Below are 46080 nucleotides of genomic sequence, written 5' to 3' on the forward strand. Positions count from 1 at the left end.
TAGACGTCCTGCTCCTTAATGTCCTTGACCGACTTCGCGCCGGTATCCGGGTCCACGTCGAACACGATGAGGCGGAGCGTCACCTTGAGAGGAGCCGCATACGTGATGCCGCGCTGGCGGCACTCGTCGACGTCGTATTTTGGCTGCTCGAACGTGTACTTCACGAACTCGAGGAGTGCCGTCGAGGAGAAGTCCGAGATCGGGAAGACCGACTTGAACACGGTCTGCAGGCCTTCGTCGCCCCGTCCGCCTTCCGGCTCGTCCATGATCAGGAACTGGTCGTAGGACGCCTTCTGAACCTCGATGAGGTTCGGCATCTCGGCGACTTCCTTGATCTTGCCGAAGAATTTGCGAATCCGCTTGCGACCGACCAGCGTGTTGGCCATGGGTGACCTCGCTCCTACGTCCCGCGTACCGGGTGCCCGGGGAAGGCGTCTGCCTCCCGCAACCAGGCTTCGGGCCCGCCCCGCCGGACGACGCCCTCCCGAACTGAAAATCCTGTGGCCCTCGCGTGGGCCGGTCGGGCCGCCTGAAGCGACCATGGCCCACGGGCGTGAACCCGCGGGCCGTTGGTGCCGTCAGGCTCCGGGGAGCCTGACGGAAAGTGATGGACCGGTCCGGTCCACCGAAGGGTCTTACTTGAGCTCGACCTTGGCGCCAGCCTTCTCGAGCTGGGCCTTGAGCTTCTCGGCCTCTTCCTTGTTGACGGACTCCTTGACGGCCTTCGGAGCACCCTCGACGAGGTCCTTGGCTTCCTTGAGGCCGAGGCCGGTGATCGCGCGGACCTCCTTGATGACCTCGATCTTCTTGTCGCCGGCGGCGGTGAGCATGACCGTGAACTCGGTCTGCTCCTCGGCGGCGGCAGCGCCAGCACCACCGGCGGCCGGGCCGGCGGCCACGGCGACGGCAGCGGCGGCCGAGACGCCCCACTTCTCTTCGAGCATCTTGGCGAGGTCGGCGGCCTCGAGAACGGTCAGCGAGGACAGGTCGTCGACGAGCTTGGCAAGATCAGCCATGTTGGTATTCCCTTGGATATCGGTTTGAACGGATGGGTTGATAAGGGCGATGCGGCCTCAGGCCGCTTCGCTCTGAGCCTCGTCCTTGGTGGCATAGGCCCCGAACACGCGGGCGAGCTTGGCCGCCGGTGCGTTGACGACCTGGGCAATCTTGGTCGCGGGAGCCTGGATGAGGCCCACGATCTTGCCGCGCAGTTCGTCGAGGGACGGCAGCGAGGCGAGGGCCTTCACACCGTCCGGGTTCAGGGCGGTCGTGCCCATGGCGCCGCCGAGGATCACGAGCTTGTCGTTGACCTTGGCGAAGTCCACCGCAACCTTGGCGGCCGCGACCGGATCGCTCGAATAAGCGAGCAGGGTCGGACCCTTCAGGAGGGGCTTGATGGAGGCGACGTCCGTGCCATCGAGAGCGATGTTGGCGAGGCGGTTCTTGGTGACCTTCACGGTGGCACCGGCCTGCTTCATCTGCGAGCGCAGCTTCTGCATGTCGGCGACCGTGAGGCCCTTGTAGTGGGCCACGACGACGACGGCGGTGTTCGCGAACACGCCGTTGAGCGTCGAGACGAGATCAGCTTTGGCTGTCCTGTCCACTGGGGCTCTCTCCGGTTGGCGGAACCCGAGAACGGGTCCGCCGGTTGCACATGCCGCCCGGGACGGAACTCGGCTTAACAAGAAGCCGGAACGTCCTTGGCGACGCTTCACGGCCCTGTCCCCTACCGCCCCCCGGAACGGGTGGACGACACGGGTGAGATGGTTCAAACCGATGCCTCACCTTGTCCGCGAGATGCGAACCCGGCGAGGGCAGTAGAATTTCGGTCTTCCCAGTCTGTGCAGGCTTGCGGATTAAGCCGGTGGCCCGGCGCCTGCAGTCTCGGACAGGACATGGCCGGACGAAGCTCAGAAGGGGTTTTATGCCCCTCGAAGCCTTCCGGCCAACACCACCTGGTTGCCCAGGCGATCTCTCAATCGGAATGCGACCGATCGGCCGATTCCTTTCTCATGTATGAAAACGTTGAGCGGGGTCTATAGAGCCTTGCAAGCAGCCTGCCAAGTGCCCAGGGCGATTATTCCGTCGCAGGCTGCGCATTTTCCTTGACGCCGTCGGCGGCCCCGGACTGCGATCCGGGACCACGCGCGGACAGAGCGTAAGCGCCTGTCAGGTCGGCAGGAATCTGCGCGCTGCCCGCCACCATGGCTCGCGGGCATTGTGCGTCTGGTCCGCCTTGGCGGCGTAGAACGAGGCATTGTGCTCGCCGCGCAGGGCCTCGCGGGTGAAGCGGATCAGGTGGTGGGCGACGAAGCCCATGTTGAATACCGCCTCGATCTGGCCGCGCTTGAGGGCGTGGCCGGCGGCCCGCCAGAACACCCGGCGGTAATCGGACAGCAGGCCGACGCGCACGGCGATGTTGAAGCCCAGCACGAGGCCGCGGCGCAGGTTGGTGCGGGTCAGCTTTCCCTTCACCGGGGTCTTGATCCGGTTCGGGTAGGTCACCTCCACCTGGTGCCGGAAGCGCTCGAAGATCTGCGCCGGCTCGTAGGCATGGGCGATGGCCCGGCGCCAGGAGGCCACCACGTCGTCGTGCGGGCGCTTGAACAGGACGTTCGATTCCAGCGCGGCGTCGTGGACGAGGCGGTTCTCGCGGGTCAGACGGTCCCAGAGCGGCGTCTTCGGCAGCGCCTGCAGCAGGTTCATGGTCAGCACCGGCACGGCCGACTTGTCGATGAAGTCGATGAGCTTCTGCTCGGACTGGTCGGTGTCGGTGTCGAGGCCAAGGATGATGCCCGAGGTCACCTCGAGGCCGTAGCTGTTGAGGATTTCGATCGCCTCGTACATCGGCACCGCGGCGTTGTGCTTCTTGTCGATTCCCGCGAGGGCGTCCTCCTCCGGCGTTTCGATGCCGACGAAGACGGTCATGAAGTTGGCCTGCCGCATCAGCTCGAGGATATCGGGCTGCTTGGCCATGTTCAGGGTCGCCTCGCAGGCAAACTGGAGCGGATAGGCGTTCTTCTTCTGCCACGCCACGAGGTGGGGCAGCATGTCCTTCGTGGCCTTGCGGTTGCCGATGAAGTTGTCGTCGACGAAGTAGACCACCGCCGGGTGCCCAGGCTGGGCGATGATCGCGTCGAGCTCGCCGAGCATCTGCTCGGGACTCTTCAGCCGCGGCTGGCGGCCGTAGAGCTGCGGGATGTCGCAGAACTCGCAGCGATAGGGGCAGCCGGAGGAGAATTGCAGCGAGCCGATGAGGTAGCGCTTGAGCGGTGCCGCCTCGTAGGCCGGGGCCGGGAAGTCGGAGAGCGGCAGGCGTTCCTTGGTCTCCAGGCGCACCTGCGCCGCCGGAATCGACACGTCCCGGTCGAGGATCGCCACCAGTTCGTCGGTGGCGTCGCCGATCTCGCCGAGATGCAGGTAGTCGAATTCGGGATACTGCTCGGGAGAGCCGGAGACCGAGGGGCCGCCGAGCACCGTCACCTTACCGGCCGCGTGGGCCCGGGCGTAGATGTCCCGGATCTGCGGGGCCTGGATGTGCATGCCGGAGACGAACACCGCGTCGGCCCAGGCGAAGTCCGCCGCGCCGGCCCGTACGATGTTCTCGTCGATGAATCGGTACTCCCAGGCCTCGGGCATGTAGGCCGCGATGAGCAGGAGCCCCTGTGGGGGCATGAAGGCCTTCACGCCGCCCATCAGGGGGTAGGCGTGAGAGAAGGTCCCGAAGGACGGCGTGTAGGCGGGAAAGACGCACAGGATGCGTCGCTTCGAGATCACGGAGAGTGTGCATCGCATGACCGCATACCTAGCACAGCCAAGCGCGAAGGCGTCACCCTCCCCTGTTGATTTCTATGGCTTTCCGTCGATCGGGCCCGCTCCCTCCCGGCGACCGCCCTGCCCCTTCACGAGGCTTTGAACGAATCCCCGCGCCGGACGCGGGCCGGACCCCGGATGCCGGCGCGCCTGCCGGCGTCCTGCGCCAGGGTGTCCGGGGCTCACTCGACCTGGGAATCCTCTCCCTCGATGGCGAGCCTCCGGAGGATCTGGAGCGCGCTCGCGAGCCGGGCCATCGGCGGGGACCCGAGAGCCAGGCGGACCCCGTTGGGCGCCGCGGCGGAATCGATGGCGAAGGCGCTTGCGGGCGAGACCGCCACCCCGTTGCGTGCCGCCGCCGCGGCGTATCGGTCGGCGTTCCAGGCACCGGGAAGCGTCAGCCAGAGGTGATAGGCGCGCGGGTCGCCCTGGACATCGAGGCCGGACAGGGTCTCACGGGCGAGGGTCTGGCGCGCTGCCGCATCCGTGCGCTTGGCGCGCCCGATCCGCCCGGCCAGACCGTCGTTGATCACGTGGATCGCCATCGCCAAGGGAAGGCCGCTCACCGTCCAGGCTCCGTTGCGGATGATGCGGGCCAGGCGATCCACGAGGGCGGCCGGGGCGGCGACGAAGCCGAGGCTCAGGCCTGGCGCCAGCCGCTTCGACAGGCTGTCCACCAGGATCACGCGGTCCGGCGCCAGGGCAGCGAGGGGCTCCTCGTCGCATAGGAACCCGTAGACTGCGTCCTCGATCCCCATGATGTCGTGACGCTCCAGCAGTTCCGCGATGGTATGGCGGCGGGCCTCGTCCATGGTGTGTCCGAGCGGGCTCTGCAGGACGGTCTGCAGGTAAACGGCGCGGAGGGGTGCCTCCTTCTGTGCCGCCGCGATGGCATCCGGCCTCACCCCCCGCTCGTCCACGGCGAGCGGCACCGGGACGATCCCGAGCCGGGCCGCCAGCCCTCTGATCACCGGATAGGTCAGGGCCTCGACCCCGATGCGCTCGCCGGGCTGGACGAGGGCCGCCATCGCGGCGGCGATGCCCTGCCGCCCTGCTCCCGTGAAGAGGACGTGATCCGGCTCGGCCGACCAGCCTCCCCTCTGGAAGAAGGCCGCGGCCGATTCCCGCGCCTGCGCGGTCGCCACGGGTCGCACCGGTGGGAAGGTCGCCTGCAGTTCTGCCGGGTCCAGCAGGGCCCGGAGGCTGGTGGCGAGGTCGGCGGCCTGATGGGGAAGGATGGAGAAGACGTGTTCGAGGTTGATCAGGCCCGTCTCGGCCTCCGACGCCGCCGTCGTGACGATGCCGGCTGGGCCGCGGATATAGGTCCCCCGCCCCACTTCTCCGGTGACGAGGCCGCGCCGCACCAATTCGGCATAGACGCGGCTGGCCGTCGAGACCGCGATCCCGCGTTCGTAGGCGAACTGTCGCTGTGGCGGCAGTTGGGTTCCCGGCGGCAGGGCGCCCGATGCGATCTCGGCCGCCAGTCCGTCGGAAATCGTCCGGTAGTCGCTCACGCCAATATTGCTCCGAGTGCAATGATTCGATTGATATCGGTTGAAATCGGATCAATGGAGAGGGGGGCGATCCGATGGAGGCCGCAGATGATATCGAGACCAGACAGTTTGCCAACCGATCGTTCTTCAGTGGGGGCTCTTCTATCCTACGGGACCGCTAGGTCTCCGGTCCGGCGACTCCGGACGTCTCCTGTGGCACGCGTGATTACCCTCGTCGCGCTGTGGCGTCGCCGCGCCGTGGGGCGCCGTACGATTCGGGCAATGACATCGGAGCAAATGGCGGAACTCGATCTCGATTGCACTGCGTTGCGTCGTGAAGGCGCGAAGCCATTCTGGCGCGCGTGAATCGAGAATCGGTCGCTCGGTCGCCATGGAGGGCGATCGCTCGGGGCTGCGTCGCGCGCCTCGGGAAGCGCATCCGCATCCCGACCGCGGCGTTGTCAGAAGCGGTCGGTTTCCGGACGGCCTCGCGAACGGTCGAGCGTCCGAGAAAGTCCTGGTTTTGTTTCCAAGTCGACGAAAAGGATGTTCTCTCTCTCAATATATCTTTGAAATAACTTGGTATTGCTCTCGGTCGAATTCAGCAACACGATCGTACCGTCAAATTTCGGGGCCTGGCACGGGCATGTGTGCGGCCAGACAGGTGCTGTCGGTGATCGCCGGCCCGGCCCGAACCCCGATGCCGTTCCACCGCTGGAGAGCGACCGTGTCCTACAGAATCCTCCCTGCAGCCCGGGTTGCCCTGGCTGTCCTGGCGTTGCCGACTCTCGGGGCTCGGGTGGCACAATCCGCCGAGCAGAGTCAGGCTCGGTCGAGCCCTCTCGTCTCCACCGAGTGGCTCGAGGCCAACCTCGCCGACCCGAAGCTGCGCATCGTCGAGGTCAGCGTCGAGCCGGGCGTGTACGAGCGCGGCCACGTGCCCGGCGCACAGAACGTGGTCTGGCACACCGACCTCGTGGAGACCGTGAGCCGCGACATCGCCGGGCCGGAGAAGTTCGCCGCCCTGGTCCGGCGCCTGGGCATCGACCGCGACACCACCGTGGTGCTCTACGGCGACAACAACAACTGGTTCGCCGCCTGGGGCGCCTGGGTCTTCGCCCAGTACGGCCTCGTGGACAACGTCAAGCTCCTTGATGGCGGGCGCAAGAAGTGGGAGGCCGACAAGCGGCCGCTGGAGACACGAAGCCCGGACGTGGCGGCCTCGCGCTTCCCCGTCACGCCGGTCTCCAGCGCGCAGCGCGCGCGCCTCGCGGATGTCCTCGCCGTTGCCCGCAAGGAGCGCAACGAGGCGATCCTCGACATCCGCTCGCCGGACGAGTTCTCGGGCAAGGTCATCGCACCGCCCGGCATCCAGGAACTCGCGATCCGGGCCGGCCACATCCCCGGTTCGGTGAACGTCCCCTGGGCCAAGGCCGTCAATCCGGACGGCACCATCAAGCCCGTGGCGGAATTGAAGAGGCTCTACGCGGAGGCGGGGATCGACGGCTCGAAGCCGGTGATCACCTCCTGCCGCATCGGCGAGCGCTCCAGCCATTCCTGGTTCGTCCTGAGCCGGATCCTCGGCTACCCGGTGCGCAACTACGACGGGTCCTGGACGGAGTACGGCAACACCGTGGGCGTGCCCGTGGTGAACCTCGCCGGGACCGTCTGGATCGGCAAGTAAGCGCCGTCGAATTCCCGCCTCCCCGTGAGCGTCTCCCCCCTCGCAAATGTCGGCGCGCACAGGCCCCAGGCCGGGCGCGTCCCCATTCCGCTGCGCGCCCTCTTCGCAGGCCTGATCGGCGCGGGCCTGCTGTTTGCTGCCTGGTACCTCTCGGGGGAGCCCGGCAGCGGTCGGCTCGCCCTCTCCCTCACCTTCGGCGCCGCGTTCGGCTTCGCGCTGCAGCGCGCCCGCTTCTGCTTCTTCTGCCTGTGGCGCGACCTGATCGACCGGGGCGATCCGCGCGGGGCGCTGGGCATCCTGGCGGCTCTGGCCGTGGGCACGGTTGGCTACGGCGTCGTGCTCGGCGCTTGGCTCCCCGATCCCGGTGGCCCGCGCCTCGCCCCGGACGCGCATATCGGTCCCGTAGGCCCGGTCCTGGCCCTGGCGGGCGCCGTGTTCGGGAGCGGCATGGCGATCTCGGGCTCCTGCATCGGGGCGCATCTCTACCGGCTCGGCGAGGGCTCGCCGACGGCGCCCTTCGCCCTCGTGGGCACCGCACTGGGCTTCGTTCTGGGGTTTGCCAGCTGGAACACACTCTTTCTCACCAGCATCAGCGAGGCGCCGGTGCTCTGGCTGCCGCGGTACGTCGGCTATGCCGGCAGCCTGGTCCTCACGCTCGGTGTCCTGGCGACCCTGGCGCTGCCGCTCCTGCGGCGGCTGCCACCGGTGGTGACGATGGCGCCGCGGCGGGTCGATCCGCTGCGAGCGGTGTTCGCCGAGCGCTGGCCGACCTGGATCGGTGGTCTCGCGGTGGGCGCCATCGGGACGCTGGCCTATCTCCGGGTGGGGCCGCTCGGCGTCACCGCCGAGATCGGCGGGCGCAGCCGGCAGGCAGCGGCAACCCTCGGCCTCCTGCCCGAGCGCCTGGAAGGCCTCGACGGCTTTCGCGGATGCGCCACGGCGATCCGGGACGCGGTGCTGACCCCGAACGGCTTGTTCGTCGCCGGGCTGGTGATCGCCTCCTTCGCGGCCGCCCTCGCGGCGGGGGAATTCCGTCCTGCGCGTCCGACCCGGGATCAGGCCGCGCGCGGTCTCCTCGGCGGACTCCTCCTCGGCTGGGGCGCGATGACGGGGCTCGGCTGCAGCGTCGGTACGCTGCTCTCCGGCATCATGGCAGGGGCGGTGTCGGGCTGGGTCTTCGGGGCGGCGATGTTCGCCGGGCTCACCGCGACCCTGTTCGTGGGGCGACGCCTGCGTCTTCTGCCTTAGGGCCGGACACACAAAAACGCCCGACCGCGAGGCCGGGCGTTTCCATCGATTCGCGATCACGCCGGGGCGTGAATCAGGCGGTCAGCACTGTCGAGGGCTCGACCTTCACGCCCGGACCCATCGAGGAGGTCACGGCGACGCGCTGGACGTACTGGCCCTTGGCGCCGGCGGGCTTGGCCTTGGAGACCGCGTCCGCGAAGGCCTTGATGTTCTCGACGAGCTTGTCGGCGTCGAACGAGACCTTGCCGATGCCGGCGTGGATGATGCCGGCCTTCTCGACGCGGAACTCGACCGAGCCGCCCTTGGCGCCGGCGACGGCACCCTTCACGTCCATGGTCACGGTTCCGACCTTCGGGTTCGGCATCAGGCCGCGCGGGCCGAGCACCTTGCCGAGACGGCCGACGAGCGGCATCAGGTCGGGCGTCGCGATGCAGCGATCGAACTCGATCTTGCCGCTCTGGACGATCTCGAGGAGGTCCTCGGCGCCCACGATGTCGGCGCCGGCGGCCTTGGCCTCGTCGGCCTTGGCGCCGCGGGCGAACACCGCCACCCGCACCGTGCGGCCGGAGCCGTTGGGCAGGTTGCAGACGCCGCGGACCATCTGGTCGGCGTGGCGCGGGTCGACGCCGAGGTTCATCGAGATCTCGACGGTCTCGTCGAACTTGGCGCTGGCCTTCTCCTTAACGAGCTTGATCGCCTCGTCGATGGGATAGAGCTTGAGCGCGTCGATGCCCTCGCGGGCGGCGCGGATGCGCTTGCCTTCGTGTGCCATTGTGCCCTCCCCTTAAGCGACGACGTCGAGGCCCATGGCCCGCGCGGAGCCACGGATCATGGCGACGGCGGCGTCAACCGAGTCGCAGTTCAGGTCGGGCATCTTCTTCTCGGCGATCTCGCGCAGCTGCGCTTCGGTCACCTTGCCCACGGTCGGGCCCTTGCCCGGGGTCTTCGAGCCGGAAGCCGGCTTCTTGCCGATCTTCAGGCCGGCGGCCTTCTTGAGGAAGAAGGTGACCGGCGGCTGCTTCATCTCGAAGGTGAAGGAGCGATCCTGGTACGCCGTGATGACGACCGGGATCGGGGTGCCCTTCTCGATCTGAGAGGTCTTCGCGTTGAAGGCCTTGCAGAATTCCATGATGTTGAGGCCGCGCTGACCGAGCGCGGGGCCGATGGGCGGCGACGGGTTCGCGGCGCCGGCCGGAACCTGAAGCTTCACGTAGCCCGTGATCTTCTTTGCCATAGGGACTGCTCCCAAAGAATGCCCGGCATCCGGCTGGCCTCAGCGCGGATGGATCAGGCGGTTGCAGGTCGCGGTTCGGCCCGCAGATCCCGGCGGCGAACCGGGCGGGCCTCCCGCGTGTGACACCGCCGCGGACGACGGTGGTTTCCGACCGAGCGAAGCGCCCGGTGGAATTCAGCGAACAATCATGGCTGATCGTTCGAAAGACGCCGAAAATCAGATCTTCTCGACCTGCCCGTACTCGAGCTCGACCGGTGTGGCACGGCCGAAGATCGAGACGGCGACCTTGAGGCGCGACCGGCTCTCGTCGATCTCCTCGACGGTGCCGTTGAAGGAGGCGAAGGGACCGTCGGAAACGCGGACCGTCTCGCCGATCTCGAAGGACACGGAGGGCTTCGGACGATCGACGCCCTCGGCGACCTGACCCTTGATGCGCTCGGCCTCGGCGTCCGGGATCGGAACCGGCTTCGACTTGTCGGCCCCGAGGAAGCCCGTCACCTTCGGGGTGTTCTTGATGAGGTGGTAGACCTCGTCGGTCAGGTCGCACTTCACCAGGACGTAGCCGGGGAAAAACTTGCGCTCGGCGTCGACCTTTCGGCCGCGGCGCACCTCGACGACCTTCTCGGTCGGGACCATGACCTCGTCGAACAGCTCCATCAGGCCACGCTGGGCCGCCTGATCCTTGATGGACTGCGCGACCTTGTTCTCGAAATTCGAGTAGGCGTGGACGATGTACCAGCGCTTCGACACGGTTCTCACCAAATCCTGACGTCAGTCAGCCCGATCACGCCGCAGCGCGCCCGGGCCGAGAAGTTGTTAGGCGCCGACCCCAAGGATCAGGGTCACGAGATAGCGCAGCGCCTGATCCACCACCGTGAAGAAGATGCTCGCCACCACCACCATGATGAACACCATCACGGTGGTCACGACGGTCTCCTTGCGGGTCGGCCACGTGACCTTGCGGCCCTCGTCGCGAACCTGGGTCAGGAACTCGGCAGGACCGACGCGCTTCTGCGCGGGGCGCACGGGCGGAGTCGCCCGAGGGGGCGTCGGCGTGGTGGAGCCGCGCTGCGGGGTGCGCGCGAGGTCCACTTTCTTCGATGCTTCGTTCGATGCCATGGCGCCAACAACAGGGAAATCGGCCCGAGCTTCGGGAAAGCGCGACGCGGCGGCTCCGGGGAGGAGCCTGCATCGACGGCCTTCATCGATCTCGGAAGGCGACCGCTCTAACGCAAGTCGCCGGGCTTGTCGACTGCGCCCGACCGGACTTCGCTGAGGAGCGATCTGCTGAAAGGGAAGAGGGCTGGGAGGGTCGACAGGTCTGACTCGGCCAAATGGCAGGAGTGGAGGGACTCGAACCCGCAACCTCCGGTTTTGGAGACCGGCGCTCTGACCAGTTGAGCTACACTCCTATGCGGAGGACGAGTCCCCCGCCGCGGCGCTGCTATAGACCGGCCGCGACGGCTTCGCAATGGTCAAACCGCGTCGCCGGCGAAGAACCTCCGCGACGGCTTCCGGGCGGGCGCCGACCTCGAAAACGGCAACGGCGCCCCGGATCGATCCGGGGCGCCGCGTCCTATCGTGGTGCCGGCCGGGAGCCCCGCGAGGGACGCCCGAGGACGGCGCGATTAATCGTTGATGGCGGCGACGACGCCGGCGCCGACGGTGCGTCCGCCTTCACGGATGGCGAAGCGCAGCTTCTCTTCCATGGCCACCGGCACGATCAGGGTGACGTCCATGGTCACGCTGTCGCCGGGCATCACCATCTCGGTGCCCTCGGGCAGCACGCACACGCCGGTCACGTCCGTGGTGCGGAAGTAGAACTGCGGGCGGTAGTTGGTGAAGAACGGGGTGTGGCGGCCGCCCTCCTCCTTGGTCAGGATGTAGGCCTCGGCCTTGAACTTGGTGTGGGGCTTGACCGAGCCGGGCTTGCACACGACCTGGCCGCGCTCGACGTCCTCGCGCTTGGTGCCGCGCAGCAGCACGCCGACGTTGTCGCCCGCCTGGCCCTGGTCGAGCAGCTTGCGGAACATCTCGACGCCCGTGACCGTCGTGGTCTGGGTGTCGCGGATGCCCACGATCTCCACCGTCTCGCCGACCTTGACGATGCCGCGCTCGACGCGACCCGTCACCACCGTGCCGCGGCCCGAGATCGAGAACACGTCCTCGATCGGCATCAGGAACGGCTTGTCGATCGGACGCTCCGGCTGCGGGATGTAGGCGTCCACCGACGCCATCAGCGCCAGCACCGCGTCGTGGCCGATCGCCTTGTCGCCGTTGTCCAGCGCCACCTTGGCCGAGCCCTTGGTGATCGGGATGTCGTCGCCGGGGAAGTCGTACTTCGAGAGGAGCTCGCGCACCTCCATCTCGACGAGCTCGAGCAGCTCGGCGTCGTCCACGAGGTCGACCTTGTTGAGGAACACCACCAGGGCCGGCACGCCGACCTGGCGCGCCAGCAGGATGTGCTCGCGGGTCTGCGGCATCGGGCCGTCGGCCGCCGACACCACCAGGATCGCGCCGTCCATCTGCGCCGCACCCGTGATCATGTTCTTCACGTAGTCGGCGTGGCCCGGGCAATCCACGTGCGCGTAGTGCCGGTTCGCGGTCTCGTACTCCACGTGCGCCGTCGAGATCGTGATCCCGCGCGCCTTCTCCTCCGGCGCCTTGTCGATCTGGTCATACGCCGTGAACGTCGCACCGCCCGTCTCGGCCAGAACCTTCGTGATCGCCGCCGTCAAAGACGTCTTGCCGTGATCCACGTGACCAATCGTGCCAATGTTGCAGTGCGGCTTCGTACGCGCGAATTTCTCTTTGGCCATCGTCTCTTTCCTGCGGCAAGCTCACACGAGCGGTCGCCCGGGCTGTCGCTCGACGAGGTGTCGAGCCGGGCGAAAGACGGTGGCCCGCTTAGAGGCTTGCCGTCCTTTGATCAAGGGCCTTGCGGGATAAGCCGCTCCGGCCGGCTACGGAACCGGGCGCCGGACGGGCGAGGCGGCGAGCAGCGCGGCCCGGTCCAGTCCCAGTGCGGCAGCGATCTCCTCCAGCGCCCGCGCCTCCACGTCGGCGATGCCGTCGAGGTCGGCGACGTCCGCCGCGACGAGGAACGTCGCCTCGCGCTCGTCCTGTCCGCGTCCCTCGATGGCGGCGACGCGGCGCAGGTTCTCGGCCCGGCCGGCGCGGGTCCGGGCGCGGGCGATACCGTCGTAGAGCTCGCTCTCGAGCATGAGCCGGTCGTAGCCCTTCTCGAGGATCGGATTGGCCTGCAGGCCCGCCAGGGCCGTGTCGAATTCCGCGCTGGCGATCTCCCCGTCGGCGACCATCACGTTGGCGGCCGCCGCGACCATCGCCTGCATGAGGGCCTTGTCGCCGGCATAGGCGGTCACGGTCTGGCTGAACCGGCTGACGATGTCCTGGAAGATGTTCATGGGACTCTGGAGGCGGACGGCATCGGAGGGCTGCGTGGCATCCACGCCGGGCCAGGCATCGCGGTTCCGCGCGCCGAAGACAAGCCGCTGCCCGTGCTCAGAACAACGCCACCAGGGCGATGCCGCCGATCATCAGCACGCCTCCGAGCGCGCGCCACAGGGTGAGCGGATGCTGCTCGAACCCGATCCACCCGAAGTGATCGAGCAGGATCGAGGTGATGACCCCGGCGGTGATGAGGAGCCCGAGATAGGGCGCGGCGCCGATCTGCTGGGCGACGAAGAGCTGCGACAGGATCAGGAACGCGCCCACCACGCCGCCGAACCAGGCCCAGAGCGGTACGGCCCGGATGTCGCCGAGGCTCGGCAGGGCGAAACGGCCGAGGACCAGCCCGATCAGGAGCAGAGTCACTCCACCGGCCAGCGACACGACGATCCCCGCGGCAAAGGGCTGCGTCAGGTTCTTGGAAAGGGTCGCGTTCACCCCCGACTGGACCGCATTGGCGATGCCGGCCAGGAGAGCGAAACCGTAGAGGAACCACATGGACGATCCTCGGCCTTCAGCGTTGCGGACCAGGCCACGGGGGCGCGGCCGGGTCTGGGAGGTAGCCTGCGATAAGTCCTTGGCGAGGGTTCGGGATCGTCTAAGAACGCCGATGCCGCAGAACATCGAGGATCCGGGCATGGATGGGACGGCCATTTCGTCGGCGGACGCCGTCGAACCTGAACCTGCGGAGGGCAGCGCGACCGAACCGCGCGATCTCCGCTTCGCCTTGCGCGCGGCGACCGACGCGGCGCATCGTCGCCTCGATGCGGGGTTTGCCGCGCATGATCTGACCCGGCGGACCGACTACGCGACCTTCCTGTCGGCGATGCGCGATCCCTTCGTGCAGATCGAGGCCTGGCTCGACGGAGCCGATGCGGCGGACCTGCCGCCGGACTGGCCGGCGCGCCGGCGCGCCGATGTTCTCCATGCCGACCTGCGCGGTCTGGCGATCGCGGCGCCCGACACCCTTCCCGAGCCCCTGCCCCGGGGCCTGGCTGGGGCCGAGGCGCCGGGCCTTCTCTACGTGCTCGAAGGCTCCCGCCTCGGCGGGAAGGTCCTGCTGCGACAGGTCCTGGCCAGTTCCGACCCCGATGTCCGGGGGAATTCCCGCTTCCTTCGGCATGGCGAGGGTGCCCGCCTGTGGCCGAGCTTCGCGGCCTGGCTCGCCACCCGCCCAGCGGACGCCCAAGCCGCCGCGATCCGCGGTGCCCTGCGTGCCTTCGCGCTGTTCGAGACCGCCCAGGCCCGGGGTTAGGCCGGGACGGGGGTGCTCGCCAGGGCTCGCCGCAGAGTGTCGGCGGTGTAGGGCTTCTTGATCATCGTCACGGCGCCCAGTTCGGGCGGGATGCGGAAGCTTTCGCCGTATCCGGTGGCGAAGACGAAGGGCACGCCGGCCGCGACCAGGCGGTGGGCCACCGGCAGGCTCGTCTCGGCGCCGAGATTGACGTCGAGCAGAGCGAAGCTCGGCCGGGCCGCCTCGATCTGCCGCAGGGCCTCGTGCACGGAGCCCGCCATGTCCACCGCGCTTGCTCCCAGCGTCGCGAGGATCTCCTCGGCTTCGAGGGCGATGATCATGTTGTCCTCGACGACCAGGACGGAGCCCGACAGCACCTTCGCGTCGAGTTCGGGCCGGCGCTCGCGCTCCCGGGACGGCGATGCCACGGTGGCCGGGGCGGCACGCACGTAGCGCGCCGGCACCGCGAAGCGGCCGCGCAGGCCGGTGAGCTCGTAGGCGATCTCCGCCTCACCTTTCAATTCATAGGGAATCGAGCGCTCGATCAGCGTGGTGCCGAATCCACGCCGGCGCGGCGGCTTCACCGGAGGCCCGCCGATCTCGCGCCAGTGGATGACGAGGCAGTCGGAGGCGTCGCGCTCCCACGAAACGTCGACCTCGCCGGCTGCCTCCGACAGGGCGCCGTACTTCGCCGAGTTCGTCATCAGCTCGTGGATGACGAGGGCGAGGGTGGAGAACGCCTGGGGTTCGAGGAGCACGTCGAGACCGTCCAGGCGGACGCGGCCGGCTTGCTGGTCGAGGTAGGCCTCGGCTTCGAGGGTAATGAGGTCGCGGAGGGAGCCCGGCCCCCAGTTGGTGGTGGTGATCTGGTCGTGTGCCCGGGCCAGCGCCTGGATGCGCTCGCCGATGACCCCGGCGAAATCTTCGACGCTGTCGGCCCCGGAGCGACTCTGGGCGACGATGCCGCGGATGAGGTTGAGGATGTTGCGGACCCGGTGGTTCAACTCGGCGATCAGCAGCTCCTGGCGCTCCTGCGCGGTCTTGCGCTCCTTCTCGGCAGAATCGGTGAGGCGCAGGATGACTTCGAGCAGCGTGATGCGCAGGGCCTCGGCGATGCGCAGGTCGGCCGCGCTCCAGGGCGCGGCCTGGCCACGAACCACCTCGGTCCAGGCCTCGAAGCTCTTGCGCGGGGTGAGGCGCAGGCCGTTCGGCCCGAGGCTCGCCGGCTTCTCCGGATTGCCGGCCCAGGTGACGGTGCGGGCGATCTCGCGGCGGAAGAACACGAGGAAATCCCGCGGTGCCCGGGAGATGGGGATCGCCAGAAGGCCGGCCGCACGTTCGGTGTAATCGGCGGCAGGCGGATGGACCGCGCCGATCTCGTGGGTCGCGAAGGCGCGGCTCGTGGCCGTACGATTCAGGAAGCGCACGAGTCCGGTGAATTCCTCCGCCGTCGGTGTCGCGCCCCGCAGGGTGATCTCGCCGTTGACCCAGACGCCGATGCCGTCGCAGGTGACGATGCCGGCGATGTCGTCGAGGAAGTCGGTGATGTTCTCCAGGCTCGTCCCGCCCGATGCGAGCGCGCCCATCAGCCGGTCGTGCAGCGCGCGGGAACTGCCCTCGTAGGCGGCCTCCGTCTCGCGCTCGCGGCTTTCCAGGATCAGGGAGAACATCTGTCCGAACAGTTCGGCCCCGGTCCGACGCTCCAGGGAAATGTGGCGCGGTTCGGTGTGGTGGCAGGCGAACAGGCCCCAGAGCTTTCCGCCGCGCAGGATCGACACGGAGAGCGAGGCCCCTACGCCCATGTTGCGCAGGTATTCGAGATGGATCGGCGACACCGTGCGCAGGGTGCTCAACGACAGGTCGAGGGGACGCCCGTCCGGATCGCGCTGTGGCAGGACGGCGACGGCCTGCGCACCGACGTCGGCGATGATGCGCAGCCAGTTGCGCTCGTAGAGGGCGCGTGCCTGCTTCGGGATGTCGGAGGCCGGGTAGTGCAGACCGAGATAGGGATGCAGGCTGGAACGGGCGGATTCGGCGATCACCACGCCCGAGCCGTCGGGGTCGAAGCGATAGACCATGGCCCGGTCGAACCCCGTCAGCGCCCGCATCTGGCGCACGGCCTCCCGGCAGAACGGCTCGAAGCCGACGGTCTGCTGGAGGCGCCCGACCATGCTGCGCACGAGGTTGCCTGCGTTCAGGTGCTCGCTGACGCTCGGCTCGGCCTCGATGACGATGGCGCCGCCCGACAGGTGCAGGGCGATGTCGAAGGGGGCACACCCCGGCTGCAGGACGGTGCCGAAGATCCTGTCGATGGCGTCCGGCCCGCGAAGTGCCTGGAGATGGCCGCGGATCAGGTGAATCGCCTCGTCGTCGATGAGATCTGCCAGCGGAAGGCCGAGAAGGTCCATCCCGCCATGACCGAGCCACTCCCCCGCGTTCTCGGAGGCGCGGACGACCATCCAATCCGGCGAGACGGCGATCAGGAAGCCGAAGGGCTGGACCGCCCCGAGGATGTGGATCGGTTCGCGATCACAGGAGGTCAGGTCGACGAGCCGGGCTGGTTCTAAATGATCGGTCATCAGGTTTCTGGTTCGTCGGTCCCAAGTCCGCTCCGAGAGGCGCGTCGTGAACAACGACGGACCGTCGCGAAAGTCTCCTCGATAGTCGTGCAACGGACGCAGTTCCCGGTCGACCGTGTTCGAGGCGCCACAGGCGAGCGCCGACTCAGCCCGTTCGGCCCCCATCGGACCGGGTTCCGATCCGGCGCGCGAGTCCGGCCGTGAGGGCGGCTCCGATCAGATAGGCGGCAAGACCCAGCGCTCCGCCTTCCAACCAGAAGCCGGTGCGGCCCGGAACCACTCCGGAGGCGGCGAGGCAGCCGGCCAGGGCCGCCGCCCCGACAAGCGCGAGGGCACTCCATCGAGCAGCCGGCGTGCGTGCCGGGCCCGTCAGCATGCCGACGGTGCAGCCGAGGAGCGCGCTGGCGATCGCCAGGGGCCAGAGCGTCGTTGCCAGGAGGGTCACGCCATCGGCCTCGGTTGAATCATCATGATCGCGCCGCGATGCCGACACCCTGCCCAGGCGGCCGCTGCATGCCCGGCGGTGCGACCGTGATCTGCTCCGGGCGGAGTCCGGCCTGGAGCAGGTACTCCACGATGGCGAGGGCGCGCACTTGCGCGAGGTCGGGGGCGGGTTCCGTGGGCATGGCGGGTTTGGTTTCCGGCTTGGCGGCCTTGTCCTTCGAGGCCGTCTTGCCGGATGCCTTGTCTCCGGAGGATTTGATCGATGCCTTGGCAGAATCCTTCATTGCATCTTTGGCCGCGTCCTTGGACGTCTCCAGCGAGGCGGTGCTCTCCACCGCGGTCTCGGCGACGGGCTTGGGGGCTGCGGCCCCGGTCGGGTCGAGGTGACCCGTGATCGAGAGGCGCAGGGTCGGGCAGGTCTTGCCGAGGGCGGCGATCCCGTCGAGGAGCGGGTAGAAGGCCGGCTTCAGGGTCGTGCTCCCGGGCGAAAACACGAGGGCCTGGCCCGCGGCGAGACGGCCTTCGAGCGCGGCGGCGCAGGCCTCCGGCGTACGGGCCGGCGCCGCGTCGGGCGTCGTCACGGCGACTTCTGCGGTCCAGCCCGGCGGCATGGCGGACGACAGATCGTCGGAGATCCGCCGGGAGCCCTGGGCATACGGGCTCTCGCCCGTCAGTGTCAGGGAGCGATCGGCGATCCGGGCCTCGCCCCGCGCCACCAGAGCGAGGGCCGTCGCGGTGGACCGGAGTACCCGGGCGAGCTCGGGCGGAGCTCCTTCGCCGAGGCGTGTGCGGTCGATCAGGCGCTCGCGGAACAGCCGCGGCCGCAGAGTCTCGAGCAGGATCTCCCGCGTCTCGGCATCCGGCAGGTGGCCCGTCACCGTCACGGCCTCGGCATCGCGCCGAAGCGCGACGCGGTAAGGCGACAGCGGCCGCGTCGTCAGGGCGGTGCCGCCCCGGCCCAGACCGGCGGGCATCCCGTCACGCAGCAAGGCCTCGATCTCGGGAATGGCCTGCGCGTCGAGGGCGACCCCATTCACGGCGACGCGCCCATCGGCGACGCTGACGCTGCCCTCCTGGATCAAAGCTGCGAGTTGCAGGACGAAGCGGGCCATAGCGCCGGCGTTCACGTCCGCCGGAAGCCCGCGGGCGTTGCGCATCCCGTCCTCGACCTGCCCGGTTTCGGACACCTGCGCCGCCTGGGCTCGGATCTCGGCACGGACGGATTCCGAGACCACGTGGCCCGAGAGCGTGACCGCGCCACCGGGTTCGCGCATCACCACGAAGCGAAAATCCGGGACGATGGCCGGAAGGATCTCGATCCGGCCGAGGTTGTAGCCGGTGGGCAGATCGGTCAGAGCGCTCCGCACGGCCGCGTCGTCGGCGATCGATGCCGCCTCGCCGACGATCGAGAGGCGCGTGTCTTCCAGCATCACCCGGCCGCCGGGGGCGAGGGCGCGCAGGCGTGCCAGGGCGTAGGCGGCCGCGGTGGCGAAATCCGCGGGCGCCCCGAGAGCGGCGCGCGCGCGGTCGCGCAGGGCCATCCCCGACTCGAGGGCGGGTGTGAGTTGCTCGGCCAGGGCGCCTGCGCCGATCTCGGCCGGCCGGACCCCCGTGAGCGCGACGCCGTCCCGCTCCCGGGTCGCGATCCAGACGAAGGGCGAGGCCAGCTCGACCACCCCGACCGGGCCGACGACGCGTCGAACGCCCTCAATGGCGGCGAGGCGCCGATGGGCAGCATCGCGTGTGGCGGCGTCGGGCGCCTCGCCGGTGACCAGCAGGTCGCGACCGTCGACGGCCACGCGCAGCCACGGCTCGGCGCCCGTCGCCGCGGTCGCCCGGGCTATCGCGTCGGCCTCGATGCCGAGCTGTGTCTCGAAGCGCGGCGTGATCCAGGAGGCGGAGAGGCCGAGGATCAGCCCGAGCCCGGGCAGGCCCACGGCCCAGCCGAGACGGCGGCATCGGTCACGGAGTACGGAAGCGGCGGACACGTCGGACCCCGATGGCAGGCGGCGCGCGGAAGCGAACGCCAGGATGGTATCCCACACGCATTTCGCGGCATCATGAAGGCCGGGCGCCGTTCAGGCGTCGCGCAGCATCTCCAGTTCGAGCCAGCGGTCCTCGGCCTTCGCCAATTCGGTCTCGGCGATGCCGAGGAGGTCCGAAGCCTTCGCGAAGCGGACCGGGTCGCGGGCGTAGAGGCCCGAATCGGCCAGGACTTCGCGCAGCTTGGCAATGTCGGATTCGAGCTTCCTCATCCGGTCCGGCAGGGTCTTCAGCTCGTGCTGGTCCTTGAAGCCGAGCTTCGGCTTTCCGGCCGGGCTACCCGCATCGCCGGACTTGGCGCGATCCTTCGCATCGGCTCGGGCCTCCGCCTTCTCGGTCCGCCCGGCCGCCGCCCGGGCCTGCACACCCTCACCGCGCTGGGCGATCATGTCGGTGTAGCCGCCGGCATATTCGACCCAGCGGCCCTCCCCCTCGCTGACCAGAACGCTGCCCACGACCCGGTCGAGAAAGTCGCGGTCGTGGCTCACAAGGATCAGGGTGCCGGAGTAATCCGCCAGCATCTCCTGCAGGAGGTCGAGGGTCTCGAGGTCGAGGTCGTTGGTGGGCTCATCGAGGACGAGGAGGTTCGCGGGCTGGGCCAGGGCGCGGGCGATGAGCAGACGGTTGCGCTCGCCGCCGGAGAGTACGCTCACCGGAGTCCGGGCCTGCTCGGGGGCGAACAGGAAGTCCTTGAGATAGCCGATGACGTGGCGGCTGACGCCGCCGACGATCACCGAATCGCCGCTGCCGCCGGTGAGCACCTCCGTCACCGTCATGGTCGGTTCCAGCACCGCGCGGGCCTGGTCCAGGAGCATTATCTTGAGATTGGTGCCGAGCGCCACCGAACCGGAATCCGGCGCGAACATCCCCATGAGCAGGTTGATCAGCGTGGTCTTGCCGGCACCGTTGGCTCCGACGATGCCGAGACGGTCGCCGCGCATCACCCGGAGCGAGAGGTCGTCGACGATCTTGCGCGCGCCGTAGGCCTTGGCCGCGTGCTTGGCCTCGATCACCAGGGCGCCGGAGCTCTCGGCCTCCGTCGAGGTCATGGTCGCGGTGCCGACCGGCCGGCGATCCTCGCGCCGCTCCTTGCGCAGGGCGTGAAGGTTGCCGAGGCGGCGCACGTTGCGCTTGCGCCGCGCGGTGACGCCGTAGCGCAGCCAGTGCTCCTCGTCGGCGATCTTGCGCTCCAGCTTGTGCCGGTCGCGTTCCTCCTCCTCGAAGAAGGCGTCGCGCCAAGCCTCGAAGGTTGAGAAGCCCTGCTCGATCCTGCGCGTGACCCCGCGGTCGAGCCAGACCGTGGTCTTCGACAGGGCCGAGAGGAAGCGCCGGTCGTGGCTGATCAGCACGAGGGCGCCGCGCACGCTCTTCAGCTCGGCTTCGAGCCACTCGATCGCCGGCAGGTCGAGGTGATTGGTGGGCTCGTCGAGGAGCAGGATGTCTGGCTCCGGCGCCAGGGCCTGGGCCAGGGCAACCCGCCGCCCCTCGCCACCCGAAAGGCTCCTCGGATTCTCGGCGCCGGTCATCCCCAGACTCTCGAGGAGGTAGCGCGCCCGGTATGCGTCGTCCCCTTGGGTCAGGCCGGATTCGACGAAGTCGAGGGTTGTCGCGAATCCGGAGAAGTCGGGCTCCTGCGCCAGGTAGCGGATCGTGGTGCCGGGCTGGACGAAGCGCACGCCGCGGTCGGGCTCGACGAGCCCCGCGGCGATCTTCATCAGGGTGGACTTGCCCGAGCCGTTGCGGCCCACGAGGCAGGTGCGCTCGCCGGGGGAGATCGCGAGCTCGGCGCGCTCGATCAGCGGGGTACCACCGAAGGTGAGCGCGACGTCTTGGAGGGTGAGGAGCGGAGGAGCGGCCATGGGGCGGGCTTATGGCAGCGACCGCGTCTCCGAACAAACCCGCAATCGGGGTGCCGGACCAATCCCCCCGGCGCGCCCTGCTCACATCGTGGGGTTGGCGGGCCCCGTGGGCATCGGGTCGGGAGCGATCGCCGGCCCGATATCCGGATTGTTGACCGGGATCTCGGTGGGCGTCACGTCGGGCGCTTCGGTCGGCGTCGTGCCCGGCACGTCGGTGCCGGGGGTATCGGGGCCGGGCGCCGGTGTCTGAGGGGCTTCGTAGGGCGTCTCGGGGATCGGGGCTTCCGGGATCGGGCCGGGGTTCGACATCGCTTGCGCCTCTCAAGAGCCTCAGGGGACGGACCGGTGGAACAGTCCGCCGCCGAGTGAGGTTCCGAGCGCGACGCGGCCGGTTTCCGTCACTTCTTGGTCAGGAGCAGGTTGCCCTCGTTGCCGAGCTTCTTCTGGATCTGTTGGGCGAACAGCGCCAGCAGCAGGGGCAGCCGGACCTCGACCCGTACGGTCTCGGGGCGGACATCCACCTGCCCGTCGACCTTCTGGCCCAGGGCCGCCATGGCGAAGTCGAGGCGGTCGTCTGTCCAGGCCATCTTCTCGACGGCGACGCCCGCCTTGGCGAAAAGCCCGTCGGCCTGGGTGATGCCGTCCGCGATGCGCCGACGGGCCTCGGCCAGGCCGAGTTCATGGGGGATTTCGACGATCAGCGGTTTTGCCATAGGGTCTGAGCTCTCGGTTCCGCCTGCCAGATGGGGCCGGCCGGTCCCTCTCACAACGCCGACCGACCCGATTCGCTCAGTTCACCACGCTCAGGGCGACGTAGGTCGTGCCGCCCATGCCGAGCGCGCGGGCCGAGCCCTTGGCGAGATCGATGATCCGGCCGCGGACGAACGGGCCGCGATCGTTGATGCGCACCACCACCGAGCGGCCGTTGCGCTTGTTCTCGACCCGGACCCGGGTGCCGAACGGCAACGTGCGATGGGCGGCGGTCATCCCGTTCGGATTGAAGCGCTCGCCATTCGCCGTCCGATGGCCGCTCGCATACCAGGAGGCGGCGCCGCTCTGGGCGCTGGCTGGATGAACGGCGGCGAGTGTCACGACGGTCCCGATGATGGCAGCGGCCCCACGAACAGGCTTGATAGTCATCCGCATTCCCTTTGTTGTTTCGGATGGCCGGCAAAATGAAGCGGATCAGGGCCAAAATGAGACCGGTCGAATGTGGCAACAACCGTCAAATTTGAGGCTATAACGATTTTTTAATCTCCGGTTGTGTGTGGCCGTATTGTCGAGGGTCCGTCTGATTTTCGCTGGTGAATTGGCAATTCTGGAAGTCCTTGCGGGCCCCCGAAATCGCCTCGCGTTCGGCGCTGGCTCGCAACGTCCGGGCGAGTAAAACGAAATCAGCGTTGCGCTGAGCGAAACCCTGCCCTGCGACGGGCCGGCGCGCGCTCTGGAAGAAGAAATTTCTCTTCTCGGCGCGTCGGCCGGTCATCCTCGGGCTCTGCAGGAGGCGAGCGCCGTGGGGGACCGCACGGTCGTCGTCTCAGAAACCTGTTCGCGAATATTGGCGGATACGATCGGCCGACTTTGCGAGGCTTTGAAACAAGGCTCGCGGTGCACAGAAAGACCAGCCCGGCAAAAATTGCAGCCCCAAATCGAGACGCCTTGTCAGCGTCCCGGCAACTCGGCCTTTACGTTAACGGGGCCAAGGTCTGCCGGTCAGTCGCGTAACCGGTGTTTGCCATGGCTTCCCTGCGTACCGCGGTTGCCGACACCGTCGCCCGGAAAAGTGTCTCGCGTACCGGGCGACCCGTGTCGGCGCCGCGGATGGGTCTCGTACCCCCCGCTCAGCGTCTCCCCCTCGACGAGATTCTCGTCGGAGACTGCATCGCCGCGATGAACGCCCTCCCGGCGTCCAGCGTCGACTGCGTCTTCGCCGATCCGCCCTACAATCTCCAGCTCGGGGAAGGCTCGCTCCTGCGTCCCGACCAGAGCCGGGTCGACGCGGTCGACGACGACTGGGACAAGTTCTCGACCTTCGCCGCCTACGATGCCTTCACCCGCGAATGGCTTGCCGCCGCACGCCGGGTGATGAAGCCGAACGCCACCCTGTGGGTCATCGGCTCCTACCATAACATCTTCCGGGTCGGCGCAACGCTGCAGGACCTCGGCTACTGGATCCTGAACGACATCGTCTGGCGCAAGGCCAACCCGATGCCGAACTTCCGCGGCAAGCGCTTCACCAATGCGCACGAGACCCTGATCTGGGCTTCACGCTCGGCCGAATCGAAGGGTTATACCTTCCATTACGAGGCGCTGAAGGGCGGCAACGACGACGTCCAGATGCGCTCCGACTGGTTCATTCCCCTCTGCACGGGCGACGAGCGCCTGAAGGGGACGGACGGACAGAAGGTGCATCCGACCCAGAAGCCGGAGGCGCTGCTGGCCCGCACCCTCCTGTCGGCCACCAACCCTGGCGACGTGGTGCTCGACCCCTTCTTCGGCACCGGCACCACCGGGGCCGTCGCCAAGCGCCTCGGACGCCGCTTCATCGGCATCGAGCGGGAGACGGTCTATGCGCAGGCCGCCCGCGCTCGCATCGATGCCGTCGAGCCCCTGTCGCAGGCCGCCCTGCTGGTGGCTCCGAGCAAGCGCGCCGAGCCCCGCGTCGCCTTCCTCAGCGTCATCGAGGCCGGGCACATCCGGGCCGGCGAGACCCTCACCGACGCCCGTGGGCGCCACAGCGCCATCGTGCGGCCCGACGGCACCCTGATGGCCGGACCGGCCACGGGCTCGATCCACAAGATCGGCGCCCTCGTGCAGGGCTTCCCGGCCTGCAATGGATGGGATTTCTGGCACGCGACCCGCCACGGCAAGCCGGTGCTCATCGACGTCTTCCGGGCCAAGATGCGCGCCGCCATGGGCTCCGCCGCCTAAAGGGCACCGGTCAGCGTGATCGCGGCCGTCCCCGCCTGCGGGGGCCGGGCGGGGGGAATACCTCGGCCGGCCCCTCGAAGTCGTCGACGGGCTCGTCGTGAATCGGGGGCGGCGCCGCGCGCGGGGCCGGCTTCGGGACCGGGCGAAAGCGCGGCGACGGGGCCGGCGACTCCGGTTCGGGCTCGGCGAAGAGCGGCGTGTCGGCCACGCTCCGCATCGCCTTCGGCCGGCCGCGCTTCACGGGCTTGTCCGCTCCCGGTCCGGCCGCCTCGGGCTTCGGGTCGAAGGCGTGCGCCAGGACCTTCTTCATAACGCCCGGCAGCGGTTCCTCCTCGAGGTCGCGCCGCGGCGTGAAGCGCAGGCCCGCCGGCGGGGTCGTGCTGAGCGCCACCTTGGCGACGAACACCGTCAGCTCCAGCGGAAAGTGCGTGAAGCCGTGCCGCACGAGGCCCGGCAGCCGCTTCCAGCGCGCGTCGAGGGGCGCGTCGAGCAGGGCCTGGGCCGGATCGTAATCGGGCTCCCAGGGGCTCATCGGCGGCTCGGCCATGGAGCCGAGCAAACCTTCCGGCGGCCGGGTGCGGAGCAGGACCGCCTCGTCGCCGCTGCGAATCGCCACGAAGGCCGCGCCACGACGCAGGGTGCCCTTCACCGCCTTGAGCTTCCTGGGGAAGGTCTCCTGCATGCCCAGCGCCCGGGCGCGGCAGGGCGCCATCCAGGGACAGAGTGCGCAGGCCGGGCGCTTGGGGGTGCACAGCGTCGCGCCGAGATCCATCACCGCCTGGGCGAAATCGCCCGGCCGATCCTCCGGAACCAGTGCTTGGGTCGCCGTGCGGATCTCGGTCCGGGCCGCCGGCAGCGTGGTCTCGATGGCGAAGAGCCGCGTCATCACCCGCTCGACATTGCCGTCCACCGCCGCTTCCTGGCGGTCGAACGCGATCGCGGCGACGGCACCCGCCGTGTAGGCGCCGATGCCCGGCAGCTTGCGCAGGGCTGCGGCCGTGTCGGGAAATCGCCCGGCCGCAGCCACCGCCTTGGCGCAGGCATGGAGGTTGCGGGCGCGGGAATAGTAGCCGAGCCCGGCCCAGGCCGACATCACGGCCTCCTCGGGCGCCCCCGCCAGATCCTCGACGGTGGGGAAGCGGGCCAGGAATTTCGCGAAATAGGGTTTGACCGCCGCGATCGTGGTCTGCTGCAGCATCACCTCCGAGAGCCAGACTCGATACGGGTCGGGCGTCTCGCCGGGGAGTGCCCGCCAGGGCAGGACGCGGCGGTGCCGGTCGTACCAGGTCAGGAGGTCCGCGGCCTCGGGGGCGGGAGCTGTGGTCTGGGGCACGGGCACCGGCGCGTGGTGGGGATGCCCGTGCATAGACCGCCGGCCCGATGCGTCCAAGGCCGACCTGTCCAGCCCGATCCCGCCGCCCGGCTTCGGCCGGACGGAACGGCGTGCTAACCATTGCGCAGGATACCGGAGCCTCGGTCCCGTCCCTGTCGGACACACGGAAACCCTGCGCATGGCGCGTGTCAAACCCCTCGCCGAGTTGCTGGAGGGCTGCATCGGCCCCGCCTTCGCGGCGCAGGGGTTCGCCTCCACCGATATCCTGGCCGCTTGGCCCGAGATCGTCGGCGAGCGGCTCGCGCGCTACTGCCAACCCTCGAAGCTCGAATGGCCGCGCCGGCGCCGGCGCGAGGAGGAGGGACGCCCCGATCCCGGCACACTCGTGGTTCGGGTCGAGGGGGTGTTCGCCCTCGAATTGCAGCATCTCGCACCGGTGGTGATCCAGCGCATCAACGCCCATTACGGCTGGGCCTGTGTCGGAAAGATCGTGATGCGACAGGGCCGTGTGGATCGGATCGGGCGCCGGCCCGCACCGCCCGTCATCGATCCCGTCCGCCGCGGCGAAGTGGCGCTTGCGGTCGAGGCGATCGAGCACGACGGCCTGCGAGACGCTCTCGACCGCCTCGGGACGGCGATCGTCGCGACAACACACAAGCGCTAGGGCGTCGCGCTCCGCCTTGTCAGGACGCCTGCAGGATTCTACCGCATCGCTTCAGAAGATTTGGTCCGCGACCGGAGCCCTCCCGATCATGATCACCCGACGCGATGCCCTGAAAGCCACCGGCCTTGCCGTCGGCGCCGCTGTCCTCCTGCCGCGGTTCAGCCTGCCGGCCCTGGCCGAGGAGGCGAACCTCTCGACCCTGATGGAGCCCGGCCCCCTCGGCGACATCTGGCTCGGTCCGAAGGACGCCAAGGTCACCATCATCGAGTACGCCTCGATGACCTGCTCCCACTGCGCCGCCTTCCACAAGTTCACCTGGCCGGCCCTGAAGGAGCGCTACATCGACACCAACAAGGTGCGCTTCACGCTGCGCGAATTCCCGCTGGATCCCCTCGCCACGGCCGCCTTCATGCTGGCTCGCTGCGACGGGGACGCGAAGTACTACCCCATCACCGACCTGCTCTTCGACCAGCAGCAGGCCTGGGCCTACGTGCAGAAGCCGCAATCACCGGTGGATGCCATGGAGCAGATGCTGCGCCAGGCCGGCTTCTCGAAGGAAAAGTTCGAGGCCTGCCTGAAGGACCAGAAGCTCTACAGCGCCGTCAACGCGGTGAAGCAGAAGGGCATGGACACCTTCAAGGTCGATTCGACGCCGACCTTCTTCATCAACGGAGAGCGCTTCAAGGGCGAGATGACCATCGAGGGCATGGAGAAGGTGATCAAGCCGCTTCTGGGCGCCTGATCCCTGGATACCGAGGATCCGTGGATACCCGCGAGCCCGAATTTTCGGTGCTCACGGTGGCGGTCTCCTATCCCTTCGCCGGCCCTTTCGGCGAACACCTGGGGGCGGTTCTGCAAAACACCGAATTGTCGTGGCGTGACAAGATCTTACGTGAGGTCGAGGGCGCCTTGACACCCAAGGTGGGCGAAACTATGGTGCGCCCCGCTTGAAGGAGGCGTTCCGCCGGTTCCCTCCGCTCTCGCCAATGTGAGTTCTCGCCGTGAGCGGCAACGAAACAGCGGACGAAGGCGGGGACGGGCGGAAGAAAGCACTGGACGCGGACCTCTCTCAGAGGCTCAAACGTCTTGAGACGCAGATTGAGCGGAAGCGGCCGAGCGCCACTCCCGATCATTCGACGCGTCCCGGTCCTGCGGCCGGGCCCTCTCCTCTCGGCCAGGCGATGCGGCTCTCGACCGAGTTCATCGCGGGCGTCCTCGCCGGGGGCATTCTCGGTTGGATGTTCGATCGTTACCTCGGGACGAAACCCTGGGGACTGATCGTCCTGCTGATGTTGGGGTTCGCCACCGGCGTCTACAACGTCATGCGCGTCTCGGGGTCTCTTCCCAAGGCGCCGACGAAGGATCTGGACCGCTAGCGGTTCTCTGGAAGCGCCGTGCCTGCGGCGGATCGAATGCGAAGCATGCCGCTCACGCGGCACCGGTGGTGGCGGGCCGTCTGGCCGGCCGAGATTCAGAAGGACGGGAGCGGCAATGGCCGTAAAGATGGATCCGATCCACCAGTTCGAGCTCAAGCCGCTGGTCTCCTTCGGTCATATCGGCAACCAGGAGATCGCGTTCACCCAGTCCGCGCTCTACATGTTCGCTGCCGTCGGGATCATCGCGCTGATCACCGTCGTCGCCACCGCCCGCCGTTCGGTGGTGCCGGGCCGCATGCAGTCGATGGCCGAACTCTTCTACGAGTTCATCGGCTCGACCCTGCGCCAGTCCGCCGGACACGGTTCCGAGCGGTTCATGCCGCTGATCTTCTCGCTCTTCATGTTCGTGCTCGTGCTCAACATGCTGGGCATGATCCCCTACGCCTTCGCGGTGACCAGCCACATCATCGTCACCTTCGCGCTGGCGCTGCTCGTGATCGGCACCGTCATCGTGTACGGCTTCATGGCCCACGGCACGAAGTTCCTGAAGGTGTTCGTGCCCTCGGGCGTGCCCGGGTGGCTCATGCCGATGATCGTCGCCATCGAGATCGTGTCCTTCATCTCGCGCCCGATCAGCCTCGCCGTCCGTCTCTTCGCCAACGTGCTCGCCGGCCACATCGCGCTCAAGATCTTCGCGGGCTTCGTGCCGGCGCTGCTCGCCGCCGGTGCCTGGGGTGCGATCTCGCCGCTGCCGCTGGCCCTCAGCGTCGCCGTCACGGCCCTCGAATTCCTCGTCGCCGGTCTGCAGGCCTACGTCTTCGCGACGCTCGCCTCGATCTATCTCAGCGACGCCCTGCATCCCGGCCACTGAGCCGGGTCCTCCCGGCCATCGGCCGGGATACCCCCTTCCGTCCCCGGTCCGCGGTCGCAGGCCGGATTTCTCTCCACGCAACGACGACACGGACACCAGGAGCAATTTGATGGATCCCTTAGCTGCCAAGTACATCGGTGCCGGCCTCGCCTGTCTCGGCATGGCGGGCGCCGCCATCGGCCTCGGCAACCTCTTCGGCCAGTTCTACGCCGGCGCGCTCCGCAACCCGTCGGCCGCCGACGGCCAGCGCGGCAACCTGCTCCTCGGCTTCGCCCTCACGGAAGCGCTCGGCATCTTCTCGCTGCTCGTCGCGCTGCTGCTCCTGTTCGCCGTCTAAGACACGCTCGTCGTCTCGGATCTCGAACCGATACCGGACCGGACGCCGCCTCCCGCAGGGATGGCAGAGGTGTCCGGTCCCCACTCCTTGAATTTACGCGAAGGACGTCATGGCTCAGCCGGCCCATTCGACCGCAACGCATGAAGGCTTCGCCGCGACGCCGGCCGCCGAGCACGGCGGCGGCTTCCCGCCCTTCGAGAGCCACACCTTCGCGTCCCAGCTCATCTGGCTCGCTCTGGCCTTCGGGCTGCTGTACTACCTGATGGACAAGATCGCGCTCCCGCGCATCCAGGCCATCCTGCACGACCGCGCCGTGCGCCTGTCGAGCGACCTCGACGAGGCCCAGCGCCTGAAGGCCGAGGCGGATGCCGCCGGGGCGGCCTACGAGAAATCCCTCAGCGACGCGCAGGCCAAGGCCCAGGCCATAGCCCTGGAGACCCGCACGGCGCTGACGCAGGAGGCCGAGACCAAGCGCAAGGCGCTCGAGGCCGAGTTGAACGCGCGCATCGCCGCCTCCGAGGCGACCCTGCGCACTCGGACCGCCGAGGCCATGGGCAACGTGCGCGGCATCGCCGGCGAGACCGCCTCGGCGATCGTCGAGCGCCTGACCGGCCGCAGCCCGGACGAGGCCGCCCTGGCCAAGGCCCTCGACAGCGTCGCCTTCCCGCACTGAGGCGGGACGCCAAGCCACACCTGACCGGCTGGACCCGAGGGGCGACGCCCCCGCCGGACCGCCGGACACCATCCAGTTGGGACGACGAGCATGTTGTTGGAAGCCGAATTCTGGGTCGCAGTCGCCTTCGTCCTGTTCATGGCCGTGGTCTGGAAGGTCGGCGGCTTCAACCAGATCATCAAGGGCCTCGACGGGCGCGCCAAGCGCGTCCGCCACGAACTCGACGAGGCGCGTCGCCTGCGTGAGGAGGCCGCCGGCGTCCTCGCCGATTACAAGAAGCGTCGCGCCGAGGCCGAGCGAGAGGCCGAGGCCATCGTCGCCTCCGCCCGCGAGGAGGCTCAGCGCATCGCCGACGAGGGCCATGCCCGCCTGAACGACTTCATCGCCCGCCGCACCAAGTCGGCCGAGACCAAGATCGCCCAGGCCGAGGTTCAGGCGACCGCTCAAGTCCGGGCCGCTGCCGCCGATGCCGCGGTGAAGGTCTCCGAGGTGATCCTGCGCGAGCGCATGCAGGGCGACGCGGCTCAGGACCTCGTCCGCCAGAGCCTCGGCGAGGTCCGGACCCGCCTGCGGGCCTGATCGCCACCATCACGAGCTCAGGGAAAGCCGCCGCGAGGCGGCTTTCTCGTTTTCAGGACCGACCTGCGACGAGGGCATGCTAGAAAGCCGCCCCGATCGCGCCGGCGAAACGCCGCAGCGGAGCCCCGATGCAGCCGATCATCTCGATCCAGAACCTGTCCAAGGTCTACGCCTCGGGCCTCAAGGCCCTCAACGGCATCAATCTCGAGATTGCGGAGGGCGAAATCTTCGCCCTGCTCGGTCCAAACGGGGCTGGCAAGACGACGCTGATCAGCATCCTCTGCGGCATCGTGACGGCGAGCGCCGGCCGCATTCTCGCCGGCGGGCACGACATCGCCCGGGATTACCGTCAGGCCCGCCGCCTCATCGGTCTCGTGCCGCAGGAACTCACCACCGACGCCTTCGAGACGGTGTGGGCCACGACGAGCTTCAGCCGCGGCCTCTACGGCCTGCGGCCGGATCCTGCGCATATCGAGCGCGTGTTGCGCGACCTCTCCCTCTGGGAGAAGCGCGATGCGCGGATCATGACCCTGTCGGGCGGCATGAAGCGCCGGGTGCTCATCGCCAAGGCGCTGAGCCACGAGCCGCGAATCCTGTTCCTCGACGAGCCCACCGCCGGCGTCGACGTTGAGTTGCGCCGGGACATGTGGCGCCTCGTGCGTTCGCTGCGCGACAAGGGCGTCACCATCATCCTGACCACCCACTACATCGACGAGGCCGAGGAGATGGCCGATCGAATCGGAGTGATCCGCAAGGGCGAGATCATCCTGGTGGAGGAGAAGGCCGAGCTGATGCGCAAGCTCGGCAAGAAGCAGATGACCCTCAATCTGCAGGAGCCCCTCGCGGCCCTGCCCCCGGCCCTGGCGCGGCACGACCTGACCCTGAAGCCGGACGGCCAGGACCTCGTCTACACCTACGACACCAAGGGCGAGCGGACCGGGATCACCGCGCTGCTGGCGGACCTCGCCGCCGCCGGCATCCGTTTTCGCGACCTCCAGACCAGCCAATCCTCGCTGGAGGAGATCTTCGTCGACCTCGTGAAGGAACGCGCATGAACTGGTACGCGGTCCGCGCCATCTACGGCTTCGAGATGGCGCGCTTCTGGCGCACGGCGCTGCAGAGCATCGTTGCCCCGGTCATCGCCACCTCGCTGTACTTCGTGGTCTTCGGCGCCGCCATCGGCTCGCGCGTCGCCTCGGTGGACGGTGTGGCGTACGGCGCCTTCATCGTGCCCGGACTGATGATGCTCTCGTTGCTGACGCAGAGCATCGCCAACGCCTCGTTCGGCATCTACTTCCCGCGTTTTGCCGGAACGATCTACGAGATCCTGTCGGCCCCGGTCTCGCCCCTCGAGATCGTGCTCGGCTATGTCGGTGCCGCGGCCTCGAAATCGATCCTCATCGGGCTGATCATCCTGGCTACCGCCGCTCTGTTCGTGCCGCTGCGCATCGAGCATCCGTTCGTGATGGTGCTGTTCCTGCTCCTCACCGCGGTGACCTTCAGCCTGTTCGGTTTCCTCATCGGCCTCTGGGCCGACGGCTTCGAGAAGCTGCAGTTGGTGCCGCTCCTCATCGTGACGCCGCTGACCTTCCTCGGCGGCAGCTTCTACGCCATCGAGATGCTGCCGCCCTTCTGGCGGGCCGTGAGCCTCGCCAACCCGGTGGTCTACCTCATCAGCGGCTTCCGCTGGGCCTTCTTCGGCACCTCGGATGTCGGCGTCGGCATCAGCCTCGCCATGGCGCTGGTCTTCCTCGTTCTGTGCTTGGCCGGCGTGACCTGGATCTTCCGGACCGGCTACCGCCTGAAGAGCTGAAGCGGTGGGCGTCCCGTCAGGGGCGCCGGGACAGGAAATCGAGCACGCCCGTCCTGTGGCCGCGATCGCCAACGGCCGTGCTGTGATCGCGGTTCTGCAGTTCGAGAGCGGTGGCGTTCGGGAACAAGGCCGCCAGTGCCGGACCAGAGCCCGAGACCGTGTCGAAGGTGCCCGTCGTGACCAGGGTGGGTGTCAGGATCTCCGCGACCTCGGCGCGCGACAGGGCCTGGCGCGAACCGCGCATGCAGGCGGCGAGCGCCCGCAGGTCGCTCTTCGTCTGCTCGGCGAAGGTGCGGAACGCGGCGGCCGTCGGGTTCGGCGCACGTGCGCCGGTTTCCGCCTCCAGGGCTTCGGCGATCCCATCCGGCAGGCCCTTGCCTTCCACGAGGTGCAGGCCGAGGCCGCCGAGGAGCAGCGAGCGCACGCGCTGCGGCGCGTCGAGGGCAAGGAAAGCGGCGATGCGTGCGCCCATCGAGTAGCCCATCACGTCGGCGCGTTCGATCCCGAGATGGTCGAGCAGGCGGCGCGCGTCCTGGGCCATGAGGTCGGCTCCGTAGGCCTCCGGATCGTAGAGCTTCTGGCTCTCGCCATGCCCCCGGTTGTCGAACGCGATGGTGCGATAGCCGGCTTGGGTCAGGGTTCGGACCCAGAGGGTGTTGACCCAGTTCACCGCATGATTCGAAGCGAAGCCGTGAATCAGCAGGATCGGATCGCCCGACCCGCCCACGGCCGGGACGTCGATATAGGCGAGGGTGACACCGTCTGAATCGAAGCTCTGCATGGGCTCGGGCCTTATCGGTCGGGGCATGATGCCTGCCTCCTTGGACCGCCGGGCGCGCGGACGGAAGCCCCCGCCTGACGGCCTCCCGGAAATGAAAGCGGCGGCAGGTCGCCCTGCCGCCGCGTTTCTTCGAACCGGACCCTCAGATCAGATTAGAAGGTGATGCCGGTCTCCAGCATGTAGCGCTCCTGGGAGGTCTTCAGGCCGCTCCGGCCGAACCCGAACCCGGGGTTGATGTCGTAGAGTTGCACGGTCGAGAATTCGCCGCGGATGAAGTAGCGGTCGAAGGTGAAGGTCGGGGTCACTGTGAAGGAGAAGGCCGAGCTGCCGGGACCGTAGAGGACCGAGGTTTGCCCGAACGGGTTGTTACGGTTGCCGCTCTGCGTGATGTACTCGACACGCCCGGCGAGAGCGAAGTTGTCCGTGAAGGCGTAGCTGGCGAGGAGCGCGCCGCCGAAGGTCTCGGCACCGGCGAGGCCGAGCACGGCGTTCCGCTCGACGTTGGTATACTGCACGTACGGCGTCACGATCCACGGACCGTCCGCGTAGGTGTAGTTGGCGCTGATGATGCTGCTGTTCTGCAGCGACACCGGGGTGGCGTACTGGAAGCGCAGGCCGCGGCGACCGAACGGGTCTGCGAGGTCGAAATTGGTGAAGCTCGAGAAGTGCGTGCCGCCGTTGATGCCGATCGTGTTGGCGGCGTCGATCTTGTAGGTGATCGCTCCGGTGACCCAATTGATTTCACCGGAATAGAAGCCGTCGGTCGCGGCGAACGAGGCCGCCCACGGGCCGTCCGAGTAGTTCACCTGCACACCCTGGTTGATCACGTTCTCCTGGCCGAAGAGGAGACCGCGCGAGATGTTGAGGTTCTGGAAGGTGAAGGGCAGCTCGGAGCCGATCAGGGTCGGCATGCGGCCGCCCTGGATCGACCAATTATCGTTGATCACGTACTTGCCGTAGGCGATCGGAACCGGGGAGTAGAGCAGATCCGTCTGGTCGAACGTGCCGTAGATCGGAAGGCCGAGACCGGGGATCGAGTAGGCGCCGAAGGCGGCGTAGAACTGGAAGGGGCCGTCAGCCTTCTGGATGAAGCCCATCAGGTTCGAAACGTCCACGCGACCGGCGCGATCGCTCGGCAAGGGGGCGGGCGAGAACGTGTACTGGTTCGGCTGTGTGTAAAAGTAGCCCGTGACCGCGCCGCCGACGTAGATGTCGCCGAAGGCGCCGAGCGTCAGGCAGGCCGGGTTCGGGTTCTGCTTGATCACGCCGCCATAGGCCGGGAACGTGATCTCGGCCTTGCAGGAGGCCGGGGGAGCCGGAACGGCCAGCACCTTCGCCGGGATGTCGGCTGCGAAGGCACAGACCGACGACAGCAGGACGGCTGAGAGGGCGAGGAGCGAGCGGTGCATGGTCATGGGGAACTCTGCGGAGGAATCTGCGTTATGGCGACGTTCTCAAAGGTTCCCCGCTACGGCAAAGCTATCCTTTGTGCATGCGCCTACTTTTAAGGCAATCTAGCCCCGTCCATACTGGTTTCAGTCGTGGTGTTGCCACAATGGAACAGCTTTGGCCTCGGAAGGCCGCTCTCGGGGATTTGTCCCAGCTTGCAGGAAATTTCTCGGGCTGGACGGGTGGTGCAGCTTATCGCCGCTCTCCGTCCGCGCGCTGAGGGGGCACGTCCGGCATCGACTTCGGGCCAGGGCCTCGTGTCGCCTTCGCTTGCCGCCGCGCCCGCGCGCTGGCATCAGCAGGCACGATGAAAGACACGCAGCCCTACGGCACCTACGCTCCCACCGGCCTCGTCGCCCGCATCGCCCAGCAGACAGGGCGGATCTCCTACGCCAGCTGGGCGGGCCGGCGCCTCGCCCTGTTCCTGCGCCGGGTGGCGATCGGCCTTTTGCGGGGCGCCCCCCTCGACGTCGAGCGCTACGGCGCGCGCATGCGGCTCTACCCCTACAACAACAACTGCGAGAAGAAGGTGCTCTTCACGCCGCAGTTCTTCGATCCGGAGGAGCGCGAACTCCTGCGCTCGAAGCTTCAGCCGGGCTGCACCTTCCTCGATATCGGCGCGAATATCGGGGCCTATGCGCTGTTCGTGGCAGCCTTCGCAGGGCCGCGCGCGCGCATCCTCGCAGTCGAGCCGCAGCCGGACGTGTTCGACCGCCTGACCTACAACATCGCTCAGAATCCGTTCGGGACGGTGAAGGCGGTGGCCTGTGCCGTCGCCGACAAGGCCGGCGAACTCACCCTGTTCGTCGATCCGCGCAACCGGGGCGAATCGAGCTTGAAGATCGTCGGGACGAACGAAGGCGCGCAGATCCGGGTGCCGGCCCTGCCGCTGCTCGATCTCGCCCGCGGCGAGGGGATCGAGCGCATCGACGCCATGAAGCTCGACGTCGAAGGGGCCGAGGACCTGATCCTGGAGCCGTTCCTGCGGGCGGCCCCGGCCGCACTCAGGCCGGGCCTGCTGATCGTCGAGAACGGCACCGATCAGTGGCAGATCGACCTGCCTGCCCTCCTGGAACAGCACGGCTATCGCCGGATCGCCCGCACGCGCCTCAACCTGATCTTCGAGCGGGCCGCCTGACGGCGCGTCGTTCCCCCCTCTACCGAGCCGGCTTTCGCGGAGACGGGCGTCCTACAGCACCGGGATGGCGTCGGCGATGGTGATCCCGCCGGGGCCGATGCGGCAGCGATGGGCGTGCACGGCGACGCCAGCGGCCCGTGCGGCCTGGAACGCCCGGTCGAAGACTGGGTCGAGGTCCCGGGCCACGTCGAAGCGGTCGGCCCACATCTGCACCACGATGACGACCATCGCGCGGCCCCCGGCCTCCACAACCGCAGCCAGGTCCGCCATGTGCCGGGCGCTGCGAGCGGCGACGCAATCCGGGAACTCCGCGAGGCCGGCCCGGCGCATCAGGTGGCAGTTCTTCACCTCGACGTGGCATGGCGGCACTTCCTCGCCCGTGGCGAGGAAGTCGACGCGGCTGGCCTGCGCGTAGCGGACTTCCGGGCGCAGGACGGTGTAGCCGCCGAGCACCGGCAGGCTGCCGTCCGCGAAGGCTTCCGCCACCAGGGCGTTCGGCCGCATCGTGTTGACGCCCACCCATTGCCGCCCGCCGGGCAGGTCCGCCTCCACCAGTTCCCAGGAGAAAGCCAGCTTGCGCGTCGGGCTCCGGGTCTCGGACACGAGTGCGCGCGCGCCCGGAACCGCGAGGCCCAGCATCGCCCCGGGATTGGGGCAGTGGGCGGTGACCAGGGAGCCGTCGCCTAGTTCCATGTCGGCCAGGAAGCGCTTGTAGCGACGCACGAGGCGCGCCTCGATCAGGGGCGCGGAGAAGCGCATCGGCGGATCCGGGGCAAGAAATAGGTTGATGCGGGCTCCCGTCGGCGCGGAATCGGGCAGTCCTGAGGCGCCTGGGCTGGTCAGTGCTACCCGGATGCGACAGAATTCGCGGGGCGCGCCCCGGGTCGTTAGCCGGGAAAGCCGCTGTTCGTCCGCGAGGCCGCCATGTTCAATCTGTTCGACATTCTCCAGGCGCAGGCGGGCGCCAATGCGCAGGGATTCGGACGGCAGTTCGGCCTGTCGCCGGAACAGGGCCTGCGTGCGATGGAGGCTCTGATGCCGGCGCTGACCATGGGCCTGCAGCGCAACGTCGCTCACGATCCCACCGGCTTCGCCCACCTGTTCAACCTCGTGGGGCCGACTGCCCCCATGGCACCGAGCGCGACGCCGCAGATGGACATGCTGGTCAAGCAGTTGTTCGGCTCGCCACATCTCAGCCAGGCGGTGCTGCAGCAGGCGGCGACCGTCAGCGGCGTCGCGATGCCGGCCCTGAAGCAGATGCTGCCGGTCATGGCCGGTATGGTGGTGGCGGGGATCGTCCACGTCATGATCAACCAGGCGCCTGCGCCTGCGCCGGCCTCGCGCGCCGAGGCGAATCCCTTCGGCTTCCCCCCCAACGCCTGGTCGGAGATGATGGAGGCGTTCCTGAAATCGGGTGCCTCCGCCGCGAGTCCCGCGCCCTCGCCGCCTCAGGCGCGGGCGCGCCCGACGCCGCCCCGGCTCACGGCCCCGTCACGGCCAGGGGCCGATGCACCGGACAAGACTGCTGCGGACGCCCCCTTCGACGTGATGCAGCAGATGTTCCAGACCGGCCTGGAGGTGCAGCAGGAAAACGCGCGCGCCATGCAGCGCCTGTTCGACACCTTCTGGCAGGATCCCCGCGTTTCCACCGAGGCGGGGGGCGAGGCCCCCGGTGCCAAGCCCCGCAGCGGACGGACCCGGACGTCGTAGCGCCACCACACCGTCGTCCGCGACAGGCCGCTCCCGATCGGGCCAGGGCCCCGACGCGTCCGCGGCAACGGGCATCCGTGAAGGGATCTGCCCACGGCGCGGTTCCGGCCATCCCCGGCACCTCGAGGGCTCTTGACAGGAACCCTTGCAGAACACTTACGGAACGTTTAATGTGTTCGTGGTTTGTTTCTGGTGCCATCCGCCGCGCTTCGTGGCGCTAACGAAGAGTGTCCCGCATGTTGACGCGTAAGCAGCTGGACCTGCTCCAGTTCATCCAGCTTCGGATGCGCGAGAGCGGCGTTCCTCCGTCCTTCGACGAGATGAAGGACGCCCTCGATCTGAAGTCGAAATCGGGTATCCACCGCCTGATCACGGCCCTCGAGGAGCGCGGCTTTCTGCGCCGGCTGCCGAATCGGGCGCGCGCCATCGAGGTGATCCGGATGCCGGAGAGCCTGGGCGGGAACGCGGGCGCGTCCCGCGCCGCTCCGGCTCCCGAGGTGCGCCGCTTCACGCCTAGCGTGGTCGAAGGTGGCAAGGGCAAGGGCTTGCCGGCGGGTGCCTCGGTGTCCCGCCTGCCGACGACGCAGGCCACTGACGAGAGCGGCCGGGCGGTGACCATCCCGGTGATGGGCCGGATCGCGGCCGGCACGCCGATCTCGGCCATCCAGGAGCAGAGTCACTCGGTGACGATGTCGCCGGACTTCCTCGCCGGCGGCGAACATTACGCCCTGGAGGTGCGCGGCGACTCGATGATCGAAGCGGGAATCCTCGACGGGGACCTCGTGGTCATCCGTAAACAGGACACCGCGAATACCGGCGACATCATCGTGGCGCTCATCGACGACGAGGAGGCGACCCTGAAGCGCCTGCGTCGGCGCGGTTCATCCATCGCCCTGGAAGCCGCGAACCCGGCCTACGAGACCCGCGTGCTCGGTCCGGACCGGGTCCAGATCCAGGGGCGCCTGGTCAGCCTCGTTCGTCGCTACTGAAGGCTCTCGCCGTCCGGTTCGTCACCGGACGAATCCGACGGATCGCCAGTTCGGTCCGGCGCCGCTCGCGGCGTCGGCGGGCTGAACAGGTCCGATGGGGCCGGTGCCGCTTCCGTTGGTTTTCGTGACGAATTCGCGCGCCAGGGGACGAGGTCACCAAAACGTTTGGCCGTCGCGCGTACCGGGCCATCGCGGGCGAGGCGAATCGACGTCGCGCCGTGTGACTGCAGGAAATTCCGGTCGACGATGATCGGCGCGGCACAGCCTGGAGGGGCGGATTGCCGGGAAATCAGGATCTCGGCCCTGGCGCAATCCTCCCCGAGCGCGCGCTTGTCGGTGGTCAGCGCGAGCGCGCGGCCGTCTGGCGTGATCAAGGTGCAGCCGAGGCGATCGCAGCGCGCCCCCTGAAACGCTGGGACGTCTTCCACCTTGCGGCCGTCGCCATCCGCCTTCAGCCATTGCCCGAGGACGAAGGAGGGTGGCCGCCCCAGAGTGGCGAGCCGCCCGCTGCGGTCCCGGATCGCCGCACCCGCCCCCTCGCGATCGATGTAGATGTCGTGGCGATCCGGAGTGGCCGCGCAGGCGATGCCGATTGCCGCCGGAAGCAGGCCGAGCCAGCGCAACGACGAGGCCGGGAGGGTCAGGACGATCAGCGCGGATGCCATGAGACCGAGAGCACCCGCCCCGAACGCCGGAATCACCACGACCGCGTGCCCGAAGCCCGCGATCCAGGTGGAGATCGTCAGCATCCCTCGCACAGCGAGGCCCATCGCCCACCAGACCGGCTGATCCAGGGCAAACGGATAGGCGAGGATGCCGAGGACGGCCGACGGCATCACGGCCAGGGAGACCAGCGGCAGGGTGAGCGCATTCCCCACCAGCCCGAAGGGCTGGATCGTCTGGAAATGATAGGTCGCGAAGGGAGCCGTGGCGATCTGTGCGACGAGGGTCGTCGCCAGGGTGCCGACGATCGCCGTGGTCAGCAGAGCGAAAGCGCGGGGCAGCAGGCCGATCCCATCGCGGCGCAGCCCGCGGCCGCCGATCAGCGGTGCGCAGGCGATCAGGCCGGCGACCGCTCCGAACGACATCTGGAAGCTCGGGCCGAGGAGCCCCTCCGGCTCGCGCGCCAGGGCGATCAGGGCGGCGATCGCCAGGTTCCGCATGCTGAGGGCCGGCCGGTCGACCAGGATCGCGCCGAGCATCACCAGGGTCATGATCAGCGACCGCTCGGCCGCGATGTCCCAGCCGGAGAAGACGCAATAGGCCGTCACGCCCACCATGGCGACGATCGCCGCGAGCTTCTTGATCGGCCAATGCAACGCTGCGTACGGCAGCATGGCCAGCAGCGCACGCACGAGCCAGAACACCACGCCGGCCGCCAGGACCATGTGCAAACCGGAGATCGAGACGACGTGGTAGATTCCGGCGGCGCGCAGAATATCGTTGGTCTCGCCGCTGATCAGCCCGCGCTTGCCCGTGACGAGGGCTGCCGCCACGGCTCCGGCCTGCCCGCCATTGGCATCCGTGATCCGGCGCGTCAGGGCGTTCCGCGCCGCGTCGACGGCGGCGGCGAGGCGAAACTGCCGGTCCGCGGTTTCGGGCACCGGCCGCACCTCGACTTTGCCGACGAGCGAGCCGACCGCGCCGATCTCGCGGAAGAAGGCATCCCGGGCGAAGTCGTAGCCACCGGGCCGGGCGGCTTCCGGTGGCGGGAGCAGCCGCGCGGTCGCGGCGATGTGGTCGCCGGGCTTCAAGGTGTTCGCCTTGCGGTAGGAGACGCGCACCCGGGTCGGCCGGACCTCGGGGCCGAGCGTACCGAAGCGCTCGACGCGGATGATCAGGCGTGCGCCCTCCTCCCGCTCGTCCAATCCCTCGATGGTTCCGAGCAGGGGCGCGATGGTGGTGCGGGCCAGGATCGGACCGCTCACGCGCTGCACCCGCGCCGTTGCCGCCGCGAAGCCGAGGAACGCCGCGATGGCTGCGACCACGAGGGCGAGCCCGATCGGACGGCTCGCGAGGAACGGAGTCGTCCCGGCCAACAGGCCCGCCGCCACGAGCGGCGCCAGGACCGACGGTGTCCCTTGGGTGCCCAGGAAGAACACCAGGATGCCACAGCCGAACGCGACGGCAATCCATGCGAAGAGGCGGCGCTGCTCGATTTCGCGGTTCCACCCGGTGCGGAGCCAGGCGACGACGAGGCCGGCACCTGGTCGACGCGCGGCGAGGTGGCGCGTGATGCGCCCCATCGCAGCCGCCGCACGTGCCTGTGCCATCGCGTGAACCTCCGGCCCATGTCCCTATCAGGGAGGCAGCGATGGGCGCCGGCGATCCTCGGACCCTGCGACCCGGGGACCTGGACGATTTCTTAACGCTGGCCCGCGCGCATGCTACACGCGCGGTTCCGGGCCGGTCGATCCGCTTCCCGCCCGTTTCACGAGCCATTCAAGTCCAGATTGATGTCGTCAGCCGTCGTCACGCGCTTCGCGCCCTCGCCTACGGGTTACCTCCACATCGGCGGTGCTCGCACGGCCCTGTTCAACTGGCTCTATGCCCGCCGCTTCGGCGGGCGCATGCTGCTGCGCATCGAGGACACGGACCGGGAGCGTTCGACCCAAGGGGCCATCGACGCGATCCTCGACGGCATGCGCTGGCTCGGCCTCGATTGGGACGGAGAGGTCATCTACCAGTATGCCCGTGCCGCCCGTCACCGAGAGGCCGCCGAGGCACTGCTGGCCTCCGGCAATGCCTATCGCTGCTATGCCACGCCCGAGGAACTGACGGCCATGCGCGAGGCCGCCCGGGCGGAGGGACGGCCCCTGCGCTATGACGGCCGCTGGCGCGACCGCGATCCGTCCGAGGCGCCTTCCGGCGTCAAGCCGGTGATTCGCCTGCGCGCGCCCACCGACGGCGAGACGGTGGTCGATGACGGCGTGCAGGGGCGCGTGGTCTGGCAGAACAAGGATCTCGACGATCTCGTGCTGCTGCGCTCGGACGGCAACCCGACCTACATGCTCGCCGTCGTGGTGGACGACCACGACATGGGCGTCACGCAGGTCATCCGGGGCGACGACCATCTCACGAACGCCGCGCGCCAACGCCAGATCTACGACGCCCTGGGGTGGGAGGCGCCCGCCATGGCGCATATCCCCCTGATCCACGGGGCCGACGGCGCCAAGCTCTCGAAGCGCCACGGCGCCCTGGGCGTCGATGCTTATCGCGACCTCGGCTACCTGCCGAGCGCCCTGCGCAACTACCTCGTGCGCCTCGGCTGGAGCCATGGCGACCAGGAAGTGTTCTCCACCGAGGAGATGGTCGCCGCCTTCGACCTTAAGGCGATCGGCCGCTCGCCGGCCCGATTCGACTTCGCCAAACTGGAGAATCTCAACGGATTCTACATCCGGGGCGCCGCCGATGCCGACCTCGTCGCGGCGATCGACGATGTGCTGCCGGTCCTCGGTCCGGCACGGGGGATCGCGGTGCCCATGAGCCCGTCCCTGCGCGCGACGCTCACCGCCGCGATGCCGGGCCTGAAGGAGCGCGCCAAGACCCTGGTGGAACTTCTCGACAGCGCCTACTACCTCACCGCCGCGCGCCCCCTGGTACCCGACGAGAAGGCGAAGGGGCTTGTCGGCGACGAGGCCCGGGATCGTCTCGCTACGCTCCTGCCAGGTCTCGAGGCGCTGCCCGATTGGACCGCCGCCGCCACCGAAGGCGCGGTCCGGCACTTCGCCGAGACCAACGGGCTCAAGCTCGGCCAGATCGCGCAGCCCCTGCGGGCTGCGCTCACCGGGCGCGCCACCTCGCCGCCGGTCTTCGACGTGATGGCCGTTCTCGGTCGCGAGGAATGCCTCGGCCGCCTGCGCGATCAGATCGGCTGAGATCGCAGCGCACAAAATTGCCGATTCGGTTCGGCATTTTGTGCGCAGGAATGACAAATCGGCCTGGATTTCGCTTCGACACCGAGGTGAGACGGGCCGTCGGTTGATGACGGTCCGCCGATCCGCTACCCCCATGCTCGCGTGAGCAAGTGCAGCATGCGCTGCCTTTGCACCCCGGACCCGGGTGGTCGATTGCATCGCCACGCGGGCCGCCGCCGCCCCGCTGCCACGAAAGGGTCCAGGTCTCCATGAGCGCCTTCAGCACGATCACCGTGGGCGACGACCACGTCGAACTTCCGATCAAGACCGGCACCATCGGTCCGGACGTCATCGACATCGGAAAGCTCTACGCGAAGACGGGCAAGTTCACCTTCGACCCCGGCTTCACCTCGACCGCCTCCTGCGAGTCGAAGATCACCTACATCGACGGCGATGCGGGTATCCTTCTCTACCGCGGTTACCCCATCGAGCAGATCGCTGAGCAGGGCGACTTCCTCGAGACTTGCTACCTGATGCTGTTCGGCGAATTGCCGACCCCGGCACAGAAGGCGGATTTCGACTACCGGATCACGCGCCACACCATGGTGCATGACCAGATGAACCGCTTCTTCCAAGGGTTCCGCCGCGACGCGCACCCGATGGCGATCATGGTCGCCTGCGTCGGCGCGCTCTCGGCCTTCTACCACGATTCGACCGATATCTCGGACGACCAGCAGCGCATGGTCGCCTCGATGCGGATGATCGCCAAGATGCCGACCTTGGCTGCGATGGCCTACAAGTACTCCATCGGCCAACCGTTCGTTTATCCGAAGAACGACCTCGACTACACCTCGAACTTCCTGCGGATGTGCTTCGCGGTGCCCTGCGAGGAGTTCAAGGTCAATCCGATCTTCGCCCGCGCGCTGGACCGGATCTTCATCCTGCATGCCGACCACGAGCAGAACGCCTCGACGTCGACGGTCCGTCTCGCCGGATCCTCGGGCGCCAACCCCTTCGCCTGTATCGCGGCCGGCATCGCCTGCCTGTGGGGCCCCGCCCATGGCGGCGCCAACGAGGCGGCGCTGAAGATGCTCGAGGAGATCGGGCATCCGGAGAACGTCGCCAAGTACGTGGCGAAGGCCAAGGACAAGAACGACCCGTTCCGCCTGATGGGCTTCGGCCACCGGGTCTACAAGAACTACGATCCGCGCGCGCGAATCATGCAGAAGACCACCCACGAGGTGCTCGGACAGCTTGGCATCAAGGACGATCCGCTGCTCGAGGTCGCGGTGCAGCTCGAGCAGATCGCGCTCAAGGACGACTACTTCATCGAGAAGAAGCTCTACCCGAACATCGATTTTTACTCGGGCATCACCCTGAAGGCGATGGGCTTCCCGACCTCGATGTTCACGGTGCTGTTCGCCCTGGCCCGCACGACGGGTTGGATCGCCCAGTGGGCCGAGATGATCGAGGATCCCTCGCAGAAAATCGGCCGCCCGCGCCAGCTCTACATCGGTCCCGACAAGCGCGAGTACACGCCGATCGATCAGCGCACCTGATCCGTTCCCGCCTCGCCGGACCATCCGGCGAGGCTTCCTTCGTTCCTGAAAGACCGCGTGAGCGGAACGGCGGGGACGGGGTTGCTCAATGCGGCCGGGCGCGATCCACGACCTCGCGGGCGGCCGCGAAGGCCTCGTCGGCATCGAGATCGGTGGTGTCGAGGATGACCGCGTCCGCCGCCGCCTTCAGCGGCGCCGTGGAGCGCTGCGCGTCTCGCGCGTCCCGTGCGACGATGTCGGCCAGGATCGCCCCGAGGCTTGCCGATTCGCCCCGCCGCAGCAATTCGAGATGGCGCCGGCGTGCCCGTTCCTCGGGAGCGGCCGTGATGAACAGCTTCACCTGCGCATTTGGACAGACGACGGTCCCGATATCCCGCCCATCCAACACCGCGCCGGTGGCATTGCCGGCGAAGCGCTGCTGCCAGGCGAGGAGGGCCGCCCGCACGGCCGGCACCGCCGAGATGCGTGAGGCCGCCTCGCCCATGGCGCGCTCGCGCAGGCGCGGGTCGGCGAGGCGGTCGGCGATCAGGCTGGCGGCCGCTCGCGCCGCCGCCTGATGATCGTCGAGGTTGCGGCCCGCGTCGATGACCGTCAGGGCGACGGCCCGGTACAGCAAACCCGTATCGAGGTGCGGCAGGCCGTAATGGGTCGCCAGCCGCTTGGCCAGGGTGCCCTTGCCCGAGGCGGCGGGGCCGTCGATCGCGATCACCATCGGCATCGCAATCACCCGTCGATCCGGCCGCCGAGGCCCTGCATCGTCGGCAGGAAGCTCGGGAAACTGGTGGCGATCATCGCGCCGTCGTCCACGGTGACCGGGTCGCGGGTGGCGAGCCCCATCACCAGGAAAGCCATGGCGATGCGATGGTCGAGATGGGTCGCGACCGTGCCGCCGCCCCGCGCCGGCTCGCCGGTGCCGTGGACGATGAGATCGTCGCCCTCGACGACGTAGGCGACCCCGTTGGAACTCAGGCCGTCCGCCACCGCGGCAAGACGGTCGGATTCCTTCACGCGCAGTTCGTGCAGGCCGCGCATCCGCGTGGTGCCCTCGGCGAAGGCGGCGGCAACGGCGAGCACCGGGTATTCGTCGATCATCGCCGGCGCGCGTTCCGGGGGGACGTCGACGCCCTTGAGGCGGCTTGCCCGCACGCGCAGGTCCGCGACCGTCTCGCCGCCCTCCTCCCGCTCGCGCAGGCGCTCGATATCGGCGCCCATCTCGATCAGGGTCGTGATCAGCCCGATCCGCAGAGGGTTCATCATGACGCCTTCCAGCGTCACCTCGGAACCCGGGACGATCAGCGCCGCCACCAGGGGGAAGGCCGCCGAGGACGGGTCGGCGGGCACGACGACCTTGGTGCCGCGCAGGGTGGGCTGGCCCGTGAGGGTGATCGTCCGACCGTGCCCGTCGGGTCCATGGGGCGTCACCGTCACCTCGGCCCCGAACAGGCGCAGCATCCGCTCGGTATGGTCGCGGGTGGCGGCCGCCTCGATCACCGTCGTGGTCCCGGGCGCGTTCAGCGCGGCCAGCAGCACCGCCGACTTGATCTGGGCCGAGGCCACCGGCGTCTCGTAGGTGATCGGGATCGCCTCGCGCGGCCCGCGCAGCGTCAGGGGGACCCGGCCGCCCGCCTCCTCGCTCACCACTTCGGTGCCCATGCGCACCAGAGGATCGAGGATGCGACGCATCGGCCGCTTTCGCAGGGAGGCGTCCCCGTCGAAGGTCGCGGTGACGGGCTGGCCGCCGACGACGCCCATCATCAGGCGCGAGCCGGTTCCGGCATTGCCGAAGTCGAGCACGTCCTCGGGATCGCTGAGACCGCCGATCCCGACGCCGCGGAGGCGCCAGCGTCCCTCGCCGACCCGCTCCACGTCGGCGCCGAGGGCCTGGGCGGCGGCGGCGGTGCGCAGGACGTCGTCGCCTTCGAGAAGTCCCTCGACGTTGGTCTCGCCGATGCTGAGGAGTCCGAGGATCATCGCGCGATGCGAGATGGATTTGTCCCCCGGAGGTCGCAGGCTGCCCCGCAGGGGCAGGCCCGCATGAGCTGTCAGGGGTTGCGGCGGAGAATCATGAGACACGGGCGTCGACTTTTCGGCTGGGCGCTGGGGCGCCTGCGGGCTGGCCGGCAGGCGCGTCGATCAGGGGGCCGGTTAATTCATGGGGCCGGTTCATGGGGCCGGTTAACATGCGTCGCCGTCGCCGTCATCCGACGGGTGCGCTTCCGGGGTGCCTTGCGTCCGAAAACCCCTGCGGAAAGGCGATCCTGGGCGCGGAACGCCCACGATTCGCAGGAGAATTTGACAGGAGCGTCCCACGCGACTAACGGGGCGCCTCTCCCAAAAGATCGCACGTACTAGAGGTTCGCCCGTGGCCAGACCGGAACTCGGCTTGAAGCGTCAATGCATGAGCTGCGGCGCCAAGTTCTACGACCTCGACAACGACCCGCCGACCTGCCCGAAATGCGGGACGATCTACCAGGTCGCCGCGGTCTCCGGCCGCGCCGCTCCGGCCCTGGCGGCACGCGCATCCGCGGCCCCGGCCGATGACGAAGAGGATACGGACGCCGAGAAGGGCGGTCCGGAGATCGTGTCCCTCGATGAGGTCGAAGCGGCCGAGGATGACGCCGATACGACGACCGAGGACGTCGACGGCGACAGCAACGACGATGCCGACGACACCTTCCTCGAGGAGGAGGACACCGGCGACGATGACGTGGCCGACCTCATCGACGGCGACATCGAGAACGACGAGGAGAGCTGATCTTCGCCCACCCCTTTCAGACTCGCCGGGAAAAAAGTTTGCCGGCGGGGCACAAAGGGGGTTGAGGCGGCGGACAAGCCCCAGTACATGACCGCTATCGACGGCGGGCGAAGCGCCCGCCGACGAAGACCACCCCGGGATTTCCAGGATCCGGGGTGTTGAGAGT

47 protein-coding genes and 1 tRNA gene (1 of these 48 running past the window's edge) are annotated in these 46080 nt (G+C 68.5%); 20 read left to right on the plus strand and 28 right to left on the minus strand.

Features of this window, described 5'->3' with window-relative positions; genetic code table 11:
- From rpoB to AC0IWM_RS17330, 5 genes are all read right to left on the minus strand, one after another.
- A protein-coding gene (gene rpoB, locus AC0IWM_RS17310) for a DNA-directed RNA polymerase subunit beta (RefSeq protein ID WP_056473103.1) crosses the window boundary here: on the minus strand, positions 1 to 386 show its 5' end (the start). Its footprint begins 3739 nt before the window's first position; only the first 386 of its 4125 coding nucleotides appear in the window; it begins with the start codon at positions 384 to 386; its stop codon lies off the left edge, out of view.
- Between the two features lie 249 nt (positions 387 to 635).
- Positions 636 to 1016 (minus strand): 50S ribosomal protein L7/L12, encoded by a 381-nt coding sequence (gene rplL / locus AC0IWM_RS17315; RefSeq protein ID WP_447678971.1) that lies wholly within the window; start codon positions 1014 to 1016, stop codon positions 636 to 638.
- A 57-nt stretch (positions 1017 to 1073) separates the two neighbouring features.
- The gene (gene rplJ / locus AC0IWM_RS17320) at positions 1074 to 1604 is read right to left on the minus strand and encodes a 50S ribosomal protein L10 (protein WP_055954702.1); all 531 of its coding nucleotides are present in this window, start codon (positions 1602 to 1604) and stop codon (positions 1074 to 1076) included.
- 565 nt (positions 1605 to 2169) lie between these two features.
- Entirely contained in the window at positions 2170 to 3795 is a 1626-nt protein-coding gene (locus AC0IWM_RS17325; protein ID WP_471756985.1) for a B12-binding domain-containing radical SAM protein, read from the minus strand.
- A 200-nt stretch (positions 3796 to 3995) separates the two neighbouring features.
- The gene (locus AC0IWM_RS17330) at positions 3996 to 5327 is read right to left on the minus strand and encodes an aminotransferase-like domain-containing protein (RefSeq protein WP_471756987.1); all 1332 of its coding nucleotides are present in this window, start codon (positions 5325 to 5327) and stop codon (positions 3996 to 3998) included.
- A 706-nt stretch (positions 5328 to 6033) separates the two neighbouring features.
- Here AC0IWM_RS17330 and AC0IWM_RS17335 point away from each other — a divergent pair.
- Together AC0IWM_RS17335 and AC0IWM_RS17340 are read left to right on the plus strand one after the other, a co-directional pair.
- Positions 6034 to 6990 (plus strand): sulfurtransferase, encoded by a 957-nt coding sequence (locus AC0IWM_RS17335; RefSeq protein WP_471756989.1) that lies wholly within the window; start codon positions 6034 to 6036, stop codon positions 6988 to 6990.
- 24 nt (positions 6991 to 7014) lie between these two features.
- Positions 7015 to 8238: a YeeE/YedE family protein gene (locus AC0IWM_RS17340; protein WP_471756991.1), complete on the plus strand. Its 1224-nt coding sequence runs from the start codon at positions 7015 to 7017 to the stop codon at positions 8236 to 8238.
- Between the two features lie 73 nt (positions 8239 to 8311).
- Here AC0IWM_RS17340 and rplA read toward each other — a convergent pair whose 3' ends face one another.
- The 8 genes from rplA to AC0IWM_RS17380 all read right to left on the minus strand — a co-directional run bounded on the left by rplA (position 8312) and on the right by AC0IWM_RS17380 (position 13438).
- A complete protein-coding gene (gene rplA, locus AC0IWM_RS17345; protein ID WP_056183492.1) occupies positions 8312 to 9010 on the minus strand; it encodes a 50S ribosomal protein L1 in 699 nt (232 codons plus the stop codon).
- Positions 9011 to 9022: 12 nt separating this feature from the next.
- Positions 9023 to 9472, minus strand: a complete 450-nt coding sequence (gene rplK / locus AC0IWM_RS17350; RefSeq protein ID WP_018044245.1) for a 50S ribosomal protein L11 — start codon at positions 9470 to 9472, stop codon at positions 9023 to 9025.
- Between the two features lie 216 nt (positions 9473 to 9688).
- Positions 9689 to 10222: a transcription termination/antitermination protein NusG gene (nusG, locus tag AC0IWM_RS17355; RefSeq protein WP_056183491.1), complete on the minus strand. Its 534-nt coding sequence runs from the start codon at positions 10220 to 10222 to the stop codon at positions 9689 to 9691.
- A gap of 66 nt (positions 10223 to 10288) precedes the next feature.
- Positions 10289 to 10591, minus strand: a complete 303-nt coding sequence (secE, locus tag AC0IWM_RS17360; protein WP_056473091.1) for a preprotein translocase subunit SecE — start codon at positions 10589 to 10591, stop codon at positions 10289 to 10291.
- 216 nt (positions 10592 to 10807) lie between these two features.
- Positions 10808 to 10884 (minus strand) — tRNA-Trp (locus tag AC0IWM_RS17365).
- A gap of 216 nt (positions 10885 to 11100) precedes the next feature.
- Entirely contained in the window at positions 11101 to 12291 is a 1191-nt protein-coding gene (gene tuf / locus AC0IWM_RS17370; protein WP_471756979.1) for an elongation factor Tu, read from the minus strand.
- A 144-nt stretch (positions 12292 to 12435) separates the two neighbouring features.
- Entirely contained in the window at positions 12436 to 12897 is a 462-nt protein-coding gene (locus tag AC0IWM_RS17375; RefSeq protein ID WP_056470115.1) for a tellurite resistance TerB family protein, read from the minus strand.
- 97 nt (positions 12898 to 12994) lie between these two features.
- Positions 12995 to 13438: a DMT family transporter gene (locus AC0IWM_RS17380; protein ID WP_471756993.1), complete on the minus strand. Its 444-nt coding sequence runs from the start codon at positions 13436 to 13438 to the stop codon at positions 12995 to 12997.
- Between the two features lie 112 nt (positions 13439 to 13550).
- Between AC0IWM_RS17380 and AC0IWM_RS17385 the strand changes: the two genes are divergently transcribed.
- Entirely contained in the window at positions 13551 to 14195 is a 645-nt protein-coding gene (locus AC0IWM_RS17385; protein ID WP_471756995.1) for a biliverdin-producing heme oxygenase, read from the plus strand.
- Here the strand turns inward: AC0IWM_RS17385 and AC0IWM_RS17390 are convergent.
- From AC0IWM_RS17390 to AC0IWM_RS17425, 8 genes are all read right to left on the minus strand, one after another.
- On the minus strand, positions 14192 to 16753 hold the full coding sequence (locus tag AC0IWM_RS17390; RefSeq protein ID WP_471756997.1) for an HWE histidine kinase domain-containing protein: 2562 nt from the start codon (positions 16751 to 16753) through the stop codon (positions 14192 to 14194). The genes AC0IWM_RS17385 and AC0IWM_RS17390 overlap by 4 nt on opposite strands.
- A 145-nt stretch (positions 16754 to 16898) precedes the next feature.
- A complete protein-coding gene (locus AC0IWM_RS17395) occupies positions 16899 to 17198 on the minus strand; it encodes a hypothetical protein (RefSeq protein WP_471756999.1) in 300 nt (99 codons plus the stop codon).
- Positions 17199 to 17220: 22 nt separating this feature from the next.
- Positions 17221 to 19185 (minus strand): BON domain-containing protein, encoded by a 1965-nt coding sequence (locus tag AC0IWM_RS17400; protein WP_471757001.1) that lies wholly within the window; start codon positions 19183 to 19185, stop codon positions 17221 to 17223.
- Positions 19186 to 19275: 90 nt separating this feature from the next.
- Positions 19276 to 21099 carry an ABC-F family ATP-binding cassette domain-containing protein gene (locus AC0IWM_RS17405; RefSeq protein WP_471757003.1) on the minus strand — a complete coding sequence of 608 codons (1824 nt, stop codon included), beginning with the start codon at positions 21097 to 21099 and terminating at the stop codon, positions 19276 to 19278.
- 81 nt (positions 21100 to 21180) lie between these two features.
- Entirely contained in the window at positions 21181 to 21408 is a 228-nt protein-coding gene (locus AC0IWM_RS17410; RefSeq protein ID WP_471757005.1) for a hypothetical protein, read from the minus strand.
- Positions 21409 to 21497: 89 nt separating this feature from the next.
- A complete protein-coding gene (locus tag AC0IWM_RS17415; RefSeq protein ID WP_056215767.1) occupies positions 21498 to 21812 on the minus strand; it encodes a polyhydroxyalkanoic acid system family protein in 315 nt (104 codons plus the stop codon).
- 76 nt (positions 21813 to 21888) lie between these two features.
- Positions 21889 to 22239, minus strand: coding sequence for a septal ring lytic transglycosylase RlpA family protein (locus AC0IWM_RS17420; RefSeq protein WP_431739903.1), 351 nt, complete (start codon positions 22237 to 22239; stop codon positions 21889 to 21891).
- Positions 22240 to 22336: 97 nt separating this feature from the next.
- Positions 22337 to 22585 (minus strand): hypothetical protein, encoded by a 249-nt coding sequence (locus AC0IWM_RS17425; protein ID WP_471757007.1) that lies wholly within the window; start codon positions 22583 to 22585, stop codon positions 22337 to 22339.
- Positions 22586 to 22836: 251 nt separating this feature from the next.
- Here AC0IWM_RS17425 and AC0IWM_RS17430 point away from each other — a divergent pair, with 251 nt between their 5' ends.
- On the plus strand, positions 22837 to 24030 hold the full coding sequence (locus tag AC0IWM_RS17430) for a DNA methyltransferase (RefSeq protein WP_471757009.1): 1194 nt from the start codon (positions 22837 to 22839) through the stop codon (positions 24028 to 24030).
- 10 nt (positions 24031 to 24040) lie between these two features.
- Here the strand turns inward: AC0IWM_RS17430 and mutY are convergent, their stop codons facing one another.
- Positions 24041 to 25396, minus strand: a complete 1356-nt coding sequence (gene mutY, locus AC0IWM_RS17435; RefSeq protein ID WP_471757011.1) for an A/G-specific adenine glycosylase — start codon at positions 25394 to 25396, stop codon at positions 24041 to 24043.
- 145 nt (positions 25397 to 25541) lie between these two features.
- Here mutY and AC0IWM_RS17440 point away from each other — a divergent pair, with 145 nt between their 5' ends.
- From AC0IWM_RS17440 to AC0IWM_RS17485, 10 genes are all read left to right on the plus strand, one after another.
- Positions 25542 to 26027: a DUF721 domain-containing protein gene (locus tag AC0IWM_RS17440; RefSeq protein ID WP_056470140.1), complete on the plus strand. Its 486-nt coding sequence runs from the start codon at positions 25542 to 25544 to the stop codon at positions 26025 to 26027.
- Positions 26028 to 26115: 88 nt separating this feature from the next.
- The gene (locus AC0IWM_RS17445) at positions 26116 to 26769 is read left to right on the plus strand and encodes a thioredoxin domain-containing protein (protein ID WP_471757013.1); all 654 of its coding nucleotides are present in this window, start codon (positions 26116 to 26118) and stop codon (positions 26767 to 26769) included.
- 20 nt (positions 26770 to 26789) lie between these two features.
- Positions 26790 to 26978, plus strand: coding sequence for a hypothetical protein (locus AC0IWM_RS17450; protein ID WP_471757015.1), 189 nt, complete (start codon positions 26790 to 26792; stop codon positions 26976 to 26978).
- A 50-nt stretch (positions 26979 to 27028) separates the two neighbouring features.
- Complete coding sequence (locus AC0IWM_RS17455; RefSeq protein WP_471757017.1) at positions 27029 to 27403, plus strand: AtpZ/AtpI family protein; 375 nt, start codon at positions 27029 to 27031, stop codon at positions 27401 to 27403.
- A 115-nt stretch (positions 27404 to 27518) separates the two neighbouring features.
- Complete coding sequence (locus tag AC0IWM_RS17460) at positions 27519 to 28274, plus strand: F0F1 ATP synthase subunit A (RefSeq protein ID WP_056470150.1); 756 nt, start codon at positions 27519 to 27521, stop codon at positions 28272 to 28274.
- 109 nt (positions 28275 to 28383) lie between these two features.
- Positions 28384 to 28611, plus strand: coding sequence for a F0F1 ATP synthase subunit C (locus tag AC0IWM_RS17465; RefSeq protein ID WP_018044493.1), 228 nt, complete (start codon positions 28384 to 28386; stop codon positions 28609 to 28611).
- Positions 28612 to 28720: 109 nt separating this feature from the next.
- On the plus strand, positions 28721 to 29284 hold the full coding sequence (locus AC0IWM_RS17470) for a F0F1 ATP synthase subunit B family protein (protein ID WP_471757019.1): 564 nt from the start codon (positions 28721 to 28723) through the stop codon (positions 29282 to 29284).
- Positions 29285 to 29377: 93 nt separating this feature from the next.
- Positions 29378 to 29863 (plus strand): F0F1 ATP synthase subunit B family protein, encoded by a 486-nt coding sequence (locus AC0IWM_RS17475; RefSeq protein WP_471757120.1) that lies wholly within the window; start codon positions 29378 to 29380, stop codon positions 29861 to 29863.
- Positions 29864 to 29991: 128 nt separating this feature from the next.
- Positions 29992 to 30918, plus strand: a complete 927-nt coding sequence (locus AC0IWM_RS17480; RefSeq protein ID WP_471757021.1) for an ABC transporter ATP-binding protein — start codon at positions 29992 to 29994, stop codon at positions 30916 to 30918.
- Positions 30915 to 31676 (plus strand): ABC transporter permease, encoded by a 762-nt coding sequence (locus AC0IWM_RS17485; RefSeq protein WP_056470163.1) that lies wholly within the window; start codon positions 30915 to 30917, stop codon positions 31674 to 31676. The genes AC0IWM_RS17480 and AC0IWM_RS17485 overlap by 4 nt, the downstream gene beginning before the upstream one ends.
- Positions 31677 to 31692: 16 nt before the next feature.
- On the opposite strand, the gene AC0IWM_RS17490 is transcribed toward AC0IWM_RS17485, so the two are convergent.
- Both AC0IWM_RS17490 and AC0IWM_RS17495 read right to left on the minus strand, forming a co-directional pair.
- On the minus strand, positions 31693 to 32457 hold the full coding sequence (locus AC0IWM_RS17490; RefSeq protein ID WP_471757122.1) for an alpha/beta fold hydrolase: 765 nt from the start codon (positions 32455 to 32457) through the stop codon (positions 31693 to 31695).
- Positions 32458 to 32609: 152 nt separating this feature from the next.
- On the minus strand, positions 32610 to 33872 hold the full coding sequence (locus tag AC0IWM_RS17495; RefSeq protein WP_471757023.1) for an outer membrane beta-barrel protein: 1263 nt from the start codon (positions 33870 to 33872) through the stop codon (positions 32610 to 32612).
- 341 nt (positions 33873 to 34213) lie between these two features.
- Here AC0IWM_RS17495 and AC0IWM_RS17500 point away from each other — a divergent pair, with 341 nt between their 5' ends.
- Positions 34214 to 35044, plus strand: a complete 831-nt coding sequence (locus AC0IWM_RS17500) for an FkbM family methyltransferase (protein ID WP_471757025.1) — start codon at positions 34214 to 34216, stop codon at positions 35042 to 35044.
- 51 nt (positions 35045 to 35095) lie between these two features.
- Here AC0IWM_RS17500 and sfsA read toward each other — a convergent pair whose 3' ends face one another.
- On the minus strand, positions 35096 to 35803 hold the full coding sequence (gene sfsA / locus AC0IWM_RS17505) for a DNA/RNA nuclease SfsA (protein ID WP_471757027.1): 708 nt from the start codon (positions 35801 to 35803) through the stop codon (positions 35096 to 35098).
- A 165-nt stretch (positions 35804 to 35968) separates the two neighbouring features.
- On the opposite strand from sfsA, the gene AC0IWM_RS17510 reads away from it, so the two are divergent.
- Entirely contained in the window at positions 35969 to 36754 is a 786-nt protein-coding gene (locus AC0IWM_RS17510; RefSeq protein ID WP_471757029.1) for a DUF937 domain-containing protein, read from the plus strand.
- A 236-nt stretch (positions 36755 to 36990) separates the two neighbouring features.
- Entirely contained in the window at positions 36991 to 37743 is a 753-nt protein-coding gene (gene lexA / locus AC0IWM_RS17515) for a transcriptional repressor LexA (RefSeq protein WP_471757031.1), read from the plus strand.
- Here the strand turns inward: lexA and AC0IWM_RS17520 are convergent.
- Positions 37737 to 40016: a ComEC/Rec2 family competence protein gene (locus tag AC0IWM_RS17520; RefSeq protein ID WP_471757033.1), complete on the minus strand. Its 2280-nt coding sequence runs from the start codon at positions 40014 to 40016 to the stop codon at positions 37737 to 37739. The two genes, lexA and AC0IWM_RS17520, sit on opposite strands and share 7 nt — an antisense overlap.
- A gap of 183 nt (positions 40017 to 40199) precedes the next feature.
- Between AC0IWM_RS17520 and gltX the strand changes: the two genes are divergently transcribed.
- Positions 40200 to 41621 carry a glutamate--tRNA ligase gene (gene gltX, locus AC0IWM_RS17525; protein WP_471757035.1) on the plus strand — a complete coding sequence of 474 codons (1422 nt, stop codon included), beginning with the start codon at positions 40200 to 40202 and terminating at the stop codon, positions 41619 to 41621.
- Between the two features lie 248 nt (positions 41622 to 41869).
- Complete coding sequence (gene gltA, locus AC0IWM_RS17530; RefSeq protein ID WP_471757037.1) at positions 41870 to 43159, plus strand: citrate synthase; 1290 nt, start codon at positions 41870 to 41872, stop codon at positions 43157 to 43159.
- Positions 43160 to 43244: 85 nt separating this feature from the next.
- On the opposite strand, the gene cmk is transcribed toward gltA, so the two are convergent.
- Together cmk and aroA are read right to left on the minus strand one after the other, a co-directional pair.
- Positions 43245 to 43877, minus strand: a complete 633-nt coding sequence (gene cmk, locus AC0IWM_RS17535) for a (d)CMP kinase (protein WP_471757039.1) — start codon at positions 43875 to 43877, stop codon at positions 43245 to 43247.
- A 5-nt stretch (positions 43878 to 43882) separates the two neighbouring features.
- A complete protein-coding gene (gene aroA, locus AC0IWM_RS17540) occupies positions 43883 to 45232 on the minus strand; it encodes a 3-phosphoshikimate 1-carboxyvinyltransferase (RefSeq protein WP_471757041.1) in 1350 nt (449 codons plus the stop codon).
- Between the two features lie 289 nt (positions 45233 to 45521).
- Between aroA and AC0IWM_RS17545 the strand changes: the two genes are divergently transcribed.
- Positions 45522 to 45914, plus strand: a complete 393-nt coding sequence (locus AC0IWM_RS17545; protein ID WP_471757043.1) for a TIGR02300 family protein — start codon at positions 45522 to 45524, stop codon at positions 45912 to 45914.
- Positions 45915 to 46080 lie beyond the last annotated feature (166 nt).

It is taken from the genome of Methylobacterium sp. AC433 (assembly GCF_979253015.1).

What these genes read in the sequence shown, in the direction of transcription:
- AC0IWM_RS17440 (WP_056470140.1), top strand. Translation starts at nt 25,542, where the DNA reads ATGGCGCGTGTCAAACCCCTCGCCGAGTTGCTGGAGGGCTGCATCGGC.
- AC0IWM_RS17410 (WP_471757005.1), bottom strand. Translation starts at nt 21,408, where the DNA reads ATGTCGAACCCCGGCCCGATCCCGGAAGCCCCGATCCCCGAGACGCCC.
- AC0IWM_RS17380 (WP_471756993.1), bottom strand. Translation starts at nt 13,438, where the DNA reads ATGTGGTTCCTCTACGGTTTCGCTCTCCTGGCCGGCATCGCCAATGCG.
- tuf (WP_471756979.1), bottom strand. Translation starts at nt 12,291, where the DNA reads ATGGCCAAAGAGAAATTCGCGCGTACGAAGCCGCACTGCAACATTGGC.
- AC0IWM_RS17510 (WP_471757029.1), top strand. Translation starts at nt 35,969, where the DNA reads ATGTTCAATCTGTTCGACATTCTCCAGGCGCAGGCGGGCGCCAATGCG.
- lexA (WP_471757031.1), top strand. Translation starts at nt 36,991, where the DNA reads ATGTTGACGCGTAAGCAGCTGGACCTGCTCCAGTTCATCCAGCTTCGG.
- rplK (WP_018044245.1), bottom strand. Translation starts at nt 9,472, where the DNA reads ATGGCAAAGAAGATCACGGGCTACGTGAAGCTTCAGGTTCCGGCCGGC.
- AC0IWM_RS17465 (WP_018044493.1), top strand. Translation starts at nt 28,384, where the DNA reads ATGGATCCCTTAGCTGCCAAGTACATCGGTGCCGGCCTCGCCTGTCTC.
- AC0IWM_RS17490 (WP_471757122.1), bottom strand. Translation starts at nt 32,457, where the DNA reads ATGCAGAGCTTCGATTCAGACGGTGTCACCCTCGCCTATATCGACGTC.
- gltA (WP_471757037.1), top strand. Translation starts at nt 41,870, where the DNA reads ATGAGCGCCTTCAGCACGATCACCGTGGGCGACGACCACGTCGAACTT.
- rplL (WP_447678971.1), bottom strand. Translation starts at nt 1,016, where the DNA reads ATGGCTGATCTTGCCAAGCTCGTCGACGACCTGTCCTCGCTGACCGTT.
- AC0IWM_RS17520 (WP_471757033.1), bottom strand. Translation starts at nt 40,016, where the DNA reads ATGGCACAGGCACGTGCGGCGGCTGCGATGGGGCGCATCACGCGCCAC.
- AC0IWM_RS17405 (WP_471757003.1), bottom strand. Translation starts at nt 21,099, where the DNA reads ATGGCCGCTCCTCCGCTCCTCACCCTCCAAGACGTCGCGCTCACCTTC.
- AC0IWM_RS17485 (WP_056470163.1), top strand. Translation starts at nt 30,915, where the DNA reads ATGAACTGGTACGCGGTCCGCGCCATCTACGGCTTCGAGATGGCGCGC.
- AC0IWM_RS17415 (WP_056215767.1), bottom strand. Translation starts at nt 21,812, where the DNA reads ATGGCAAAACCGCTGATCGTCGAAATCCCCCATGAACTCGGCCTGGCC.
- AC0IWM_RS17460 (WP_056470150.1), top strand. Translation starts at nt 27,519, where the DNA reads ATGGCCGTAAAGATGGATCCGATCCACCAGTTCGAGCTCAAGCCGCTG.
- gltX (WP_471757035.1), top strand. Translation starts at nt 40,200, where the DNA reads ATGTCGTCAGCCGTCGTCACGCGCTTCGCGCCCTCGCCTACGGGTTAC.
- AC0IWM_RS17500 (WP_471757025.1), top strand. Translation starts at nt 34,214, where the DNA reads ATGAAAGACACGCAGCCCTACGGCACCTACGCTCCCACCGGCCTCGTC.
- AC0IWM_RS17390 (WP_471756997.1), bottom strand. Translation starts at nt 16,753, where the DNA reads ATGACCGATCATTTAGAACCAGCCCGGCTCGTCGACCTGACCTCCTGT.
- AC0IWM_RS17420 (WP_431739903.1), bottom strand. Translation starts at nt 22,239, where the DNA reads ATGACTATCAAGCCTGTTCGTGGGGCCGCTGCCATCATCGGGACCGTC.
- AC0IWM_RS17470 (WP_471757019.1), top strand. Translation starts at nt 28,721, where the DNA reads ATGGCTCAGCCGGCCCATTCGACCGCAACGCATGAAGGCTTCGCCGCG.
- AC0IWM_RS17375 (WP_056470115.1), bottom strand. Translation starts at nt 12,897, where the DNA reads ATGAACATCTTCCAGGACATCGTCAGCCGGTTCAGCCAGACCGTGACC.
- AC0IWM_RS17445 (WP_471757013.1), top strand. Translation starts at nt 26,116, where the DNA reads ATGATCACCCGACGCGATGCCCTGAAAGCCACCGGCCTTGCCGTCGGC.
- AC0IWM_RS17425 (WP_471757007.1), bottom strand. Translation starts at nt 22,585, where the DNA reads ATGACCGGCCGACGCGCCGAGAAGAGAAATTTCTTCTTCCAGAGCGCG.
- rplA (WP_056183492.1), bottom strand. Translation starts at nt 9,010, where the DNA reads ATGGCACACGAAGGCAAGCGCATCCGCGCCGCCCGCGAGGGCATCGAC.
- AC0IWM_RS17325 (WP_471756985.1), bottom strand. Translation starts at nt 3,795, where the DNA reads ATGCGATGCACACTCTCCGTGATCTCGAAGCGACGCATCCTGTGCGTC.
- mutY (WP_471757011.1), bottom strand. Translation starts at nt 25,396, where the DNA reads ATGCACGGGCATCCCCACCACGCGCCGGTGCCCGTGCCCCAGACCACA.
- cmk (WP_471757039.1), bottom strand. Translation starts at nt 43,877, where the DNA reads ATGCCGATGGTGATCGCGATCGACGGCCCCGCCGCCTCGGGCAAGGGC.
- AC0IWM_RS17495 (WP_471757023.1), bottom strand. Translation starts at nt 33,872, where the DNA reads ATGACCATGCACCGCTCGCTCCTCGCCCTCTCAGCCGTCCTGCTGTCG.
- AC0IWM_RS17480 (WP_471757021.1), top strand. Translation starts at nt 29,992, where the DNA reads ATGCAGCCGATCATCTCGATCCAGAACCTGTCCAAGGTCTACGCCTCG.
- AC0IWM_RS17430 (WP_471757009.1), top strand. Translation starts at nt 22,837, where the DNA reads ATGGCTTCCCTGCGTACCGCGGTTGCCGACACCGTCGCCCGGAAAAGT.
- secE (WP_056473091.1), bottom strand. Translation starts at nt 10,591, where the DNA reads ATGGCATCGAACGAAGCATCGAAGAAAGTGGACCTCGCGCGCACCCCG.
- sfsA (WP_471757027.1), bottom strand. Translation starts at nt 35,803, where the DNA reads ATGCGCTTCTCCGCGCCCCTGATCGAGGCGCGCCTCGTGCGTCGCTAC.
- AC0IWM_RS17385 (WP_471756995.1), top strand. Translation starts at nt 13,551, where the DNA reads ATGCCGCAGAACATCGAGGATCCGGGCATGGATGGGACGGCCATTTCG.